A 56,718-nucleotide genomic window follows, 5' to 3' on the forward strand; every position below is an offset into this window, starting at 1 on the left:
CGGCGCTGGAGCGGCTGGGGATCGGCGGCCCGGCCGACGTACTCCTGGGCTACCTGCCGGACCTGGAGGCCGACATCCGCCGCCCGCTGCTGGCCGCGGGGCGCGGCCCGGTAGCCGTGGCGGCGCTCGGCGAAGGGCTCGACGGGTCCTGACCCTGGCGTTACTAGGCTGCGTGGGGAGTGGTTGGGGCGCCCCGGCGCTGCCGATACTCGATGTGTCAGGCAGGACCGCGACACCTCCCACCGGAAGGCCGAGAGCCGTCATGGACATCTCCCGTACCCGCGCACCCGGGGACTCCGGCGCCCGGGTGCGCGACCGCGGAGCGCCCCGCGGTCGCACACCGCCGGGGGACGCCGTACCGTTCCGGCGGTCACCCGGCCGGGGCGGCGGCCTCCAGGTGTTCCAGCGCGGCGCCGAGCAGCCGGGTCAGCTCACCGGCGGTGCGCGGGGGCAGCCGGGCGAGCAGCCGGTCGCGCTCGGCGGCGGCGGAACGGGCGGCGGCCTTCGCCAACCGGGCGCCCTCGGCGGTCAGTTGGCACCAGGTGCTGCGTCCGTCGTGCTCGTCGGCCTCCCGGGTGAGGTATCCGACGGTGGCCAGTCTGCGGATGATGTTGCTGGTGCCGCCGGACGACAGGCCGCAGGAGGCGGCGAGCGCCGAGGGCTTGAGGCGGTGTCCGGGCCCGGGCGCCCGGTGCAGGGTCAGCAGGACGTCCATGTCGGCACGGGTGAGACCGGTCCGGGTGACGGCGGCGTCGGCGGCGGTGCCGAAGATCGTGGCGAGCCGGATGGCGCGGTCCACCAGTTCCACCGGCGGGCCGGACCGGGCCGGTGTGCCGCCGCCGTCGTCGTCCGCGGCGCCGTCGTCGCGTTCCGGTGAGGCGCCGGCCTCGTGTGGGTGATGTGTACCGGCCATGCCTCTCCTCTCGTGTGACGGAACGGCCTGCCGTGGACCCGGCCTTGGGGGCCGGCGCGGGGGTGGTGCCGTGGGTGAGGCGTGGCTGCTGGGCGTCCGCCACTGTCGGCTGGGGGACCCGGATGCGGCTGCCCGGGCCCCGATCGCTTGAGTCTATTCCTTGATTCCTTCTTGAAAAGCTTTCCTAACGGCTGCTTTCGGACAATTGCCGCCTGTTGTCGGCCGGTTGGGCGCCGTGTGCGGTGGTCCGGGTGGTTGCTCCCGTTGTTGTGCGGAGCTATCTTCCTTTTGGGAAAGCTTTCTAGAAAAGCAGATCCGTGGAGAAGGGCGGTCCCATGTCCTCATTGGAAGACCTGCGTGAGCTGGACGGCCACGCCCAAGCCGCGCTGGTGGCCGGAGGGGAGCTGACCGAGCGTGAGCTGGTCGAGGCCGCCATCACGCGGATCGAGACGTACGACGGGCTGGTCGGCGCGGTCGCCGTCCGCGCCTTCGACCAGGCGCTGGCCGCGCTGGACAAGCCGCGTACCGGGACCGGGCCGCACGGGCCGCTGCACGGCGTCCCGTTCCTGCTGAAGGACCTCGGCCCCACCGCCTCCGGCCTGGAGGCCACCATGGGGTCGGCGTTCCTGGCCGGCTACGTGCCCGCGCAGGGCAGCGAACTCGTCAACCGGTTCCGCGCCGCGGGCCTGCGCATCCTGGGCAAGACCAAGACCGCCGAGTTCGGCGCGTTGCCCACCACCGAGCCCCGCCACCAGGGGCCGACCCGCAACCCGTGGGACATCACCCGCAGCGCGGGCGGCTCCAGCGGCGGCGCCGCCGCGGCGGTGGCCGCCGGGATGGTGCCCGTCGCCCACGCCAACGACGCCGGCGGATCCATCCGCATCCCCGCCTCCGCCTGCGGGGTCTTCGGCCTCAAGCCCACCCGGGCCCGCACCCCGCTCGGCCCCGCGGTGGGCGACCTGATGAACGGCCTCGCCAGCGAACACGTCATCACCCGCACCGTGCGCGACAGCGCCGCCGCGCTCGACGCCATCGCCGGTCCCGCCCCCGGCGACCCCTACTGGGCGCCCCCCGGCCCCGGTTCGTACCTGGAGACCGTCGAACGCGGCCTGGTCCGCCCGCTGCGGATCGCCTTCACCACCCGGGCCGGCACCGGTCCGGTGGACCCGGTCGCGGTGGAGGCCGTCCACCGCGCGGCCCGGCTGTGCGAGGACCTCGGCCACGAAGTCACCGAAGCGGCACCGGAGATCGGCTTCGCCGACCTGGTCGACCCGTTCCTGGTGCTGTGGGCGGCCGGGGTCTCCTCCGCCATCAGCACCTACGCCGCGCTCAGCGGCCGTCCCCCGGTGCCCGACCTGTTCGAGGAGCTGACCTGGACGCTGTACGAGCGCGGCGGCACGCTGAGCGCCGCCCGCTACCTGATGGCCGTCGGCCATCTCCAGCGCGCCGCCCGCGGGCTGGCCCGCTTCCACCTCAAGTACGACGTCCTGCTCTCCCCGGTCACCGCCTGGCCCGCCCCGGAACTCGGGACCTTCGCGCACGGCACGCCGGACCAACAGCTCATGCGCGCCGTGGAGTTCGTGTACGACACCCCGCTGGCCAACCTCAGCGGACAGCCCGCCATGTCACTGCCGCTGCACTGGACCGAGGCGGGGCTGCCCATCGGTGTGCAGGCGGCCGGCCGTTTCGGGGACGAGGCCACCCTGCTCGCCCTCGCCGCCCAACTGGAGGACGCCCAGCCGTGGGCCCACCGACTGCCGGCCCTCACCGGCACCGGGCGTCCGAGATCGGAGAGCTAGCCCATGCTGAAGATCCACGTCGTTCCCCGGTCGAGCCCCACCTGGCTCGACGCGGCGGAACTGGTGCGCGTCACCTACCGGGACACCTACCGGGCGACGATCGCACCCGACCCCGACGCCTTCCTCATCGCCGCGGACGCCGCCGGGACCAGGCCCGACATCGTCAGCTGCGCCGGCATCACCTACGCCTCGGCCGGCCCGGTCTTCTCCGAGCGGTACCTGGGGAGCCGGTGCGAGACGGCGATCGGTGAGCGGTTCGGCCACCCCGTGGACCGCTCCCGGGTCATCGAGGTCGGCGCGCTGGCCAGCCGGGGCAGCGGAGCCGGCCAGGAGATCATCCGGCTCACCCCCATCATCGCCTGGTGCCTGGGGATGGAGTACATCCTGTGCACCGTCACCCGCGGGCTGCGCGCGGCGCTGGACCGGGCCTCCATCCCGTTCACCGTGCTCGCCCCCGCCGACCCCGGCGTCCTCGCCCCCGCCGAGCGGACCTCCTGGGGCAGCTACTACGACCAGGAACCGCAGGTCGGCGCCATCGACCTGCGGGTGCTCGCCGCGCTCTTCGCCGCCGCCACCGGCCGGTACTCCTTCGTCCGGCCCGAGGTGGCCCTGATCGGCGGGGCGCCGGCCGCCCCCGGACCCCGGGAGGTGCTCACCCGTGCGGGCCGTTGAACAGGCGCTGTCGCGGTACGCCGAGAGCGACCGGCCACTGGTCGAAGTGCTCGACGCGGACGGTGCCGTCGCCGCGAGCCACAGCTACCGTGCCGTCACCCGGGCCGCCCGCGCACTCGCCGACCGGATCGCCGGGCAGTTGCCGGCCGGCCGCGCGCCGCGGATCGGGGTGATCTGCGGCAACACCCCCGAGTTCGTCGTCACCGACCTGGCGCTGCTGGCGCTGCGGGCCACCGGGATCCCGGTGCCGCTGGCGTTCACCCGCGAGCAGGCGGCCAGCCTCCTCGACGGCGCCGACCTGTGCCTGACCGACGCCCAGGGCGCCGCCCGGCTGGCCGAGTGGGGCGCCGACGCGGTGCTCCCAGCCGGCTGCCCGGTGGTCGCCGCCGACCTGACCGCGCCGGCCACCGTCCCGTACCGCCTCACCGGTGCCGACGGCGACTGGATCAGCAAGGTCATCCACACCTCGGGCACCACCTCCCGGCCCAAGGGGGTGCGCATCCGGGCGCACGGCGTGGACGCGCTGCTGGGTTCCTTGCGTGAGGTCATGCCGGCCGGGGCCTTCACCCGCTACCTGTCCTTCGTCCCGTTCAGCCTCCTGATCGAGCAGGTCACCGGGTTGTACATGGTGCTGCTGGACGGCGGCTGCCTGACCCTGCTGCCGTCCTCGGCGGCGCTGGTCGGCACCGACGCCGGGGCGGGCGAGGCCGCGCTGCCCTACCTGGCCGCCGCCCGCCCGACCGCCGTGGTCGCCACCCCGGCCCTGGTCGCGGTGGTGGCGGACGCGGCCCGCCGGGCGCGCGCGGCCGGCGCCGACATCCCGCGCACCCTGTTCGGCACCGCCACCGCACCCCTGATCTGCTGCGGCGGCGCCCCCGTCCACCCCGGGACGCTGCGCGAACTGGACGCCCTCGGGCTGCCGGTGCACGAGGGGTACGGCCTGTCCGAGAACTCCTCGGTGGTCAGCTGGAACACCCCGGACGCCCGCCGGATCGGCACCGTCGGACGGCCGCTGCCGCACGTACGGGTCAAGGTCGCCGACGACGGTGAACTCCTGGTCTCCAGCACCTCGTTGTTCGCCGGCTACACCCGCGACGACCCCTCCAGCTGCCTGCTGCGCGACGGCTGGCTGCACACCGGCGACCTCGCCGCCATCGACGCGGACGGCTTCATCACCGTCACCGGCCGCAAGAAGAACATCATCATCACCGCGGCGGGCCGCAACGTCGCCCCCGAATGGGTCGAGGCACAGTACGCCCGGCTCCCCTTCGTCCAGGCCGTCGCGGTGGTCGGCAACGGACTGCCCGCGCTCCACGGGCTCTTCGTGCTGCGCCCCGGCACCGACCCGGACCAGGCCCGCGCCGCCATCGAGGCGTTCGGCGCGGAACACCTCTCCGAGGTCGAACGCGTCGCCCGCGTCCACCTGGTGGACGCCGGACAACAGCGGTACCGCCGCTACTTCACCGTCACCGGCCGTCCGATGCGCGCCGCCATCGAAGCCGATCTGACACAACATCAGTCAACGGAACCGACACAACATCAGCACGACGGCCCGGCCACCCGTCACCGGGCCGCCACCACCACACCCCACCCGCCCACCACCAGCAAGGGGAGATCCATGCCCACCACCCGCCCCGAGGTCCGCCCCTACGGCGCCGGAACGGGAAAGCTCGTGCTCGCCGGCCCCGGCCACCGCACCCTCGGCGACCTCGACCCGGCCGACACCATCGCCCTGCTCGCCGAGGCCGGCTTCCTCGTCCTGCGCGGCTTCGCCCCCTCGCTCGAAGACTTCTCGCTCTTCGTCAAGGCCCACTCCGCACGGGTCACCCTCGACCCGGCCCGCTCCTTCCACGGCGGCGACGTGGCGCAGAAGGTGGACGCCGGCACCGCCGCCGTCGGCCTCCACCTGGAGAACGGCAACAGCCCCTTCGTCCCCGACCTCACCTGGTTCCTGTGCGAACGCGCCGCCGCCACCGGCTCGCAGACCACCGTCTGCGACGGCTACCGGGTGTGGGACGCCGCCACCGACGCCGACCGGGCCGCCTTCGCCCAGGACATCGTGTACGGCCGCGGCGTCGAGGAGGACAAGTGGAAGCGGTTCGTCTTCCACCAACTCGGCGGCGAGAAGCCCCTCGACGCCATCACCCTGGACGACTTCCGGGCGCTGGCCGGCGACGACCCCGGCACCACCATCACCCCGCGCCCCGACGGCTCGGTGCACTACGCCCACCGCACCCCGGCGGCCCGCACCACGCTCTTCGGCGACCGGCTCTCCTGGGCCAACAGCGTCTTCGGGCCCTCCTACAACTACGAGCAGCCGGTCATCACCTTCGCCGACGGCACCCCGCTGCCCGAACCGCTCCTCGCCCGGATGAAGCGCCTCACCGACGACCTCACCGAGGACATCGACTGGCACGACGGCGACGTCGCCCTCATCGACAACACCCGCGTCATGCACGGCCGCCGGGCCATCGAGGACCCCGCCCGCACCGTCTACAACGCCCAGAGCTACCTCGACCGCGACCTGCTCCCGGGCACCGCGGCCTGACCGCGCCGGCAGGCACCAGACCACGGGAGACCCCATGACCACCACCACGCCCCCGCGAGGGCTCGACCACCCCGCCGTCGGCGCGGTCCTGGCCCGGCTCTACGCGGCGGCCGACCGCGACGACCAGGCCGTGATGGCCCGCGCCCACGCCCGCGCCGCCGAACTGCCCGGCCCGCCCACCGTCGCCCAGACCACCGAACTGTGCGCCGACGCCTCACTGCCGGTGCACCCGAACATCGGCCGCCTGCTGTACCTGCTGGTCCGCGCCATACGCCCGGCCCGCGTCGTCGAGTTCGGCACCTCGTTCGCGACCTCCACCATCCAACTCGCCGCCGCGTTACGCGACAACGGCACCGGAACCGTCACCGGCACCGAACTCGACCCCGGCAAGGCGGAGTGGGCCCGCGCCAACCTCGCCGAGGCGGGACTGGCCGAGTACGCCACCGTCCTGACCGGCGACGCCCGGGAAACCCTGGCCGGCCTGCCCGGCCCGGTCGACCTCGTCCTGCTCGACGGCTGGAAGGAGCTGTACCTGCCCGTATTCGAACTGCTCCAGCCCAAGCTGCGGCCCGGCGCGGTCGTCGTCGCCGACAACCTGCCGCTGCTGCCGCCCGAGTTCCTGGCCCGGGTCCGCGACCGGGCAGGCGGATACCTCTCCGTCACCCTCCCGCTGGGCGACGGCATCGAGATCAGCACCTGGGCAGGGGGCCAGTCATGACCGGCGCACCACGTCAGATCGCCATCGTCGGCGCCGGACCGCGCGGGCTGTCGGTGCTGGAACGGCTCTGCGCCAACGCCGGCCACCTCGGCGCCGGCCCGGTCACCGTCCACGTGGTCGACCCGCACGCCCCCGGCGCCGGCGCGGTGTGGCGCACCGACCAGTCCGGCCACCTGCTGATGAACACCGTCGCCTCGCAGGTGACCGTCTTCAGCGACGACTCGGTGGAGATGGCCGGGCCGGTGCGCCCCGGGCCCAGCCTCTACGAGTGGGCGCGCTTCCTGACCCTGATGGGCCCCTTCGACGACCACGAGCCACGGGTGCTCGCCGAGGCCCGCGACCTCGGCCCGGACGACTACCCCACCCGCGCCTTCTACGGCCGCTATCTGACCTGGGCCTTCCAGCGGGTGGTGAGCACCGCCCCGGCCGGGGTCACCGTCGAGGTGCACCGCTCGGCCGCGGTCGCCCTCGACGACACCGCCCCGAACGGCCCCGACGCACCGCAGACCCTGCGGCTCGCCGACGGCACCGAACTCACCGTGGACGCCGTCGTCCTCGCCCAGGGCCACACCGCCGCCCGGCGCACCCCGCGGGCCGCCCGGCTCGCCGCCTTCGCCGAGGAACACGGCCTGGCCTACCTGCCGCCGGCCAACCCCGCCGACCTCGACCTGTCCTTCGTCGCCCCCGGCGAGAAGGTGCTGCTGCGCGGCCTCGGGCTCAACTTCTTCGACCACATGGCGCTGTTCACCCAAGGCCGCGGCGGCGTCTTCGAACGCGTCGGCACCACCACCGTCTACCACCCCTCCGGCCGCGAACCACGGCTGTACGCCGGATCCCGGCGCGGCATCCCGTACCACTCGCGCGGCGAGAACGAGAAGGGGCCGCACGGCCGCCACCTGCCCCGGCTGCTCACCACCGACCACGTCGCCACCTTGCGCAAGCGCGCCGAGGCCGGCGACCCGGTGGACTTCCGCGCCGAGTTGTGGCCGCTGGTCGCCGCCGAGGTGGAGGCGGTCTACTACGCGGCGCTGCTGCGGGCGCACGGCCGCGTCTCCGACGCCGAGGTGCTCACCGAACGCTATCTCGCCGCCCCGGACGACGCCGGACGCCGCCACCTGCTCGACGCCTACCGCGTCCCCGCCGCCGACCGCTGGGACTGGGACCGGGTGGCCCGCCCGCACCACGGCCGGACCTTCACCGACCAGGCCGACTTCGACCGCTGGCTGCTGGCCTACCTGCGCCGCGACGTGGCCCGGGCCCGGCAGGGCAACGTCAGCGGACCGGTGAAGGCCGCCCTGGACGTCCTGCGCGACCTGCGCAACGAGATCCGCCTCGCGGTCGACCACGCCGGACTCACCGGCGACTCGCACCGCGACCACCTCGACGGCTGGTACACCCCGCTCAACGCCTTCTTGTCGATCGGCCCGCCGGCCTCCCGGATCGAGGAGATGATCGCGCTGATCGAGGCGGGCGTGCTCACCGTGCTCGCCCCGGGCCTGGAGGTCACCGCCGACCCGGCGGCCGGTGCCTTCACCGCCCGCTCCGCCGCGCTCCCCGGCCACCGGGTGTCCGCCTCGGTGCTCGTCGAGGCCCGGCTGCCCGAACCGGACCTGCGCACCACCGCCGACCCGCTGCTGCGCCACCTGCTCGCCACCGGCCAGTGCCGCACCCACCGCGTCCCCACCCCCGGCGCGGCCCCCTACGAGACCGGCGGACTCGCCGTCACCGACCGCCCCTACCACCTGATCGGCGCCGACGGGACGAGCCATCCACGGCGCTTCGCCTACGGGGTGCCCACCGAATCGGTCCACTGGGTGACCGCCGCCGGCATCCGCCCCGGCGTCAACTCCGTGACCCTCGGCGACTCCGACGCCATCGCCCGCGCCGTCCTCGCCCTCACCCCGGCCGGCGCCCCGCTCGCCGACCCGCGTCTGACGGAGGTGACGGCATGACCGCGCCGCAGCCCCCCGAGGCCGACACCGGACTGCTCTCCCCGGTCCGGGCCGGCACCCCGGTGGAACGGGCCGTCGGCGACCGGGCCTGGATCCAGGCGATGCTGGACGCGGAGGCCGCCCTGGCCCGCGCCCAGGCCCGGCTGGGCACCGTCCCCGCCGAGGCCGCCGCCGCCGTCACCGAGGCCGCCCGCGTCGAGCACATCGACGTCACCGCGGTCGCCCGGGGCAGCCGCGAGACCGCCAACCCGGTGGTCGGCCTGGTCCGCGAACTGACCGCCGTGGTGGCCGCCACCGACCCGGCCGCCGCCGAGTACGTCCACCGCGGCTCCACCAGCCAGGACGTCTTCGACACCGGCGCGATGCTGGTGGCCGCCCGGGCGCTGCGGCTGATCCTGGCCGACCTCGGCCGGGTCGCCGACGCCCTCGGCCGGCTCGCCGAGGACCACCGGGACACCCCGATGGCCGGCCGCACCCTCGCCCTGCACGCGGTGCCCACCACCTTCGGGCTCAAGGCGGCCGGCTGGCGCCAACTGGTGCTGGAGGCCGCCGAACGCCTCGGCCGGCTGCTGTACGGCGGGCTGCCGGTCTCCCTCGGCGGCGCCGCCGGCACCCTGGCCGGCTACCTGGAGTACGCCCCGGGGGCCGGCGAGGACTACCCGGCGCGGCTGACCGAGGCGTTCGCCGCCGAGACCGGGCTCGCGGTGCCGGTGCTGCCCTGGCACGCGCTGCGCACCCCCGTCGCGGACCTCGCCTCGGCGCTCGCCATCACCACCGGCGCCCTCGGCAAGATCGCGGTGGACGTCCAGTCGCTGGTCCGCACCGAGGTCGGCGAGGTGGTCGAGCCCACCGTGGAGGGCCGCGGCGCCTCCTCCGCCATGCCGCACAAACGCAATCCCGTGCTGGCCACCATGATGCGCGCCGCCGCGCTTCAAGTCCCGGTGCTGGCGGCCGGGTTGACCGGCGCCATGCTCGCGGAGGACGAACGGTCGGCGGGCGCCTGGCACGCCGAGTGGCAACTGCTGCGCGAGGCCCTGCGACTGGCCGGCGGCGCCGCCCACACCGCGGTCGAACTCGCCGAGGGGCTCGGGGTGCGCCCCGCCCGGATGCGGGAGAACCTGGCGCTCACCGGCAGCCAGGTGGTCTCCGAGCGGATCGCCGCCGCCCTCGCCCCGTACCTCGGGCGCGGCCCGGCCAAGGCGCTGCTGACCCGGGCCTCGGCCCAGGCACAGCGCGCCGGCCGGCCGCTCGGCGAGGTGCTGGCCCGCCACCCGGAGGTCACCAGCCACCTCGACCACGACCGGCTCGCCGGACTCCTCGACCCGGCCCGCTACACCGGCGCCGCCGCCCACCTGGTCGACCGGGCGCTGCGCCACCCGGCCTCCGGACCCGAGGCCACCGCCGCCGAGCCGGACCCCGACACCCCCGACCCGGGCCAACTCGTCCCGGACCACGTGCTGATCTACCCGCACCTGTACACCACCGCCCGCTGACCCCACCCCCTCTCCGTACCGCCACGTGCCCCGCCCCGGACCGGCGGCGAACCGCCCCGGGGCCGGGGCCGGAAAGGAAACACCCGCCATGGCAACGCTCTTCGACCCGCACCGGGCCGGCGCCATCCCGCTGCCCAACCGGGTCGTGATGGCCCCGATGACCCGCAACCGCGCCGACCGCGACGGGGTGCCCACCGACCTGATGGCCCGTTACTACGCGCAGCGGGCCGGCGCCGGACTGATCGTCACCGAATCCGTGTGGATCAGCCCGGACGGCCACGGCGAGGCCGGGGCGCCGGGGCTGCACACCGCCGCCCAGGCCGCCGGGTGGCGTACCGTCACCGACGCCGTGCACCGGGCCGGCGGCCGGATCGTGGCCCAACTGGTCCACACCGGACGCCTGGCCCACCCCGCGCTGCTGCCGCCCGGCGCCGTACCGCTCGCCCCCTCCGCCGTACGGGCCCGGACCGAGACCCGCACCTTCGACGGGCTCGTGCCGTGCGTGACGCCACGGGAGATGACCGAGGAGGAGATCACCGGCGCGGTCGACGCCTTCGCCGCGGCGGCCCGCCGCGCCCTGGACGCCGGCTTCGACGGGGTCGAACTCCAGGGCGCCAACGGCAACTTGATCCACCAGTTCCTCTCCGGCAACGCCAACCTGCGCACCGACGGCTACGGCGGCACCCCGGCGGGACGCATCCGCTTCGCGCTGGAGACGGTGCGGGCGGTGGTGGCGCAGACGGGGCCGGGACGGGTGGGGCTGCGGCTGTCGCCCGGCAGCGACTACGGCGACCTGGCCGAACCCGACCTGCCGGCCGTCCACGGCGCCCTCCTCGACGCCCTGGCCGCCGAGCCGTTGGCCTACCTCCACCTGATCGAGGGCCCCGACCCGGCGGTGGCGGCGCTGGTGCGCGAACGGTGGCCGGCCACCCTGATCGTCAACCCCTGGACCGGCGACGCCCCCACCGACCCGCTCACCGCGACCCGGCGGGTGGCCACCGGCGCCGCCGACGCGGTCAGCTTCGCCCGGATGTTCGCCGCCAACCCCGACCTGCCGGAGCGGCTGCGGCTCGGCGTGCCGCTCAACGACCCCGACCCCGACACCTTCCACGGCGGCGACGCCGCCGGTTACACCGACTACCCCCGCCACCGGGCCGCCGTCGTCGGCGTGTGAGGAGAGACGCGATGAGCCAGCAGACTTCGCCCGCCGCCGACCAGTACGCCGTGATCGGCGACCACTACTCGGACTTCAAGCAGACCGCGCCGCTGGCCCTCCCCGAGCAGCACACCGTGCTGACCAGCCTCGGGGACCTGCGCGGCCTGCGGGTGCTCGACCTCGCCTGCGGACACGGCCACTACACCCGGCTGATCAAACGGGCCGGCGCCGCCGAGGTGGTCGGCGTGGACCTCTCCCCGGTCATGGTGGACCTCGCCCGCGGCGCCGAGGCCGCCGACCCGCTGGGCATCTCCTACCTGGTCGCCGACGCGGTGGACCTGCCGCGGCTGGGCGGCTTCGACGTGGTCAGCGCGGTGTGGCTGCTCAACTACGCCACCACCAAGGACGAGTTGACCGCGATGTTCCGCGGCATCCACCGTAACCTGGTGCCCGGCGGCCGGTTCGCCGCCCTCACCGTGTGGCCCGGCTTCGACGCCAACGGCCCGGCCTGGGACGCCTACGGGCTGCGGGTGGTCTCCGAGACCCCCGACGGCGACCGCGGCGTGCTCGTCACCGACCTGCTCGCCGGTGACCACACCTCCACCATCACCACCTCGCGGTGGAGCGCCGAGGCGGTCGCCGAGTGCCTGCGCGCCGCCGGCTTCGAGTCGTCCGCCTGGCACGGCCCGCGGGTCCCCCAGGAGGCCGTCGACCGCTTCGGCGACGCCTTCTGGGACGACTACCGGGCCAACCCGATGCCCGCCGTGCTCACCGCCACCCGGCCCGCCGAACCGGTGGGCGCCGCCGAGCGCGGCGCCGACGTACGCGACCGGGCGCACCAGCTCAGCGGGCGGCTCGCGGCGGGGGACTGGCACCCCTCCGCACTCGCCCGGCGGGTCGCCGCCCTGCTGCTGACCGCCACCGCCGGCCACGGCGCGCTCACCGCCGCCGCCATCCGCGGCGCGCTGTGGGAGGGCGGCGAGCCGCTGGCGGCCGGCGCCGACGGGGCCCTCGCCCGGCTGCTCGCCGACTCCCTGCCGCTGGTGGAGTCCGGCGACCCCGCCGGGCTGCCGGCCGCCGGCGCCGTCCACGACCTGCTGCGCCAACTCGGCTGAACCGCGCGGGCGGTGGGCGACCGCGGAATTCCGCGCACGCCCACCGCCCGCCCGGCCCGCCATCGCCCCGCCCGGCCCCGGCCCCCGCCGGTGCCGGGCGCAGCCACGAGGCCCCCTCGCCCCCGCCCCGCGAGCCCCGACCGGAAAGGCCCACCGCCATGACCGTCACCGCGCTGGAAACCCCGTCCCTGCACGCCGTACCCGAGGCCGACACCGCCGAACAGGCCGTCGCGCGGCGGCAGTTGTCCGCCGTCCACCGGGTGCCGCTGGCCGCGCTGCGCCCCGCCGACTCGCCCCGCACCGGCCGCCAGGACAGCGCCCACCTGCGGCTGCTCGCCGTCTCCGACGCGACCTTCCCGCCGATCCTGGTGCACCGCCCCACCATGCGCGTCATCGACGGCACCTACCGGCTGAAGGTGGCCGAACTGCGCGGCCAGAGCGAGATCGAGGCCCAGTTCTTCGACGGCACCGCCGAGGAGGCGTTCGTCCTCGCCGTGGAGGCCAACACCGGGCACGGTCTGCCGCTCACCCTCGCCGAACGCACCGCCGCCGCGCTGCGCATCCTGCGCTCGCACCCGCAGTGGTCGGACCGCGCGGTCGCCCGGGTCGCCGGGCTCTCCGACAAGACGGTGGGCTCGCTGCGCCGCCGAGCCCCCGAAGGCATCGGCCCGGCCCCGGCCCGGGTGGGGCTCGACGGCCGGGTGCGCCCGCTGAGCACCGCCGAGGGGCGCCGGGAGGCCGGCCGGCTGCTCACCGAGTCCCCGGGCACCTCACTGCGCCGCATCGCCCAGCAGGCCGGCATCTCCCCGGCCACGGTACGGGACGTACGGGACCGGTTACGGCGCGGCGAGGACCCGGTGCCGGGACGGGAGAGCGCCACGGCGCCGGTACGCCGGGCGGGGCGGACGCCGGGGGAGGGGGCGCCGGTGCGGGAGGTACGGCCGCGCGAGCCGGGGCGGGAGACGGCGGTACGGGAGGCCGCGGCGCGGGAGAGGGCGGCGCGGGAGACGGCGGCGCTCTTCCACAACCTCACCCGCGACCCGGCGCTGCGCCACACCGAGACCGGGCGGCAGATCCTGCGGCTGCTCGGCCCCGGTTCGCTCACCGACGCCCAGTGGCGCACCCTCACCGACGCGGTCCCGGCGCACCGCACCCGGGACGTCGCCGCGCTCGCCGAGGAATGCGCCGATGCGTGGCTGGAGTTCGCCCGAACGCTGCGCGGCCGTTCCGCCGTCGCGCGCTGAGCCCCCGCCCCCGTCCGGCCCGGTGTCAGTACCGGACCTGGCGCAGGCGGGGGCCGTACGGAGCCGAGTCCAGCCAGCGGGCCGCGCGGGGCCAGAGGGGGGCGGCGGTGGCGGCGGCGCGCTGGGTCCAGCGCTGGCGCAGCCGGGGCGCCGCGAGGTGGTCGAGGGCGGCGCCGGCCGCGCGGACGTTGCGTTCGGCGGCGGCCCGCCGGGCGACGGCGTAGCCGGCCACCGGGTCACCGGGGGCGGCCGGGGAGGCTCCCCGGGCCCGGACCGCCCGCGCGGCCTCGACGGCGTCGGCGATGCCGGAGTTCATCCCCCGGGCGCCGAACGGGGGCAGCAGGTGGGCCGCCTCGCCGGCCAGCAGGACGCGGTGGAACGGGTCGGTGAAGCGTTCCGCCACCCGCTGCTGGAACCGGTAGACCGAGGACCACACCGGCCGCGGGCGCCGTATGCCGGGGAGCACGTCGGGGAGCCAGTCGGCGGCGGAGGCGGCGAACCCCTGGGCGTCGTCACCGGGGCGGCACTGCACGTCCACCCGCCAGCCCCCGCGGAACGGCACCAGGAGGACGTTGCGGCCCCCCACGGCGGGGTGCCGGTAGTGGAAGACCCGTTCGGCGGGGAGCGGCGACGGCCCGTCGGCGACGTCCACCACGACGAACTCGGTGGCCGACGCGGTACCCGCCAGCGCGATGCCGAGGCGTTCCCGGACCACCGAGCGGGCGCCGTCCGCCGCGATGACGTGGCGGGCCTCGTGGGCGGCGCCGGAAGCGGTCACCAGACGCACCCCGTCCTCGGCCACCGCCACCTCGCGCACCGGGTCCGCCCACCCGAACTCCACCCCGGCCGCCTCGCAGGCCCGGCGCAGCAGGTCCTCCACCACGGTCTGCGGCAGGCTGGTGAACGGGGCCCCGGCGGCCGGGGCGCGGTAGGCGCGGGCGTACACCTCCCGGCCGGCCCACAGCGTGCGCCGGGTGTCCCACACCAGCCCGCGGGAGGCGACCTCGCCGCCGAGTCCGGGGCTGATCCGGTCCAGCAGTTCCAAGGTGGCGCGGTGCACGAAGATGGCGCGGCTGCCTGGGCGCCGCGCCCGGTGGTCCCGGGCCTCCAGCACCAGCGCCGGCAGGCCCTGGCTCCGGGCGGCGAGCGCCGCGCTCAGCCCCACCGGTCCGGCGCCGGCCACGATCAGCTCCCTCATGCCGCCCACGTCCCGGTGGCGGTGAGGCGGGCCGGCACGACCGCCGGGTCGAACTCCTCGGTGACCAGGAGCGGCGCCTCCTCGTCGAGCCGGAGCAGATAGCCGCGGCGCACCGCGCGGTACGGGCCGTGGGCCCCGGGCCACCAGGCCAGCTCGACCAGGAGCGGCACCCGGCGCTGGCCGGCGGCGCGTACCGCCGCCGCGGCCCCCATCGGCACCGTGCGCCCGGTGACCGCGGCGGCCAGCGCGGGACGGCCGGGCAGCCGGCCGACGACCAGGTTGCGGGAGACCAACCTGCCCCGCCCGGTGCGCAGTTCGCTGCGGCGCACCAGGCACGCCTCGCCCGGCGGCAGCCGCAGCTGCGTCCGCAGCCGCGCGTCGAGCGGCCCGGGGTCGGTCACCTCCTGGGCGGTGACCCGGACCCGCAGCGGGACGCCGAGCCGGGCCTGGAGGGCGTCGGTGGTGGAGCCCGCGCGGCCCAGCAGCCGCCGGGTGAACGGGTCGGCGAAGCCGTCCGGCGGCAGCCCGCGGGCCGCGGTCGCGGCCGGTACGGCGTGGTCGACGGCCATCGGTGGCCCTCCTTCACAGGCGGTCGCGGTACCCAGTGCCGCGTCAGCCAGGGTTTGCCCCGTCGCGACGCCCGGCACGGCGCCTCGCGGCGTTGCCGGACCAGCCGAGTAGGCCCCGGGGGTACCCCGCGGGGCAGGGGGAGAGGCTGGTCCGGCGCCTTGCGATGCACCGCACCGGACGCCGCTCCTCACCGGGCGAACCCTGGCTGACGCGGCACTGGACATGGAGCACGGGCCGCGCTGGGACCGCGGCCCGTGCGTCGGTGGGGCGGGCCGCCACGGGAGGCGGCGGCCCGGCCGGATCAGGCGGACGGGGTGTAGTTCCCCGGGGTCAGCCGGGCGGTGATGGCCACTCGGTTGTAGGCGTTGATCACCGTGATCGCCCAGACCAGCTGGGCCAGTTGGGCCTCGCCGAAGACGTTGACCGCGTGCTCGTACACCTCGTCGGGCACATGGCCGTCGTGCACCAGGGTGATGGCCTCGGTCAGGGCCAGGGCGGCGCGCTCCCGGTCGTCGAAGAACGGGGTCTCCTCCCAGGCGTTGAGCGCGTAGATGCGCTGCTCGGTCTCGCCCGCCGCCCGGGCGTCGAGGGCGTGCATGTCGAGGCAGAACGCGCAGCCGTTGATCTGCGAGGCGCGGATGCGCACCAGCTCCAGCAGGCTCTTCTCCAGCCCGGCCTCCTCGGCGGCCTTGGCCGCGGTGCCGGCCAGCCGGTTCATCACGGCGTAGGTGGGGGCGGAGAGGTCCTTGAGGTTCAGGCGCTTGGAATTCTTCGAAGTCATGCCCTGAACGCTAGGAGCCCGGGCGCGGTGAGCACCAGCGTTCAACCGGGTGGTGGTTGAACGCCGGCCACCGGAGCGGGCGTTGGACGGCCGCGAGAGGGCGGTGACCCTTGGCGCGCACGGGTTGACACCGAGATAGCTCACGGAAAAGATAAATATCGGCAGGCAGGAGAGGGTGCCCCGGCGGAGTGATCCGCCGGGGCATGCCCTTCCCCTCCGCCGCGTCACCGGCGGCGCCCCGAAGGCCCCGTGCGCCACGCACCGCCCGTCTCCACCAGTGCCCCGCGCCGCCGCACCTCCGCTCCCTCGCACTGCCCTTCTCCATGCCCCCGTGGCCGCGCCCCGCCCACCGGCGGACGCCCGGCCCGTGCCAGGCACCGACTGACGAAACGGTTGGAAGCAGATGACAGAGTTGATGACCGGCGGCCCGCTGACCGCGGGCACGCCCGAGGCGTCGGAACACCTGCGCGAGATCCTGCGCTGGCACTTCGACCCGCGCACCGGCTCGCCGTTCTGGCTGCGCAAGGCCCGCGACCTGGACTTCGACCCGCTCAACGACATCCACCACATCGCCGATCTGCGCCGCTTCCCCGACGTCAGCGGCGAACTGCGCACCGTCCCGGTGGAGGACCTGGTCCCCGAGGGCCACGTCGACCGCTTCTTCGAGGTGTTCGAGTCCGGCGGCACCGTCGGCGCCCCCAAGCGCGTGGTCGACAGCGTCTCGCGCACCCTCAACGTCGACTGGGTCAGCACCGTCCTCGCCGACCACGGCTTCCCCGCCCACGGCCACTGGCTGCACGTCGGACCCACCGGCCCGCACGTCGTCGGACGCACCGTCAAACGCCTGGCGGAGCTGCGCGGCGCGATGTGCTTCACCCTCGACTTCGACCCGCGCTGGGTGAAGCGGCTGATCGGCTCCGGCCGCACCGCGCTCGCCGACGAGTACCGCGACTACCTGCTCGACCAGGTCGAACTCGTGGCCCGCTCGCAGGACGTCAAGGTCCTCTTCATCACCCCGCCGGTGCTGGAGGCGCTGTGCGCCCGGCCCGCCCTGTACGAACGGCTCGCCTCGACCGTCGAGGGCATCCTGTGGGCCGGCACCAGCATCAGCCCCGAGACGCTGCGCCAGATCGAGGAGACCTTCTTCCCGCGCGCCAAGGTGGCCGCCATCTACGGCAACACCATCATGGGCATCGCCCCGCAGCGCCCCCGCGCCGAGGGCGACGAGTTCCCCTGCGTCTTCCGCCCGTTCTTCCCGCAGTCCGTGGTGGAACTGGTCGACCCGGGGACCGGCGAACCGGTCGGCTACGGCGAACGCGGCCAGGTCCGCATCCACCTGCTCAGCCGCGACATGTTCCTGCCCAACGTGCTGGAGCGGGACACCGCGGTACGGGTCCGCCCGGCGCCCGGCGACACCGTCGACGGCCTCGCCGACGTCGGACCGCTGCGCGACGCCGACGCCCCCGCGGTCATCGAAGGGGTCTACTGATGACCGGCGCCCCACCGCTCGCCGTGGTCGAGCCGGTGATCGGCGGCGCGGACGCCCCCAGCCGCGACCGCGCGCGACTCACCGCGGTCGACGGCACCCCGCTGGCCGAGATCGGCCTCGCCCCCCGGCTCCTCGCCCTCGCCGCGGTGGGCCGGGTACGGGCCGCGGCCGGCGGGCCGCCACCGGCCGCCGAGGTCTTCGCCCGGGCCGGAGAACTCTTCGCCACCGCCGAACTCGCCGGCGAGAGCGTCGAGGAGTACCGGCGCCGGGTCACCATGGCCACCGGCACCCCCGGCCCCGCCATCACCCGGGCCGTCGCCGGCATCCGCGCCGCCCTCGGCATGACCGACCGCCTCAACCGGGCCGAACTCCCCGCCGAGTTCGCCGTCCCCGGCTACGCCACCCGCTGGGTGCCGCGCGGCACCGTGCTCGCCGCCATCGTCCCCAACAACCACCCCGAACCCAACGTCACCTGGGTCCGCGCGCTCTCCCTGGGCGCCAGCGTGCTGGTCCGCCCGGGCAGCAAGGACCCGTTCACCCCGCGCCGGCTGCTGGCCGCGCTGCTGGCCGCCGGGCTCGACCCGGACCGGGCCGCGTTCCTGCCCGGCGGCCACGAGGTCGGCGAACACCTGCTGCAACAGGCCGATTTGGGGCTGGTCTACGGCGGCCCGGACGCGGTGGCCCGCTGGACCACCCGCGCCGACGTCCTGGTCCGCGGCCCCGGCCGCAGCAAGGCCCTGGTCGGCCCCGACCCCGACGACGACCTCCTGGACCACCTGACCGAGTGGATCGCCGACGACGGCGGGGTGCGCTGCAACAACATCTCGGTGGTGCTCACCTCCGGCCCGGTCCGGCCGCTCGCCGACCGCCTCGCCGCCCGGCTCGCCGCGCTCCCCGTGCTGCCGCTGCTGGACGAGAAGGCCACCTTGCCCGCCACCGGACGCCAGGCCGCCACCGCCCTGCGCGACCACCTCACCCGGATCACCGCCGGCACCACCGACCACAGCACCCCGCGCTACGACGAGGGACCGCTGGCCGACCCCGGCGACGGCACCACGGTGCTACGGCCGATGGTGCTCTCCACCGAGGACCCGGCACACCCGCTGATCGGCACCGAACTGCCGTTCCCCTTCGTGGTCGTCGCCCCCTGGCGCCCGCAGGACGGCACCCGGCCGCTGCGCGACTCGCTGGTGGTCAGCATCCCCGACGACCACGCCGAACTGGCCGAGGCCGCGCTGCGCGAACCCACCGTGCGCAAGGTGGTCACCGGCCGCGTCCGCCCCTGGTCCTCGGTACCGGAACTGCCGCACGACGGCAGCCTCGCCACCTTCCTGCTCGAACCCAAGGGCCTGGTCACCGACGCGGCGGACCGTTGACCCCGCATCCCACGGTGCCACCCGCGCAACGCCCCCGCGGGGCCGCCCCACCCGCCCCGCGCCGGGCCCGCGGTGACCGTGCCGCCCGCCGCGCCGACACAAAGAGACGAGCCATGATCCTCACCGAGACCCCGCCCGGGACACCACCCACCACCCCGGGCGCCCCCTCCGCCACCATCCCACCGGCCGCCAACTGGCGCACCCTGCCCGCCGTCCAGCAACCCACCTGGTCCGACCCGGCGCTCGCCGCCCGGGTCATGGACCACCTGGCCCTCCAGCCCTCGCTCACCGCACCCGCCGACGTCCGCCGGCTGGGCGCCGCGCTCGCCCACGTCAGCGCCGGCCGCGCCTTCCTGGTCCAGGCCGGCGACTGCGCCGAGCCGGTGGGCGCCGCCGGACTCGCCGCGGTACGCGGCAAACACCGCGTCATCGGCGAGATGGCCGAGATCATCAGCAGCGCCTGGAACGCCCCCACGGTCACCGTCGGCCGGATCGCCGGACAGTACGCCAAACCCCGCTCCCAGCCCCAGGAGACCGTCGACGGCCGCACCCTGCCGGTCTTCCGCGGCTCCATGGTCAACGCCCCCGAGCCCGACCCCGCCGCCCGCCGGCACGACCCGCGCCGGATGCTCACCGCCTACCACACCGCCCGCGGCGTCCTCGGCGAACTCCACCTGATCGCCCACGAGACCGCCTCCGGCCAGCTGTCCGAGCTGTGGGCGCCGGACGCCGAACCGTGGACCGGCCAACTGCCCACCCGCCCCTGGGACGGCACGCTGCGCTCCATCGTCCGCGACTACGGCCAGACCCGCCGCACCGACGGCACCTGGCGGCGCACCGGGATGTGGACCAGCCACGAGGCGCTCGTCCTCGACTACGAGCAGGCGTTCGTCCGGCTCGACCCGTTCACCGGAGAGCACTACCTGCTCTCCACCCACCAGCCGTGGATCGGCGAACGCACCCGGCAGACCGACGGCGCCCACGTCGCCTTCGCCGCCCGGATCGCCAACCCGGTCGGCCTGAAGGTCGGACCCGACGCCGACCCGGCCACCGTGGTCGAGCTGTGCCGCAGGCTCGACCCGCACCGCCGCCCCGGCCGGCTCACCCTCATCACCAGGATGGGCGCCGCCCGGGTCCGCGACCGGCTGCCGCGCATCGTCCGCGCGGTCGAGGAGGCCGGCCACGAAGTGGTCTGGGCCTGCGACCCGATGCACGGCAACACGGTCACCGAGGGCGGTCGCAAGACCCGCCACCTGTCCGCCGTCCACGACGAGATCCGGGGCTTCTTCGAGGTCCTGCGCCGGGCCGGCCAGTGGCCCGGCGGCGTCCACCTGGAGGTGGCCGGCGACCACGTCACCGAGTGCCTGGGCGACCACGGCCCCAAGGACGCCGCCGGCCTCGCCCGCGCCTACCGCACCCTGTGCGACCCGCGCCTCAACGACGACCAGGCCCGCGCCACCGCCGGCCTCATCGCCGACCTGATCGCCCGGGGCTGACCGCCCGCCGCCGCCCGCCGATCCGCGCCGCGACCCGGCGCCGGACGACCCCAGGGAAGCCGTGTGATGAGAACCCTGCTGATCGACAACTACGACTCCTACACCTACAACCTCTTCCAGCTCATCGCCGAGGTCAACGGCGAGGAACCGGTGGTCGTCACCAACGACGCCCCCGGCGCCGCCGACCTCGACCTGTCCGCCTTCGACAACATCGTCATCTCACCGGGCCCCGGCCACCCCGCCCGCCCACGGGACTTCGGGGTCTCCGCCCGCATCCTGGCCCGCGCCGACATCCCGGTGCTCGGCGTCTGCCTGGGCCACCAGGGCATCGCGGCCGGCGAGGGCGCCGAGGTCGGACCGGCCCCCGCCGCCCGCCACGGCTACCTCAGCCAGGTCACCCACGACGGCAAGGACATCTTCGCCGGACTGCCGCAGGGGTTCACCGCGGTGCGCTACCACTCGCTGCGCGTGGACGAACCGCTGCCCGCCGTGCTGGAGGCCACCGCCTGGTCCGAGGACGGCGTGGTGATGGGGCTGCGCCACCGCGAACGACCCGTGTGGGGCGTGCAGTTCCACCCCGAGTCGGTCTCCACCGAGTACGGCCGCGAGATGCTCGCCAACTTCCGCGACCTGACCGCCGCCCACCACGCCGCCCACCCGCGCCCGGCCACCGCCGACCGCCCCGCGCCGCCGACCGCCCCGCAACCCGCCCCCGTACCCGCCCTGCTGCCCGAGGACACCGGGCCCGCCACCCCGTACCGGGTCCACCTGCGCAGCATCGAGACCGCCATCGACACCGAGGCCGCCTTCACCCACCTGTACGCCGGATCGGCCACCCCCGCCTTCTGGCTGGACAGCGCCCACGTCGAACCCGGCCGCTCCCGCTTCTCCTTCCTCGGCGACGCCGCCGGACCGCTGGCCGAGACCGTCCGCTACCGCACCGAGGACAAGGAGGTCGAGGTGGTCCGCCCGGGCCGGCTGCCGCAGCGCGTGCCCGGCACCGTCTTCGACTACCTCCAGGCCCAACTGCGCCGCCGCCGCACCGACGTTCCCGACCTGCCCTTCGGCTTCACCGGCGGCTACGTCGGCTACTTCGGCTACGAACTCAAGGCCGACCTCGGCTCCGCCAACAAACACACCTCGCCCACCCCCGACGCCACCTGGATCTTCGCCGACCGGGTCATCGCCGTCGACCACCAGGACGACACCACCTACCTGCTGGCGCTCAGCGACGGCACCCCGCAGACCGAGGCCGCCGCCGTCGCCTGGCTGGAGTCCACCGCCGCCGCGGTGCTCTCGCTGCCGCCCGCGCTGCGCACCGCCGACCAGCCCGCGGCCCCCGACGACTCCGCCGAACCCTTCCTCACCCACGACCGCGAGCACTACCGCGCCCGCATCGCCGACATCCACCAGCAGCTCAACGCCGGCGAGAGCTACGAGGTCTGCCTGACCACCTCGGCGTGGCTCCCCGTCGAGGAGGACGGCTACCAGTTCTACCGCGGGCTGCGGCACGCCAACCCGGCACCGTACGCCGCCTACCTGCGCCTGGGCGAGGTGGAGATCGCCAGCTCCTCGCCCGAGCGGTTCTTGACGATCGACCGCTCCGGCACCGTGGAGACCAAACCCATCAAGGGCACCGTGCCGCGCGACGCCGACCCGGCCGAGGACGAGCGGCTGCGCGCCTCGCTCGCCGCCAGCCCCAAGACCCGGGCCGAGAACCTGATGATCGTCGACCTGCTCCGCAACGACCTGGGACGGGTCTGCGAGGTCGGCAGCGTGCACGTGCCGCGGCTGATGGCCACCGAAACCTACGCCTCCGTCCACCAGTTGGTCTCCACCATCCAGGGCCGGCTGCGCCCCGGCACCGACGCGGTGGACGCGGTGCGCGCCTGCTTCCCCGGCGGCTCCATGACCGGCGCCCCCAAGCTGCGCACCATGGAGATCATCGACGAGCTGGAGACCGAGGCCCGCGGCGTCTACTCCGGATCCATCGGCTTCCTGTCCGTCAACGGCACCGCCGACCTCAACATCGTCATCCGCACCGCCGTCCGCGTCGGCGACCGGTGGCGGGTCGGCGCAGGCGGCGCCATCGTCCTCGACTCCGACGCCGACGAGGAGTACGAGGAGATGCTCCTCAAGGCCAGCGCGCCGCTGCGCGCCTACCGGCCCGCCGGCGAACTCGCGGCCTGACCCCCGCCGCCGGCCCGGCCCACGGCCGGGGCACCGCCACCCCGGCCGCCCGGCCCGGCGGCCCGGCCCCCGCACCCCGACAGGAGCCCACCCGATGAACATGGCCGAAGACCTCGCGGCCCTGGCCCTGGGCCGCGGCTGGACGGACCGGCCCGCCTACTACGAAGCAGACCGCGTCATCACCCACGGGCAGCTGCACGACCTGGCCGCCCGCGCCGCCACCGTACTCGCCGACGCCGGGGTCACCCCCGCCCGGCGGGTGCTGATCGCCCTGCCGGACGGCATCGCCTGGGTCACCGCGTTCCTGGCCACCGCCCGCCTCGGCGCCACCGCCGTCCTGGTCAACCCCGCGCTCACCGCCGCCGACCACGCCTTCCTCGCCGCCGACAGCGAAACGTACCTCGCCGTCACCGAGGCCCCGCTCGCCGACCGGTTCACCGGCATCCGCCACCTCGACGGCGCCGCGCTGCCGCGGCTGGCCGCGGCCCGACCGCCCGCCCCCGCCGCCGAGGTCGCCCCCGACCACCCGCTCTACATCCAGTACACCTCCGGCACCACCTCCCGCGCCAAGGGCGTCGTCCACCGGCACGCCGACCCCGCCGCCTACCACGCCGGCGCCGGAGCCCAGGTGCTGCGGATCGGCCCGGACGACGTGACGCTCTCGGTCTCCAAGCTCTTCTACGCCTACGGCTTCGGCAACGCCCTGGCCTTCCCGCTGCACTCCGGCGGCTCCGCCGTCCTGGTGCCCGGGCCGCCCCGCCCGCCGGTCGTCGCCGCGCTCGTCGCCCGGCACCGGGTCAGCCACCTGTACGCGGTGCCCTCCGCGCTGGCCAACCTCCTGGCCGAGACCGACCCGGCAGACTTCCGCAGCGTCCGCGCCGTGATCACGGCCGGCGAACCGCTCGGCGCCCAACTGGCCGACCGTGTCGGCGAGTTCCTCGGCGCCCCGCTCTACGACCAGCTCGGCTCCACCGAAGCCGGCCACGCCATCTGCACCAACGGCCCGGCCTGCCACGTACCCGGCACCGTCGGCCGCCCGGCACCCGGCTTCCGGATCGAACTGCGCGACCGCGCCGGCCGCCCGGTCCCGGACGGCACCGAGGGCGAGATGTGGGTCCACGGCCCCACCGTCACCCCCGGCTACCTCGGCCGCCCCGCCGAGACCGCCCGGCTGATCGTCGACGGCTGGCTCAACACCCGCGACCGCGCCGTCCGCAACCCCGACGGCACCTACCGCCACCTCGGCCGCACCGACGACCTGGAGATGGTCGGCGGCATCACCGTCTCCCCGCTGGAGATCGAGCAGGTGCTGGCCGGCCACCCCGGGGTCCGCGACGTGGCCGTGGCCAGCATCGGCAACGAACGCGGCGCCACCAAACTGCGTGCCTTCGTCGTCCCGCGCCGCCCGGTCAGCGACCCGGAGGCGTTCGCCACCGAACTCACCGGGCTCGCCCGCCGCCGCCTGGCCCCCTACAAGGTGCCGCGCGGCGTCGAGCTGGTCCCGTCTCTACCCCGCACCGCCACCGGCAAGCTCCAGCGCTTCCTCGTCCGCCAAGGCAGCTGGTGATCCGGCGGCCACCGGAAAAGACCTTCCTCTCCTTCCACAGAAAGCAGCCGACCATGTTCTCCACCACCCTCCCGGAAAAGGCCTTCTACCTCGGACACCTGTGGGAGAAGGCGGCCGAACGGCACGGCGGCGTCCCGGTCGTCCTCGACCAGCCGCTGGCCACCTTCCCCGACCGCGGCACCGACCTCACCTACGCCACGCTCGCCGACATCGTCGACGACCTCGCCGCCCGGCTGTGGCACCTGGGGGTCCGCCCCACCGAGCGGGTCGCGGTGCACAAGACCGACAACTTCGACATCGCGCTGCTGGCCAGCGCCGTCGCCCGGATCGGCGGGGTCCCGGTGATGCTCTCCTCCGCGCTCCCCGGCGAGATCGTCGGCACCCTGCTGCGCCGCCTCGACCAGCCCTGGCTCATCAGCGACGCCGCCAAACTCGCCGGCCCGCTGGACGGCGTACCGGTCGGCGACCTCTCCCGCCAGGTGCTGCTGGCCGGCACCGAGGGCTACGGCGACCTGAGCCTCCTGGCCGAACTGACCGGCCTGCCGCGCCGCCCCGCGGTCAAGCTGCACCGCACCCAGCCCGCGCTGATCACCCACAGCTCCGGCACCACCGGCGTCAACAAGCTGATGGTGCACACCGCCCGCGCCCTCTTCCACCGGCTGCTGCCGCAGCAGATGATCGCCTGGCCGATCCGGCGCAAGGAGACCGCCGCCTTGTGCATGTCCTTCGTGCACTCGCGGTTCTACCACTCGCTCGGTGTCTTCCTGAACTACGGCAACCCGCTGGTCGTCCTCGTCGACCCGGACCCGGACGTGATCGCCCCGATCTTCAACCGCACCCGCCCCGGGCTGGTGGAGACCCACCCCAACAACTTCATCCAGTGGGAGGACCTCGCCGACGCCCCCGGCGCCCCGCTGTCCAGCGTCCGCTACTACAGCAGCACCTTCGACGCCATCCACCCGCGCACCATCCAGCGCCTGCTCGCCGCCTCGCGCCGCCGCCGCCCGCTGCTCGTCCAGCTCTACGGGCAGAGCGAGACCGGCCCCATCTCCGGCGCCTGGTACACCGAGAAGAGCGCCGCGAAGAACGACGGCCGGGACGTCGGCTACGTCCTGCCCGGCTTCATCAAGCTGCGGGTGGTCGACGAGAACGGCAAGCCGGTGCGGCGCGGCGAGCCCGGCCAGCTCGAACTGCGCGGACGCGGCCGGATCCTGACCTACCTCGGCGAGGACGAGCGCTACCGCAAGCAGCTCGACGGCGACTGGTGGCGCCTGGGCGACATGGGCCGCCTCGGCCGGTTCGGCAAACTCCACCTGATCGACCGGGAGATCGACCAGATCGACTCCATCGACAGCAACCTGGAGGTCGAGGACGTCCTGATGTCCCGGCTGGACGAGCTGCTGGAGGTCGTCGTCGTCCCCGGCGCCGGCGACGAGCCGGTGCCGGTGGTCTGCACCCGCCGCGACGCCCCGCTGGACCCGGAGCGCTGGGCGCGGGCCACCGCCGACCTGCCGGCCATGGCCGCGCCGCTGCACTGGCCGTTCCACCAGGTGCCGCGCACCTCCACCTGGAAGGTGCAGCGGGTGGCGATCTCCCGGATGCTGCGGGACGGGACGGCGCCCCGGCCGGTCACCGCCGAACCGGCCCGGTCGGCCGCCTGACCCGGACCTCCCGCACCCACCGGCCGGCCCGCCTGGGGGAGCGCGGCGCCCCGCCCGCCGCGCCCCCCGCGCCGGCCGCCCCTCCCGCCACCCACCGCCGTACCCACGAGGAAGGCAGCTCACCATGCCTGGCAACCACCCCGCCACGGGGCAGCACCCGGTCCTGGTCGTCGGCGCCGGCCCGGTCGGCCTCACCGCCGCGCTCGCGCTGCGCAGCCACGGACTGCCCGTCACCGTGCTGGAGGCCGAGCCCGCCGACCGGCAACGCCCCGGCAGCCGCGCCCTGTTCGTGCACCGCGAATCGCTCGCGCTGCTCGGCCGCATCCACCCCGGCCTGGACGCCACGCTCATCCGCAACGGCGTCGTCTGGCCCACCCGGCGCACCGTCTACCGCACCAAGGACGTGTTCGTCCGCACCTACCCGCCGCAGTCGTTCGGCCCCCGGCCGCCCTTCACCAGCCTGCGCCAGGTGGAGACCGAACGCCATCTGCTCACCGCGTGCCACCAGGCCGGTGTCGACTTCCGCTGGGGCGCCGCCGTCACCGGCGTGGACACCGGCACCGACCGGGTACGGGTGTACACCGAGGACGGCACCACCTGGGACGCCGACTACGTCATAGCCGCCGACGGCGCCCGCTCCCAGGTGCGCCGCTCGCTCGGCATCACCATGCAGGGCGAACGCTCGCAGGCGTTCCACGTCGTCGTCGACATCGAGGAGGACCCGCACGACCCGCTGCCGCTGGAACGCGTCTTCACCTACGAGCACCCCGCGCTCGGCGGACGCAGCGTGATGCGGGTGCCGTTCGCCGGCGGCTTCCAGCTCGACCTGCAGTGCAAGGACGGCGACGACCCCGAGGAATGGGCCACCGACGACGCCGCCCGCCGCTGGGTCGCCAAGGTGGTGGGGGACAAGTACGCCGACCGCCTGCTGTGGGTCTCCCGCTACCACTTCCTGCACGTGGTCGCCGACTCCTTCGCCGACGCCGGGCGGCGGGTGCTGCTGGTCGGCGAGGCGTCGCACCTCTTCCCGCCGTTCGGCGCCCGCGGCATGAACAGCGGCATCGCCGACTCGGTGGCGGCGGCCGGGGCGGTGGCCCGGGCGCTGGCGGTGCCGGACGAGCGCGACCGCAGCATCGACGCGTTCGCCCTCGCCCGCCGCGAGGCGGCCCGCTTCAACAGCGACGCGGCCTCCACCGCCCTGGCCCACCTGCGTCCGCGCACCCGCGCCGCCCGGCTGCGGCAGGCCGTCGGCGCCGCGCTTTCCCCCGTCGTGCCGGCCTGCGGAGAATGGCTGGAGCGGGCCCCCTACGGGCCGCGCACCGCTCCGCCCACCAACACCGAGGGACGGTACTGAGACCGTGACCGCGTCCGACCCCGCCACCTGGCTGACCTGGCGCCCCGGCACCGGGCTCGTCCCCGGCCCGGCCACCACGGGCGCACCGGCGCTCGCCGTCGCCGACTCCTGGCTGGTCGACTCCGGCCGGGTGCGGGGGCTGGACCGGCACCGGGCCCGGTTCACCGCCGCCTGCGCCGCCGAGGGGCGGGACACCGGGGCGTTCTGGGCCGCCGCCGTCGCCGCCCTGCCGCGTACCGGCGCCTGGTTCCCCCGCGCCGAACTCCACCGGGACGGCACCCTGGGCCTGCGGCTGCGGCCCGCCCCGCCGCGCGGCACCACCATCCGGGTGCTGCCCTGGGCCGGCCCCGACCCGCGCCGGGCCCCCCGGGTCAAGGGCCCCGACCTCGACCGGCTGGGCGAGGTGCGGTCCCGGGCGCTGGCGGCCGGCGCCGACGACGCGCTGCTCACCACGGACGGCGGCGTGCTGCTGGAATCGGCCACCGCCACCCTGCTGTGGTGGCAGGACGAGGGGTTGTGCACCCCCGACCCCGCGCTGCGGCTGCTGCCCGGGGTCACCCTCGCCCTCGTCCGCGACCTGGCCGACGCCGCCGGGGTCCCGGTACGCCACCGCCGGGCCCGCTTGGCCGACCTGGCCGGACGGGAGGCGTGGCTGGTCAACGCGCTGCACGGGATCCGTCCGGTGACCGAGTGGACCGGCACCGGTCTCCCGCCGGGGCCGGCCCGGCACGCCGCCGAGTGGCGCCGCCGCCTGGACGCCCTCGCCCGCCCCCTCGACGACCGCTGACCCGAGGCGCCAAATGCGCACCGTTCGGGAGCAGTTGGCCACCCCCGTCCCAGGCTAGGGTCGTCTGCCGACCACGCAGCACGGGTGCCCGGGGGACGACGGGCGAGGCGAAAAGGGGACGCTATGAGCCGTCGCGGGCCACGGGAGCGCACCACCCACCGGTTCACCGGCCGCGCCCGGCGCCGTACGGAGCCCGCCTGACCGCCGGTGCCCACCGCCGGGCCGGCGCCGGACGCCGCCCTCCGCCCGGTGGCCGACGCCGCCGGGCACCCACCGGCACCACCGACACCCTAAGGAAGCCAACGCATGATCAACCGTAGGGCATTCATCGGGGCCGGCGCGGCCCTGACCACCGGGCTGCTCGCCACCGGGGCCGCGGGGGCGGGCGCCGCGCCGCGCCGCTCCGCGGCCAAGTGGGACCAGCTGCGCGCCGCGCTCGGCGGCGACCTGGTGCTGCCCGGCGACGCCGGCTACGACACGGCCCGCCAGCTGGCCAACGCCCAGTTCGACACCATCCACCCGCAGGCCGTGGCCTACTGCGACTCCGCGCGGGACGTCAGCACCTGTATCCGGTTCGCCCAGGACCACGGCATCCACACCGCGGTGCGCAGCGGCGGCCACAGCTACGCCGGCTGGTCCACCACCGAGGGCCTGGTGATCAACCTGACCCGGCTCGACCACGTCCGGGCCGCCGAACGCACCGTCCACCTCGGCCCCGGGGTGCAGGCGGTGGACGTGATACCGCAGCTTGCCCCGCTCGGGCTCTCCGCGCCGGCCGGCTTCTGCGCCACGGTCTCCCCGGGCGGCTTCGTCACCGGCGGCGGCACCGGCTGGCAGTACCGCAAGTACGGGCCCGCCTCCGACCGGCTGGTCGCCGCCCAGGTGGTCCTCGCCGACGGCCGGATCGTCACCGCCTCCGAGCGGTGCCACCCCGACCTGCTGTGGGCGCTGCGCGGTGGCGGTGGCGGCAACTTCGGCGTGGTCACCGACTTCGAGCTGGCCCCCACCCACCTGACCCACCTGGCCCACTACACCCTCACCTGGAGCTGGGACGTGGCCGACCGGGCGGTCGCCGGCTACCTGGACTGGCTGATCCAGGCGTCGGCCGACATCGCCTGCGACGGCGTCGTGCTGCTCGCCGACGCCGCCCCCGGCGCCGCCCCGGTCTTCCTGGTCACCGGCGTCCACCTCAGCTCCATGGAGGCGCTGGAGGACGAACTGCGCACCCTCACCGACCTGGTGGGCACCCCGCCCGCGAGCCGGGTGGTGCAGGAGATGACGTACCAGCAGGCCATGATGACCGTCTTCGGCTGCGAGGGCGACACCGTCGACCAGTGCCACATCACCGGCAGCAACCCCCACGCCCAACTGCCGCGCCGCTCCTACGTCAAGAACCGCGGCCGGATGTTCGACCGGCGGATGCCGCAGGAAGGCATCGACCGCATGCTCGCCGCCTTCGACGCCGACCGCAAGGCCGGCCAGAACCGCATCATCAGCCTGCTCGGCCTGGGCAAGAACGCCAACGAGCCGGCCGTCGACGCCACCGCCTGGCAGCACCGCGACGCCCTCTACAGCGCCACCATGACCGTCAGCACCCCCACCGCCACCCCGGAGCCGGCCGAACAGGCCGCCGCCGACCAGTGGCTGGACGGGGTCTTCGACGCCGTCGACCCGTTCTCCAACGGCCACTCCTACGTCAACTTCCCCGACACCGGGCTGCGTGACTGGGCCGACGCCTACTACGGGCCCAACCTGCCGCGGCTGAGCCGGATCAAGCGCCACTACGACCCGCACGGCTTCTTCCGCTTCCCGCAGTCCGTGCCCAGGTAGCGGCGGACGGTCAGTGCCGGTGCACCGCGTCCGGCAGGCTGGGGTCCCCGGGGTGCTCGTACCCCGGGGCGAGCCGCACCACCTCGGCCCGGCGCGCCGCCAGCCAGTCGTCGAACACGCTGCCCCGGGCCGCGGCGAGCAGATCGGCGTGGACGGCGTCGCGCACCGCCTCGTACGGTTCGGTACGGGCCGGCTCCACCGCGCGCACCACGGCGGCGTGCCAGCCGAACGGGGTGCGCGCCGGGGCGATCCACTCGCCCGGCGCGGCGGCGAAGACGGCGTTCTCGAAGGCACCGCTCAGCTGGCCGCGCAGGAGCCGTTCCGGCGGCCCGAGTTCGTCGGTGCGCACCGCGAGGGCGGCGGCCCGGTCCGGGCGCACCGCCTGGCACACGGTGCGCACCTCGGGGCGGGCCCACAGGTCGGGGTTGGCCCGGTAGTAGCGGCGCACCTCCTCCTCCGGCACCGTGACGCCCGCGGTGACGTGGGCGAAGAGCGCCGCCGCCGCGTCGGCGGGGGTACGCCCGCGGGCGTACTGGGCCGGCACCGCGCGCCGGGTCTCGTGCACCACCAGCGCCTCGGCGGCCAGCAGTTGGGCCACCCAGCGGCGCAGCCGCACCCCGGCCGGGGTGTCCTCGCCGGGTAGCCGGTCCCCGAGCGGGCCGCGGCGGATCGCCGCCAGCCGCTCGGCCAGCGCCGCCTCGGTGACCACCTCGTCGCCCACCTCGGCGACGACCCCGTGCCGGTGGCTCACGACGTCCTCCCGGCCGCCGGGGCCTGCGCCCGGTCCGCGTCCCGCCGCTGCCCGGGCGGCACCTGCCGGGGGCCCACCACGACGGCGGCGGCCGGCGTGTACAGCAGGCGGCCGAAGTACATCACCTTCACCAGCGCCCACCACTCGCCCGGCCGCAGGGTCGGCGGCGCGGCGATCCGGTAGACCAGCTCGGTGCCGCCGCCGGGGGCGACGGTGAAGCCTTGCGTCCACGGCGAGGTCAACGGCCAGACGGCGTACGGGGCGATCAGCTGGGCCTCGCCGCGGATCTCGCTCGCCGCGGTGTTGGCCAGCCGCACCGTCAGCCGCGCGGTGTGCCCGGCGGCCAGCTCCACCCGCGCGGTGGCCAGCGTCGCGGTCAGCCCCGGTCCCTGCGGCCGGGGACCGCGTACCCCGGGCGCCGGGGCCACCAGCCGTGCCTTGCGGGTGATGCGGTCCACCGAGAGCGCCAGCGCCCGGTCGGCCGCGCTCTCCGGCACCGGAACGCTCGGCGTCGACCCCGGCAGCGCGGGCGGCACCGGTGCCGAGGAGGCGCGGGCGGCCGGGGTGTGGTCGACGGTCACCACGTCCTCGGCGACGTGCCCGCCCGGCTCGGTGATCCGCACCGCCACGTAGTAACGGCCGCCGGGTCCCGCCGGGTCGATCCGCACCCCGTACCGCAGGTGGGCGCCGGGGGCCAGCGCGTACATCCGGCGCGGCGGGTCGGCGGTCCACCCCTCGGGGAGCACCACCTCCACCGTGCCGGCCAGCCGTTCCCGGGTGTGCCCGGAGGAGACGGTGACCTCGATGTCGTACGGCCCGTGGCCGCTGACGCCGTCCGGGGACGCCTGGACGCAGGTGGCCTGGCAGCCCATGGGGGCCGCGCCCTTGTTGTGGCGCCAGTAGCGGGTGAAGACCGGGTGGGCCGGCTCGGCGCGGGGGGCGAGTTCGCGCCGGGGTCCGCGTACCGCGTCACCGGGGGCGCGGCGCGGTACGGCGGTCAGCGTGCGGATCTCGAAGGCGCCCAGTTCGGTGGTGAGCCGGCCGCCGTCCACCGTCACCGGGCGCGGCCCCTCCTCCAGCAGGTTGACGGTGGCGGCGCGCTCCAGCGGCCGGAAGAAGCGGAACGTGGCGGTGGCCGGCCTGCCGCTGGACTCGTAGGCGCGCACCGTGATCCCGCGTGCCGGGTCCGCGCTGGTGCCGGCCATGGCCGCCATCGGGTTGCCGGCCGGCTTGAGCGCGGTCACCACCACGCTGTCGCCCTCCGCGGTGAGCAGATCGGCGGCGGCCGGCAGCGTACCGGGATGCGCGGTTTCCTGACGAGTAGTCAGCGGATTGTTGTAGGCGTGGCCGCGGCGCGCCAGCCCGGCCGCACGCCAGTCGGCGCGGTGGCCGACGAGGGCGTACTGGAAGGTGTGACTCCAGTGGTTGGTCTGGAAGTTGGCGCCGTCCGGCAGGGTGCGCCGCGGCGGGTCGATCCAGGTGCCCGAGGGCCACCCGGTGGACGACCGCAGCAGGCCCAGGTAGAGGTCGCCGGCCGGATCGGCGTTGAACCCCGGCAGCCCCCGGTTGAGCAGCGCGAATCCGTACGGTTCGACCCGTCCGGTGGTGCCGTCCAGCGCCGCGGGCTGGACCACCTCGACGCGTGGCGCGCGCCGCAGCTCGGCGGCGAGCGCGGTGAGCGCCTCACGGGTGTCGGCCCGGGTGCGTCCGGCGACGACGAGCACCGGCAGCGCCCGCGGGCCGCGCAGGTCGGCGTCGGGCACCCAGGTCTCGGCCAGCGGCCGGGCGGCCGGCACCCACACCCGGGCGGTCGCGCCCGAGGCCAACTGCCGCTCCAGCCGCGCCCGGTAGCCCGGCGGGGCGGCGGCCAGCACCGCGTCGGTGAAGCGGTTCTCGGCCGGCCCGCCCACGCTGATGCGTACGTCCGGCAGGTTGGAGTCGACGTCCAGGCTGCCGTAGCGGGCGCCGTCGTGGGTGGAGGTGGTCGCGGTGACCCCGGTGGCCACCAGCGCGGTCACCGCGTCCCGGGCGCAGCCGGCGTACCCGGTGATCTCCGGTACCACCACCTCGGCGACGCTCACCGCCCGGGAGGCGCGGGCGGCGCCGCCACGCCGGTCGGTCAGCGCCACGGTGAGCGTGGACCCCAGCTCCACCCAGTTGTAGGCCGGGTAGTCCAGCGTCCACTTGGTGTCCTTGTAGTCGACGTTGGGGAAGCCGAACCCGCGGCCCACCACCGCGTCGCCCACCTCGCACACCGGCATGGCGCCCTCGACGTCCGGCTGGAAGCGCACCCGCACCATCCGGTCGTGCCCGGTGAAGCCGTCGATCCGGGTGGCCAGGTCGACCCGGTCGATTCCGTCCCACAGCGTGATCTCCTGGGTGTGCCGGCACCCGGCGAAGGCACCGGTGACCGTGATGCGCCGGCCCACCGGGCAGCGCTCCACGGTGACCGTGGCCGGCTGCCGCGAACTGCGCGCCACCGGGCCGCCCTTGGGCACGTTGACCCACGGCCCGCCGGCCGGGGCGTCCGGGCCGTCCGGGTACTCGTCGTAGGCGAGCAGCTCGTTGGCGCAGCCGCCGGGCCGCAGCATCTGCTTGCCCGCCTTCTTGTCGTACAGCGAGGTGATGACGCCGCCGCGCGCCGGGTCGACGGTGACCCGGTAGTGCTCGTTCTCGATCCGCGTGCCGCCCACCGCGGTCCAGGTGGTGGCCGGCAGCGCGGCGGCCGAGGGCACCACGCGGTAGGTGGCGTACCCGGTGGCGGGCACCTGGCGGGCGAGGAAGGCCAGCGCGACGGTGGCCACCCCGCCGCCCGGGTGCCGGGTGACGTGGTCGACGTGGTACGCCACCGGCTCCCCGGCCGGGTCCCGCACCTCGACGCCGGCCGGACCGGGGGCGGGGAAGGCGACCTCGGCCCGGGCGACGTCGGTGCGCCGCCAGGACATCGCGTTGAACACCAGCAGCGGCACCCCCGGCCCGCGGGTGTCGGCCCTGGACCCCAGATGGGCCTGGGCGCCCTCCAGCGCGGTGCGCCCCAGCTCCAGCGCCTCCCGCCAGCCGCCCAGCAGGTCGATGTACGACTGGTCGGACTCCGACCCGGTGATGGCGTCGTGGTGCGCCCCGAAACACAACTGCCGCCACGCCTTGTCCAGCGCCTCGGTGGGGTAGCGGGCGCCCAGCAGCGCGGCGACGGTGGCGAACCGCTCGGCCGCCAGCAGGGTGTTCTCCGCCTCCCGCTGGGCCTGCTTGGTGTCGATGAACGAGATGTCCTTGCCGGTGAAGATGGGGTTCATGTCGCGGGTCTGCGGGGAGAACGCCACCTTGTCGCGGGCCGCGTCCCGGCGCACCGCGGCGAAGAAGTCACGCGGCAGCGCGGTGACGAACCTCGGCCACACGTAACGCTCGCGCCAGGAGCGGTGGATGCGGGTCACCCACCGGTTGGGCGGCGAGTAGTCGGTGCCCACCGGAAGCAGGCAGTTCTTGGTGGCCGCCACCGTCTTCAGGTCGCGGAAGAGCTGGTAGGCGGCGGCCTCCGCGGACGGCAGGTCCTTGGCGCTGTCGATCTGCCAGCCGGCCGAGTAGTGGTTGGGCATGTAACTGGTCAGCAGCGAGGCGCCGCTGGGCGCGATCCAGTCGAACTCGCTGCGGAACTGCATCCGCCGGTTGTCGCCGACCGTCTGCTTGGGCCCCCACTCGTGGTGCGGCCCGCGCGCCCAGGAGCTGGAGGTGTGGCCGGCGTCCGCCATCAGCCCCGGGAACTGCGGGTCGTGGCCGAAGACATCGAGCTGCCAGGCGCTCGCCGGCGCCCCGCCGAGCACGTCGCGCTGGTACCCCATGCCGTACACCGCGCTGCGGATGGTCAGCTCCACGCTGGTGAGGTTGGTGTTGGGCTCGTTGTACAGCCCGCCGACGAACTCCAGCCGGCCCTCACGCAGCAACTGCCGTACGTACGCCCGGTCTTCGGGGTGGCTGTCCCAGTACGGCTTGAGGTAGTCCAGCTCGGCGAGGACGAACCTGAAGTCGGGGTCCCGGCGGGCCATGTCCAGGTGCCCCTTGACCAGGCGCAGCCCCGGCTGCTGGAAGCCGGTGTTCTCCCACGACTCGGTGTAGGCCCCCTGGGTGTTCCACCACACCGGGTCGTAGTGGAAGTGGGAGACCATGTACATCGTCCACCCCGGCTCGGCCGCGGTGAGCCGGGCCGACTGGGTGTCGCGGACGTCCCGGGTGGCCGCGGTGACGTGCGCGGGGACGGTCTCGCCCTCGCGCCGCGGCCGGTCGTACACCACGCCGACCTCGACGGTCTCCTGGTGGCCCGGGGCCAGCGAGGTGAGGGTGACCGGTTGCGGGGTGGTGACGCCCTCGCCGGTCACGGTGACGGTGACCGGGGCGGCGGCGGTGGCCGGCCGGGTGCCGATGTTGGCCACCGTCACCTGGATCACCTGGCGCGGTTCGCGTTCGGTGCCGGTGAACAGGTCGGTCGGGGCGAGCGCGGTGACCTTGGCGGCGGTGCCGGCGACGGCGGGCTGCGCGGTGAGCGCGATGAGCTTCAGCCGTGGTTCGGCGGGGAGTTCGAGGGCGACCGCGCGGCGTTCCGGGTCGCACGGGATCACCTGGAGGTAGAGGCGCACCCGGGGCCCGGAGTCGCCGGCCGCGCGGTGCCGGTGGGTGGTCTCGGCCACCACGGCCTCGCCGAAGCGTGGCGTCTGCGCCCAGTCGGCGAACCGCACCGGGACGGTGCCGGCCGGGCCGGTCTCGTAGTGCACCCGCCCCTTGGTGTCGGCGGCGCCGCCGGAGGCCGCGCCGATCAGGTAGAGCACCGCGTAGCGGCCCGGCGGCAGGTCGAGGGTCTGGCCGCGCGCGGTCAGGAAGTTCTTGGCGCCGGCCCGGTAGGCGGGGAAGGCGAACGGCAGCCCGCACACCGTGCTCCGGCCGCTGGGCAGCTCCTCGGCCGGGTACGACCAGCCGTGGCCGTCGAAGTCGGCCGAGCCCCGGCGGCCGTTGCCGGAGACCCCGTCGAGGTCGTAGGCGAGCGGCACCGGGACCGCCCGGGGCACCACGACACCGGCGCGGGCCGGGGTGGTGGCGCCGCCTTCCAGGCCCACCACGGCCGCCGAGGCGACCGCGAGGCGGGACAGGAAGTCACGTCTGCTCAGCCCGGCCGGTGTGGTCCCGGTGTGGTCTTCCGATTCCGGACGGCGATTCCCGCAACTGTCTGGCACGGCACTCCCGCTACGTGGCGTGAACGCGCGCGGAAACCGCCTCGGGCGGCGCGCGCTGGGTCTCGCCTCACAACATGCCAGGGCCCGGCCGTCCGTTTTGTGATCAACGTGGCGTCCAACGGTAACTGTGACGATACGACCGGATGCGGTACCCGGGAGCGGAACCGGGGGCGCCCCTCGAAATCATGGGATGTTTCATTGGTAGGATGATTCCATGTCTCAGCGTTCACAGCTCCAGGCCGCGGGCGATCGCGCGATCACCGTCCCGGACCGGCCGACCCCGCCGCACGGCGTCACCGGCGCCCGGGCGGCGTGGCTGGTGGCGGGCGTCCTGCTGGTCGCGCTCAACCTGCGGCCGGCGATCGTCGCCGTCTCCCCGCTGCTCGACACCATCCGCGCCACCACCGGGCTCTCCGGCACCGCCGCCGGGCTGCTCACCACGCTGCCCGTGGCCTGCTTCGGGCTCTTCGCCCCCTTCGCCCCCAAGCTGGCGCGCAAGGTGGGCATGGAGGCCGGGCTCGCCGGCGTGCTGGTGCTGTTGCTCGCCGGGGTGCTGGTGCGGCTGGCCGACTCCGCCGTCGCGCTCTTCGCCGGCACCTTCCTGATCGGCGTCGCCATCGCGGTCGGCAACGTGCTCCTGCCCGGCCTGATCAAACGCGACTTCCCGCACCGCGGCGGCCCGATGACCGGGCTGTACTCGATGGCCCTGTTCGCCGGTGCCGCCCTCGCCGCGGGCGGCACCGTCCCGCTGGGCCACGCCACCGGCCTGGGCTGGCGGGCCACCCTCGCGCTGTGGGCGGTGCTGGTGGGCGTCGGCGTCCTCGCCTGGCTGCCGCAGCTCGCCGGCGGCCGGGCCACCCGTCCCTCCGCGGCGAGCGCCGCCGCCGCGGCCCATCCGGTACGCGGCCTGTGGCGCGAGGCGCTCGCCTGGCAGGTGGCGCTGTTCATGGGGTTGCAGTCGCTCAACTACTACACCGCCACCGCCTGGCTGCCCGCGGTCTTCGGCGCCCACGGCATGTCCGACGGGCAGGCCGGGTGGATGCTCTCCTTCAGCAGCCTGCTCGGCATCGCCGGCGCGCTCTTCGGCCCGGTGCTGGCCGGCCGGATCCGGCGGCAGGGAATGGTCGCGGTCTGCGCCGGGGTGCTGTGCGCCGCCGGGATCGGCGGGATGGCCGTCGCGCCGGTGGGCGGCGCCTACCTGTGGATGGTGCTGCTCGGCCTCGGCCAGGGGCTGGCGATCAGCCTCTCCCTCGCCTACCTGGTGCTGCGCGCCCCCGACGCCCGGCACGCCGCCCAGCTGTCCAGCATGGCGCAGTGCGTCGGCTACCTGCTGGCCGCCGTCGGCCCGCTGGTGCTCGGCGCCCTGCACGACGCCACCCACGACTGGACCGTGGCGCTGGTCGTCCTCGGCGCGCTGCTGGTGCCGCAGACCGTCGTCGGCGTGCTGGCCGGACGGCGCCGGCACGTCGGACGCCACGACCCCGGCGCCGGGTGACCCGACGTCCGCCCGGGGCGGGGCCGCGTCAGCGCCAGGTGTCCGGCGCGAACGCGGTCGCCGCCGCGCGGTCGTGGGCGGGGACCACCTCGACGTCGTCCGGGAGCGCGTGCAGCCGGTGCAAGGTGGCGAAGGCGGCGTCCCGGTCGGCGTCGACCAGGTCACCGGGGAACGGTGCCTTCTCCCGCAGCCGGGAGACCTGCAACCCGTGCCAGGCGGCGTCACCGGCGAGCAGCACCCGCCGGCCGCCGTCCAGGGCCAGCAGGACGCCGACGCTGCCGGGGGTGTGGCCGGGCAACGGCACCACGAGCACCGAGCCGTCACCGAAGACGTCATGGCTGCCGGTGAACGTCAGCACCGGCGGCCCGTCGCACGCGAACTCGGCGAACCGCACGTCCCGCAACGGCCCCCGGGCCACCCCGAACGGCGGCCGGTCCGGACCGAGGGCGAACCGGCGCTCCCCGGCCAGGACGCGTACCTCCACCCCGGTGGGGAGTTCGGTGAGCCCCGAGACGTGGTCCCAGTGCAGATGGGTGGGGAGAGTGAAGGCGATCTCCTCGGGGGCCACCCCGGCCTCGGTGAGGGCGGCGCCGAGGCCGGCGACCGGACGCTCGGGGGCCACCACCGTCCGCAGGCCGCGCGGGAGTTCGGGCAGCACCCGGTCGTGGACGTCGGCGCAGAGCGCGGGGTCGACCAGGAAACGCGCCCGTGGATGCTCCACCAGCCAGCTCGTCATGGCCAGCGTCACCACCGGGGGCCGCAGCACCCCCTCGGCCACCGCCATCGTCGGCGCGCTCTGCAGGCCTTGCGGGAACGCGGTGAGCGCGACGGTGGCACGGGCCGGCGGCAGCGGGCGCGGGGATCCGGTGAGCGAGGCCAGCAGCCGGCGGTCCGGACGGCGCGGGCGGGCCAGCCGGTACGGCATGGTGGCGAACGCCCGGCAGCAGGCGCCCCACATGGCGAGGTCCGCGTTCACTGGTGTGCCCCTTTCGTCGGCGACCCGCGCCACCTCAGCGTAGGTGCCCCGGTCCGCGCAAGAGGGCACCGGCTCCGCTCAGCCGTCCCGGCGCGTCCGGCGCGCGGGCAGCAGCAGGGCGGGCAGCACGGCGAGCGCCATCAGGGCCACCGCCCATCCGTAGGTGTGCTGGAAGGCGTCGGCGAGACGCGGCGCGTCGGCGGCGGTGTGGTCATCCGTGGTCACCCCGCGGGCCGTCATGGCGCCGGTGAGCAGCACCGACATCACCACACCGCCGACCGAGGCGGCGATCTGGCCGGTGATACCGATGGTGGCCATGGCCTGCGGCACCTGGGCGTGGGACAGCTCCCGGGTGGCGGCGGTCTGGGCCGGCATCATCGTCATCCCCACCCCGACGCCCATCACCGCCAGCGCGGCGACCAGCCGAGGGAACGGGGTGCCGGCGCCCACCTGGAGGGTGAAGGCGAGGAAGCCGGCCGAGGCGGTCAGCACACCGGTGACCACCACCCGGCCCGGGGCGGCGCGGTCCACCAGCCCCCCGGCCACCTGCATCATCAGCCCGGTGGCGAGCACCTGCGGGATGCCCAGCAGCCCGGCCGTGGTGGCGCTCACCCCCCGCACCACCTGGTAGTACATCGGCGTCAGCAGCATCGAGCCGAAGTACGCGCACGGGAACAACGCCATCACCCCGGCCCCGGCGGCGAACGTCCGGCGGCCGAACAGCCGCAGATCCACCAGTGGTTGGCGTACCGTCAGCGCCCGGACGGTGAAGACGGCGATCAGCGCGGCCCCGAGCGCCATCGGCACCAGCGCCCCCGGCGCGGCCGGCGAGCGTTCCCGGCCGGCCACGGTGAGCCCGTACAACAGCGCCACCAGGCCGGGGGAGAGCGTCAGCAGCCCGGGGACGTCCAATCGTGGCGCGGTGGCGGTTCCGGCCGGATCGCGCGGGAGGACGCGCACCGCGAGGAAGGCGGCGACCACGCCGAGCGGCACGTTGACGAAGAACATCCAGCGCCAGTCGGCGTGGTCGAGCAGCCAGCCGCCCAGCACCGGTCCGGCCATCGGGCCGATCAGCACCGGGATGCCCAGCAGCGCCATCGTCCGGCCCATGCTCGCCTTGTCGGCCGCGCGCACCACCATGGTCATCCCCACCGGCATGATCAGCCCGCCGCCGAGCCCCTGCACCACCCGGAAGGCGATCAGCGCCCGCACGTCCCACGCCAGCCCGGCCAGCACCGAACCCGCGGTGAACAGGCAGATCGCCAGCGTGTACAGGCGCTTGGTGCCGAACCGGGCGACGCTCCAGCCGGTGGCCGGGACCACCGTGGCCAGCGCCAGGGTGTAGGCGGTGGCCACCCACTGGATGACGGTGAGCGGTGCCGCGAAGTCCCGGGCGAGCGGGGCGAGGGCGACGTTGACGATGGTGGTGTCGAGCACCGACATCAGCGAGCCGACGACCACCACCAGGGCGATCGCGGTGGCGCCGGGGCTGCCCCGGACGGGGGTGGCGGGCGGCGCCGCGGGGTGGGAGGGGGTGGTCTTCACGGGGTGCCTGCCTTCCCGGTCCCCGACGGGCCGTCAGATGCCGTACGGGCGGGTGGCCTTGGCGTCCCGCAGCGTGGTGCCCCACCACACGAGCTGGTCGAGCATGCCCTTGGCGGCGCCCTCGGGGACGGTGGGGTCCAGCGGCGAGCCGTCGTCGCCGAAGCACTGCCCGGCGCTGTGGAAGCTCACCGAGTCGCGCATGGTGACCGCGTGCAACTCGGCGAAGACCAGCCGCAGTTGCTCCACCGCGCGCAGTCCGCCGCCGAGTCCGCCGTAGGAGACGAAGCCCACCGGCTTGGCCCGCCACTGCGCGTAGTGCGCGTCGATGAGGTTCTTCAGGGAGGCCGGGAAGCTGTGGTTGTACTCGGGGGTGATCACCACGAAGGCGTCGGCCTCGGTCAGCCGCGCGGTCAGCCGCTCGGCCCGCGGCCCGAGGTCCTCGGGGACGCCGCCGAGGGTCTGCCCCAGCGGCTCGTCGGCCAGGTCGACGACGTCCAGCACGAGGTCGTCGCGGTGCCCGGCGAAGCCGGCGAACCAGTTGGCGACGGTCGGGGCGAAGCGGCCCTGGCGGACGCTGCCGACGATGACGGCGACCTTGAGGGGTGCGGTGCGGGCGGTCGGTGCGGACATGGCTGTTCTCGCTTTCGGCGGGCGGGGAGAAGGTGGGTGCGGCCGGCCCGGTCGTCCGGTCGGCCGCCGCACCGGTAAAGTACAACGTGCATGGCAAACGCTGCAACGGTCGTTGTACCTAGGTCTCCGGGACCAGAGCGCCGTTGCACCGAGCGAGGAGGGAACGGGCGCATGACCCCCGACGAAGCGGACGCACCGGCCCGCGCGGACCAGGACCCGAGGCCGGCCGGCCGGCCCAGGCGCGGCCTGGCCGAGAAACGCGCCGCGATCCTGCGCGCCGCGCTCACCGTCTTCGGCCGCGACGGCTACACCCGGGCGGGCATCGACACGATCGCCAAGGAGGCCGGGGTCTCCACCCGCACCATCTACAACCACTTCTCCGGCAAGGAGGAGCTGTTCCGGGTGGTCGTCGAGGAGAGTTCGGTACGCGTCCGCGAGGCCCAGCTCGACGTGCTGCGCCGCCACCGGGAACGGCCGGGCGGCGAGCCGGCCGCCGAGCTGACGGCGCTCGCCCGGGCCTGGCTGGAGCCGATGACGACCTTCCCCGACCACTTCGCCCTGGTCCGGCAGATCGGCGCGGAGGCCGCCCACATCCCCCGCGAGGTGCTCGAAGCCTGGCAGGAGGCCGGTCCGCACGCCACCCACCGGGCGCTCGCCGGGCACCTGGCCGAACTGGCCGGGCGGACCGCCCTGGAGCTGCCCGATCCCGCCCGGGCCGCCACCCACTTCACGCTGCTGACCGCCACCGAGGTGGTCAACCGCACCTACTACGGCGCCTTCCCGCTCCCCGCCGCCGAGGTCGACGCCATCATCGCCGCCGGGGTGCGCACCTTCCTCCACGGCCATCTGCCCCGCGAGGCCGGCCCGCCGCGCTGACCGGCGGATCCAGGTCGCCCTTCCCGTACCCCGGGGGCACAATCACAGCGGTCGCCGACGACGCCGGCGACGAGACCGCATCAACAGCGAGGAGCCGGTATGAAGAGCGCGGAACTGCTGGTCGACGCCTACAACCGCATCCAGGAATCCGTGCACGAGACGGTGGACGGCCTGACCGGGGACCAGCTGACCGCCCGCCTGGACGACGAGGCCAACACCATCGCCTGGCTCGTCTGGCACCTGACCCGCGTCCAGGACGACCACATCGCCGACGTCGCCGGCACCGAGCAGATCTGGACCGCCAACGGCTGGGCCGACCGCTTCGCCCTGCCGCTGCCCGCCGAGGCCACCGGCTACGGCCACTCCGGCGACGACGTGGCCGCGGTACGGGTCACCGACGCCGCGCTGCTCACCGGCTACTACGACGACGTGCACGAGCACACCGTCCGCTACCTGCGCGGCCTGGCCGACGACGACCTCGACCGCGTGGTCGACAAGCGCTGGACCCCCCATGTGACGCTCGGCGTGCGGCTGGTGAGCGTCATCGGCGACGACCTCCAGCACATCGGGCAGGCCGCGTTCATCCGCGGGGTGCTGGAGCGGGGCTGAACGCGACGGCCGGTGCCCTCCCGCGCGGCGACGCGGGAGGGCACCGGCCGGCCGCCGTTCGCGGCTCAGTAGTCCTTGAGCTTGAGGGCCTCCACCACCTCGGCGACGTCCGGGACGGCGCCCTCGGTCTCCATCCGCTCCCGGTTGGTCAGCGCCAGCTCCTGGTTGGCCGCCACGTAGTCGCGCAGCTCGGCCTCGTACGCCGCGAACGCCCGGTGGTGGTCGCCGCCGGCCGCCTTCAGCTCGCCGGCGAGCACGTAGGCGCCGACCATGGCCATGCTGGTGCCCTGGCCGGACAGCGGTGACCCGCAGTAGCCGGCGTCTCCCAGCAGGGTGACCCGGCCGTCGGACCAGCGGTCCATCCGGATCTGGGCCATGGCGTCGAAGTGGAAGTCCTCGGCGCCCGCCATGTACTCCAGCGCCCGGGGGAACTCCCAGCCGGTGCCGGCCAGGCGCTCGGTGATCAGCCGCTTGTGGGCGGCGGTGTCGCGGTGGTCGTAGGCGACCGGCTCCGCGCTCTCGAAACCGGCGTACACCCGCAGTTCGGTGTTGTCCCGCGCGGTCATCACGCACCCGCCGCCGGTCTCCCCGCGGTGCCACACCTGCCAGCGGTCCAGGCCGAGGAAGTTGGGGGTGGTGAAGACACCCAGGTAGGTGCCGAGGTGGTGGATGAAGTCCGCCTCGGGGCCGAAGGCGAGCCGGCGCACCGTGGAGTGCAGCCCGTCGGCGCCGACCACCAGGTCGAAGGTGCGCGGCGCGGACCGCTCGAAGGTGACCCGCACCCCCGCCCCGTCCTGCGTCATACCGGCGATGGAGTCGTCGTAGAGGTACTCGGTGCCCTCGGTGACCGAGGCGATCACCGCGCACAGGTCGTCGCGGAGGATCTCCACGTCCGGGCTGTCCAGGTCACCGCCGCTGATGGTGTGCTCGGTGGAGCGGTACAGCTCGGTACCGTCCGCGTCGACCACGGACATCCCGCGCATGTCGGTGCGGCGCCGGCGCAGCTCGTCGAGGATGCCCATCCGCCCGGCCACCTCCAGCGCCGGTCCGCGGACGTCCACCGGGTGGCCGCCGGGACGCGGCCCCGGCGCGCGCTCCACCACGGTGGCCTCGAAGCCGTGCCGGGTGAGCCAGTGGGCCAGGGCCGGGCCCGCGACGCCGGCGCCCGAGATGAGGATGCGGCGGTTGTCCATGGCGAGTCTCCTTGTGCGTTGCTGCGGTGTCCGGCACGGGTTCCGCTCCGTGCGCCGCACACAAGGTGCCGCCGGCCGCGCACCACGGCCTGACCGGCGGCTGACCGCCCGCTGACCGCCGGTGCGGCGGCCCGGTCAGGCCACGGTTCAGGCCGCGGTGACCACCGGCTTGCCCACCGCCTCGGTCGGGTGCACCGCCACCTCGGTCACCCGGGCGGTACGGCGGCCGTGGGCGAGGGCGCCTGCGCCGATCACCCCGACGATGACCAGGCCGCCGGCGACCAGCGCGCCCCGGGCGCCCGCCGCCTGCACCAGCAGACCCAGCAGCGGCGGGCCGACCAGACCCCACCCGGTGCTCAGGCTCCGCCACACACCCAGCACCCGCCCCCGGGCCCGCGCCGGCGGATCGGTCTGGAGCACGGTGGTCGCCGCGGTGTCCGACACCGACTCCACCACGGCCATCGGCACCACCAGCACCAGCAGGAAGAGCAGCACCGGGCTGAAGCCCGCCACCACCTGGAGCGCCGCGCCGGCCACGGCCAGCGCGCCGACCAGCCGCACCGACGGCCGCCGCAGCCGCCCGGCGAGCACCGCCCCGGCCGTGCCGCCGACCGCCAGCACGGTGGAGACCACCCCGTACGCGCCCGCCCCGCCGTGCAGCGGACCGGTGACCAAGGTCGCCAGCGTCAGCCCGTAGTTGCGGCCCAGCACCGAGCTGACCGCGCAGATCACGGCGAGCGCCACCAGCCGCGGCCGGCCGAGGAAGTACCCCAGGCCGTCGCGGAGCGCGGCGACGGTGCCGGCGCGCCGCGCGGCGGGCGCCGGGGCGGCCGGGCGCACCACGGGCTCCGGCGGCTGTTCCACCAGCTTCAGGAACGGCACCACGGCGGTGACGAACAGGAACGACAGGCCGTTGACGGCGTACGCCCCGGCCGGGCCCACGGTGGCCAGCCCCACCCCGGCGAGCGCGGTGCCCGCCAGCCGGCCGACGCTGTGCACCACCGAGCCGAGCGCGATCGCCGAGGGCACGTCCTCGCGGCGCACCAGGTCGTTGCCGAGCAGCGAGGTGGCCGGGCCGTCCACGGTGGCGATGGTGCCGGTGACGGCGGAGAGCACCAGCAGCAGCGGCACGGTGAGCAGGTGGAAGGTGACCAGCCCGGCGGTGGTGAAGGCCACCGCGGCCAGGACCGCCTGGCTGACCGCGGCGGTCAGCTTGCGCGGCCAGGCGTCCACCGCCGCGCCGCCGACCAGGCCCAGCAGCAGGCCCGGCGCCGCCTGCACCGCCAGCGAGACCCCGGTGGCCGCCGCGGACCCGGTCAGCTGGAGCACCAGCAGGTTCTGGACCGTGAGCTGCATCCAGGTGCCGAGGTTGGAGAAGAGGTTCGCCGCCGACCACCACCGCATGCTCGGGGTGCGCAGGCAGCGCCACGGGGAACGGTCGGCGGAGCGCTCGGTACGGGAGGCGGCGGGGCGCAGGCGGGCCCGGAGCCGGGCGGCGGCGGGGGAAGGCATCAGGAGTGGGTGTCCCAGGTGACGACGGGGCGGGGGCGGCACCGCGTCGGAAACGCGGCGGCGCTGCGGTGCCCGGTGACGGCGTGGACCCCGGCGACCGGCCGGACCGGTCAGGGGCCGGCCCCCGCGGGAGCGATCCCGGACGGGGGCCATGGATCCACGCCGTACGCGCGCTCGTCGGTGAGTCACGGCTACGCGGACAGCGGCCCGGCCATTCTGGCCCAGCGCTTTCCGGCGGGGGAAGTGGCCGGGATGTCCGATTGGCCGGTAGTCACGGTAAACGCCCTGCTGGCGGCGGCTTTTCGTGCCGGGAGTGCGGTTGCTCACGTGACCTCGGCCACGTGACGGGCACCACGTTCCGGCGGTCCGCCGCGTGGCCCGGCTCACACCGCCCGGAACGGGCAACGCGCCGCACGGCGGCCGGTGTTGTCGGCGTACCGTGATCCGGTGGCAGGCGACTACTGGAACCACAACACCCACTACCACCGGCTGGTGCTGGACGCGGTGCCCGCCGGCTGCCGCGCCGCGCTCGACGTGGGCTGCGGCGACGGACTGCTGGTGAGCAGGCTCGCCGCCCGCGCCCGCGAGGTCACCGGCGTCGAGCGCTCACCCGGGATGCTCCGGCTCGCCGCCGAACGCACCCGGCACCTGGACAACGTACGCCTGGTGCGCGCCGACTTCCCGGCCCCCGCCGGCCTCCTCCCGGCCGGCGGCTACGACCTGGTCACCGCGGTCGCCGTGGTGCACCACATGGACTTCGCCGAGGCGGTCACCGCGATGCGCGCGCTGCTCGCCCCGGGCGGACGGCTGGTGCTCGTCGGGCTCGCCCGCAACGCGACCTGGTGGGACTGGACGGTCTCCGCCGCCGGGGTGCCCGCGGCGTGGCTGGCGGCGCGGCGGCACGGCGGGAAGAGCGACCCGCCGGGGATGCCGGTGACCGACCCGGCCCTCAGCTGGGGCCAAGTCCGCGCCGCCGCACGGCGGTTGCTGCCGGGCTGCCGGATCAGGCGCCATCTGCTGTGGCGTTGGTCGCTGGTGTGGACCAGGCCCTGAGCGATCCGGTACGCCGACCGCGGACCACGCGGCCCGGCGCCCCGGCGGCGGGGGAGCCGCCGACCGGAACCGCGCCGTCCGCCGCCCCCGCCGGTGCCGCCACCCGGGGGTGCGGACGCCCGGCGCACACATGGCGGGCCGCCCGGCGGGTACGGAAGGGGCATGGGACAGCGATTCACCGTCGAACCCCTCGGCCAGCAGGAGTACCTCGTCAGGGCGGAGTCCAGCACCCAGATCGTCGAGTCGCGGCTGCAACTCACCAAGAGCGATCTCGACATGCTGGACGTCCCCGCCGCCGACGAGCGCCGCGTCGCTGAGGCCGCCATGGAGTTCCTCGCCGAGCGCCAGCCGACGCTCAACCTCCCGGACTTCATCGACCTCCGCGACATCGCCGCCAACTACGACGACTTCGCCGACGAACTCCGGCGACGGCTGACCGCCGCCTGACGCGGCGCCGCGCGCCGGGCACAGCGGACCGTCCCCGGCGCCGCGGTGCCATGCTGGAGCACGTGCGCGGGAACGACGACGACGGCACGGGGCGGCTGCGGCTGCGCTTCGACCCCGCGCTGCGTCTCTTCCTGGCCGCCCGCGACCGGGGCGGCCAGTGCGTGGTGGCCCACGACGGAACGTCCTCGCTGGGCCACGTGGTGCAGTCGCTCGGGGTGCCGCTGACGGAGGTGGGCGCCCTGACGGCGGACGGCCGCGAGGTGGGCGCGGGCCACCGGCCACGGGACGGCGAGACGATCCGGGTCACCGCCGTGCCCCGCCCGCAGCCGCTGCCGGGACCGCCGCGTTTCCTGCTCGACGTCCACCTCGGCGCGCTCGCCCGGCGACTGCGCCTGGTCGGGGTCGACACCGCGTACCACAACGACCGCGCCGACGACGCGCTGGTCGCCCAGGCCAACGCCGAACGCCGGGTGCTGCTCACCCAGGACCGCGGTCTGCTGCGCCGCCGTGCCCTGTGGTGCGGCGCCTACGTACGGGGCGCCCGCGCCGACGAGCAGCTCACCGACGTCCTGACCCGGTTCGCCCCGCCGCTGGCCCCGTGGACCCGGTGCACCGCCTGCAACGGCGAGCTGGCACCGGTGGCCAAGGCCGAGGTGGACCACCTGCTGCGCCCCGGCACCCGGCGTACCTACCAGGCGTTCACCCGCTGCCGCCGCTGCGGCCGGGTCTACTGGCCCGGCGCCCACCACGACCGGCTGGAGGCGGTGGTGGCGGCGGCCCGCCGCGCGGCCACCCCGCGCCGACCGCCGCCCGCCCAGCGGATCAGCGCAGCCGCAGACACACCTCCACTTCCTGGTCACCGGCGACCCGGCCGGCGTCCTCCACGGTGAACGCCTCCTTCAGGACCTGGGTGAGCAGCCGCACCGAATGCGGGCACCCGGACACCTCCGCGGTGACCGGTCCGTTCAGCGACTCGCCGACGGCGGAGCCGTGCGCCTCCTCGGCGTCGTAGGTGGCCGACCACACGGTGGGGTGGTCCGGCGGGCCGCCACGGATCTCACCGGTCTCCTGGTCGGCGGGGAACCGGGCGTCGAGGGTGTGGAAGACGGCCCGCGCGTCGTCCGGCGCGCAGTCGGTCAGCAGGACGGTGACGTCGGATTTCGGATGGCCGTTGGACATGGTGCACCTTCCCTCGGAGCGGGGTTCCCGTCAGCGTGTACCCGCCGGGCACCGGGACGCACCCGCCGGGCGGGGTGGCCGACGACCGCGTTAGCCACCCCGTCCCACGGGTACCCGCAGCCGTCCAGACCATGGGAGGTGGACGACGTTGAGTACCTCTGTGGAACACCGTCCCGACCGGACCGCGGCCCGCCCCGACGGACAGCGGCCACTGGCCGACCGTTCGGTGGGCGAACTCGTCCGGCTCGCCTCGGAACAACTCTCCGACCTGGTCCGCCAGGAGATGCGGCTGGCCCAGGTGGAGATGGCCGCCAAGGGCAAGCGGTTCGGCCTCGGCGGCGGCCTGCTCGGCGGGGCCGGGGTCTTCGGGCTGGTCGCGCTGATGGCCGCGGCGGCCACCGCCATCGCCGCGATCTCCCTGGCGCTGCCGGTGTGGGCCTCCGCCCTGATCGTCACCGGCGCCCTCGGCCTGATCGCCGGCGTCCTCGCCCTGGCCGGCCGCGCCCAGTTGCGCCGGGCCGCCCCGCCCAAGCCGGAACGGGCGATCGCCGGGGTCAAGGCCGATGTCGCCCAGCTCAAGGAGAGTGCACACCGATGAGCAGCACAGCACCCGGTGACCGCCACCCCGCCGACCCGGCGGAGCTGCGGGCCGGCATCGAACGCACCCGTGCCGAGCTCGGCCACACCGTGCAGGAACTGGTGGCCAAGGCCGACGTGCCGGCCCGTGTCCGCCACAAGGCGGACAGCCTGCGCCACCGGGCCGCACGGCGGCGCGACGAGGCCGGCGGCGCGCTCCACGACCACACCCCGCCCCCGCTGCGCGGCGCCGTGACGCACGCCGCCGAGTTCGGCCGCCGTCACCCCAAGGGCGTGGCCGCCGCGGGCGCCGCCGTGGGCATCGCGGTGGTCGCCGCCACCCGCGCCGGACACCATTCACATAACTGACACAACGTCAGATCGCGTCGGCGGCCCGGGGCGGCAGCACGTCCGCCAGCTCGTAGCGCACCGGCTCCGCCAACTGCGCGTAGGTGCAGTCACCGGGGTCGCGGTCGGGGCGCCAACGGCGGAACTGCGCGGTGTGCCGGAACCGGTCGCCCTGCATGTGGTCGTAGGCCACCTCGCAGACCCGCTCCGGACGCAACGGGATCCACGACAGGTCCTTCTTGCCGCTCCACCGGCTCGGCGCCCCCGGCATCCGATCGGTGGTGTGCGCCTCGGGGTCGGCCCAGTGCGCCCACGGATGGCCCTCGAAGGACGCCATGCGCAACGGCTCCAGCTCGGTCAGCAGCGCCTTGCGGCGGGCCATCGGGAACGCCGAGGTGACGCCCACGTGGCGCAGCCCGCCCGCCGCGTCGTGGAGCCCGAGCAGCAGCGAGCCGACCACCGGGCCGCTCTTGTGGTACCGGAAGCCGGCCACCACGCAGTCGGCGGTCCGCTCGTGCTTGACCTTGACCATCACCCGCTCGTCCGGCCGGTACGGCAGATCCAGCGGCTTGGCGACCACCCCGTCCAGCCCGGCCCCCTCGTAACGGCTGAACCACTCCTCGGCCAGCGCCAGGTCCGTGGTGGCCGGGGCGATGTGCACCGGGTGGACGGCACCGGCCAGCGCCTCGGCCAGCAGCGCGCGGCGGTCGCGCTGCGCGGCGGCCATCAGCGACCGGTCCCCGAGCGCCAGGATGTCGAAGGCCACGAAGGAGGCCGGGGTCCGGCGGGACAGCAGCTCCACCCGGGACTTCGCCGGATGGATGCGTTCCAGCAGCGCGTCGAAGTCCAGCCGCCCGCCGCGCGCGATCACGATCTCACCGTCCAGCACGCACCGCCCGGGGACGTTGGCCCGCACCGCCTCCACCACCTCGGGGAAGTAGCGGGTGAGCGGCTTGGCGGTACGGCTGCCGAGTTCCACCTCGTCGCCGTCGCGGAAGACGATCGCCCGGAACCCGTCCCACTTGGCCTCGTAGCTCATCCCGGGCGGAATCGTCGCCGCGAGCCTGGCCAGCATCGGCTTGACCGGCGGCATCACCGGAAGGTCCATGCCCCGATTGTGCGGCCCGCCCCGCCGGGGCGCTCGCCGACGGGCGCCCGGCCCGCGGCCGTCCTACCGTGGCGGCATGGCAGAGGCGGTGGAGTTGCGAGCGGGGGAGCGCACGGTACGTGTCTCCCACCCCGACAAGGTGTACTTCCCGGAACGCGGGCTGACCAAGCTCGACGTGGTGCGCTACTACCTCGCGGTCGGCGACGGCGTGCTGCGCGCCCTGCGCGACCGCCCCACCATGCTGGAGCGTTACCCCGACGGGGTGGGCGGCGAGTCGTTCTTCCAGAAGCGCGCCCCCAAGAACCTGCCGGAGTGGATCCCCACCGGCCGGATCGCCTTCCCCAGCGGCCGGTACGCCGACGAGATCTGCCCCACCGAGACCGCCGCCGTGCTGTGGGCCGCCAACCTCGGCTGCCTGACCTTCCACCCCTGGCCGGTACGGCGGGCGGACGTCGACCACCCGGACGAACTGCGCATCGACCTCGACCCGCAGCCCGGCACCGGCTTCCCCGAGGCCCGGCGGGCCGCCCGGGAACTGCGCCCGCTCCTGACCGAACTGGGGCTCACCGGCTGGCCCAAGACCTCGGGCGGCCGTGGCCTGCACGTCTTCGTCCCCATCGAACCGCGCTGGACCTTCACGCAGGTGCGCCGGGCCGCCATCGCCGTCGCCCGCGAACTCGAACGCCGCATGCCCGAGCAGGTGACCACCGCCTGGTGGAAGGAGGAACGCGGCGCCAAGATCTTCGTCGACTACAACCAGACCGCCCGGGACCGCACCATCGCCTCCGCCTACTCGGTGCGCCCCCGGCCGCACGCCCCGGTCTCCGCGCCGCTGCGCTGGGAGGAAGTGGACGACGCCGACCCGCGCGACTTCGACGTGGTCACCATGGCCGCCCGCTTCGCCGAACTCGGCGACGTGCACGCGCCGATGGCCGACCGGCCGTGCTCGCTGCTGAGCGCGCTGGAACTCGCCGACCGCGACGAACGCGACCACGGCCTCGGCGACCTGCCCTACCCGCCCGAGCACCCCAAGATGCCGGGGGAGCCGGCCCGGGTGCAGCCCAGCCGGGCCAAGCGCCGCTGAGCCGCCGGGCCCGGACGCCCGTGGTCCCCGCGGCCAGCGCGGGCCGCGGGGACCACATCGGGCGCGGACCCGCGGGTCACCGGCCGCCGAGGTCCTTGTTGACCTCGTTGGGGCCGTCGAACCGTTCGTGCGGCAGGTGGCGCAGCGCGTCCACGAGGTGGTCGTCGGCGCCGTTCTTCTTGGCGAGTTTCGCCAGGTCCTCCCGGCTCTCCGGGTAGGACGCGCCCTTGAGCGCCTTCTGCACGTCGATCGGGTTGAACTTCTCGGACTTCTCGGCCATGACCAGCTCCTAGGGAAATGTCTGGTTCGTCCTGCGGGTGGCGTAGGGGTACCCCCGGCCCGGGGCGTTATGCACCCGTATGTTCCATGGGGGAGGTCAGTCGAAGGCGCGGACCGGGCGGACCTCGACGCCGCCGAAGGGCGCCGGGACCTCCTGGGCCAGGGCGACCGCCTCGTCCAGCCCGGCCGCCTCGACCGCGTAGAAGCCGCTGAGCGCCGTCCGCCCGCCGGTGAACGGCCCCTCGGTCACGGTGACCCGGCCGGGCGCCTCGTGGCGCACGCTGACCGCGGTACGGGTCGGGTGGAGCGCGTGTCCGCCGCGCAGCAGCGTGGCGTTGCGCCGGCCGAACGCCCGGTGTTCCTCCAGCGTGCGGGCGTGCGTCCGCGGGCCCGCCTCCTCCGCGGCCTCCTCGTCGGCGTAGACCAGCAGCAGGTACAGCGGCATGGCGCGTCCTTTCCGGCCGGCCGGGCACCGCGCGGGACACCGGCGGCCCGCCGGCCCGGCCGATAGTGGGGGGATCGGCCGGACCCGGGTCGCCGCGGCGGCGGAGGGGTTGCCGCCCACGTGCGCGAGTGCCTGCCCGCCTCGCGCCACGCTAAACCGGAACCGGCGAAACCGCCCGGCGGGAACGGTCGTCTCCCGGCCAACCGCGCCGCCGACGCGCCCTTGTGCGCCGCCCCCGCCGGGGCGACCATAGTTGTGTCACATCAGCTAACTATCGGGTCCGACTCTTCGATGTCACGGGGGACGTCATGGTGGCCGATGGAGCGTCACTGGGCACGACCGGCCGCAGGCCGGAAGGGGGAGCGCGGGGCGGCGGCGCGCTGCCCGGCGGACCGCGCTACAAGTGGGTGGCGCTCTCCAACACCACGCTGGGCACCCTCATCGCGCTGATCAACAGCTCCATCGTGCTGATCTCGCTGCCCGCCATCTTCAACGGGGTGCGCCTCGACCCGCTGCGGCCGGGCAACATCGGCTACCTGCTGTGGATGCTCATGGGCTACATGCTGGTGACCGCGGTGCTCGTGGTCACCCTCGGCCGCCTCGGCGACATCTTCGGCCGGGTCCGCATCTACAACGCCGGCTTCCTGATCTTCACGGTCACCTCGGTGATCCTCTCGCTGGACCCGTTCTCCGGCGGCGCCGGGGCGCTGTGGCTGATCGGCTGGCGGGTGGTGCAGGCGGTCGGCGGCTCGATGCTGATGGCCAACTCGGCCGCGATCATCACCGACGCCTTCCCCGCCACCCAGCGCGGCATGGCGCTCGGGGTCAACGTGGTGGCGGGGATCTCCGGCTCGTTCATCGGCCTGATCCTCGGCGGGCTGCTCGCCGAGTGGAACTGGCGCTCGGTCTTCTGGGTCAACGTCCCCATCGGGGTGCTGGGCACCGTGTGGGCCTACCGTTCGCTGCGCGAGACCGGGACCCGGCGCCCCGCCCGGATCGACTGGTGGGGCAACGTCACCTTCGCCGTCGGGCTCACCGCGCTGCTGGCCGGGATCACCTACGGCATCCAGCCCTACGGCGGCCACGCCATGGGCTGGACCAACCCGTGGGTGCTCGCCGGGCTGATCGGCGGCGCCGCCGTGCTCGGGGTCTTCTGCCTGGTGGAGGCGAAGGCGGCGGAACCGATGTTCCCGCTGCGGCTGTTCCGGGACGCCTCGTTCACCGGGGCGAGCGCGGCCACCCTGCTCGGCTCGGTGGCCCGCGGCGGCCTGCAGTTCATGCTCATCATCTGGCTCCAGGGCATCTGGCTGCCGCTGCACGGCTACGACTACGCCGACACCCCGCTGTGGGCCGGGATCTACCTGGTGCCGCTCACCGTGGGCTTCCTCGGGGCGGGGCCGGTGGCCGGCCATCTGTCGGACCGCTTCGGTCCGCGTCCGTTCGCCTCCGCCGGACTGCTGGTCATCGCGGTCTCCTTCGGCGGGCTGCTGCTGTTGCCGACCGACTTCGGCTACCCCGGCTTCGCCGCGCTGGTCTTCCTCAACGGCCTGGGCAGCGGGCTCTTCTCCGCCCCCAACACCTCGATGATCATGTCCAGCGCGCCCGCCGAGGCACGCGGCGCCGCCTCCGGGATGCGGGCCACCTTCCAGAACGCCGGCATGGTGCTCTCCATCGGGGTCTTCTTCTCGCTGATGGTCGCCGGACTCGCCGGCTCGCTCCCCGCCGCCCTGGCCGGCGGCCTCACCGCGCAGGGCGTCCCCGCGCCCGCCGCCCACCAGGTGGCCGCGCTCCCCCCGGTGGGCACCCTGTTCGCCGCCTTCCTCGGCTACAACCCGGTACAGCAACTGCTCGGCCCCCACGTCCTCGCCGCCCTCCCGCCCGGCCACGCCCACATTCTGACGGGGCGTCAGTTCTTCCCCAGGCTGATCTCCGCCCCCTTCCACGACGGCCTCGTCGTCGTCTTCTGGCTGGCCATCGCCATGTCCCTGGTGGCCGCCGCCACCTCCGCCGTCCGATCCCGCACCGCGGCCACCCCGGAAGGGCCGCGGCCATGAGAGCCCCCGAGGGGAGGGGTGGAGACGTGGGTGTGGGCGCCGCGGGCGGTCCGGGTGCCCCCGGTTCCGGCGCCGCCGGCGGTTCGGCCGGTCCCGACGGGCCGGGGGCCTCTGCCGGTCGGGGCGCCGGCGTCGGCGCTTCCGGCGCGGCCGGGCACGGTGCGGCTGTCGGGCGCTCGGCTCCCGGCGACCCCGCCGCCCCGTCCGGCCCCGTCGGTGACGCGGCCACCGCGGACCCCGCGGTGGTCGCCCGGCTGCGGCTGGCCGTGGCGCGGCTGCATCGGCGGCTGGTGCAGGCGTCGAGCGGGCAGGGGCTGACGTACGGGCAGTTGTCGGCGCTGGCGCGGATCGAGCAGCACGGGCCGGTGCGGCTCGGGGAGTTGGCGGGGCTGGAGCGGGTTTCGGCGCCGTCGATGACGCGTACGCTGGCGCCGCTCGGCGCGGCCGGGCTGATCCGGCGTACGCCCGACCCGGTGGACCGCCGGTCCGCCCTGATCGAGCTGACCGGGGAGGGCGCCCACGTCCTGGACGAGGTGCGCCGGGAACGTTCGGAGCTGCTCGCCGCCCGGATCGAGGCGCTCACCCCGGCGCAGCGCGCGGCGCTGGAGGCCGCCGTCCCGGTGCTGGAGACCCTCGCCGAGGAGCCCGGCCCCGGCCGGTGACCCGAAGGCGCCGGGTTCACCCGGATGGCGCAACCCCCGCGACGGCCGCGCCGCACCGTCCGCCACCCCGACGTACCGGGGCGTACGCCACCACCGGGCGGCGCTGCCGGGCGCACCGCACCGGTCGCGCCACGCCGGAGCCGTCCTTACGTTTGCCGGTACTGGGCGTTTCTGGTGAGTGGAGGGGTAGTCGTGCGTGTGAATCGACTGCGCGTCGTCATGCTGAGCGGGGCGGTGCTCACCGCGGCCGGGTTCGCGGCGCTCGCCGGTGCCATGGCCGCCCCCGACGGCCCCGCCGCGGACGGCGGCCGGGCCACCGCGTCCCGCCCGCCGTCCGCAGCGGGTGACCCGCGCGCCACGCTCTCCCTGCCGTTGCCACCGGACCGGGCGGCGGCCGGCGGACGTTACCTCGGCGGAGCGGCCGGACCGGTCCACGCCGGCGGCCTCGACCGGCTGATATCCCCCGACCGGCCACGCGACCCGGCGGCCGGCGAACTGTACGGCGGCACCCGGGCCGGCATGTTCAGCCCCGCCGTGGCCGGCGACCGGGAACTCGTCTACGTACCCAACAGCGGCGAGACCGGCATGGGTGGCACCAACCCGTCGGCCAGCAAGGACCGCGACACGGTGACCGTGATCGACCCGCACACCTTCAAGGCCGTCGGTCACTTCCCGGTCGGACGGCTGCCGCAGCACGTCACACCCTCGTGGGACCTCAAGACGCTGTGGGCCGACGCCAGCGGCAGCAACCAGCTCGTGCCCATCGACCCGCGCACCGCCAAGCCCGGCCGGCCGGTGCCCGTCGACGCCCCCTACAACCTGTACTTCACCCCCGACGGACGCTCCGCCATCGTCATGGCCGAACGCCGCAACCGCCTCGACATCCGCGACCCGCACACCATGCGGCTGCGCCGCTCGGTGGACGTGCCCTGCGACGGCATCAACCACGCCGACTTCTCCGCCGACGGCCGCTACTTCATCGCCACCTGCGAATTCTCCGGCCAACTGCTCAAGTACGACACCGACTCGCTCAAACTGCTGGGCACCCTGCCGCTGGGCACCCGTTCCATGCCGCAGGACATCCGGCTCGGACCCGACGGCCGCACCTTCTTCGTGGCCGGCTTCCACGACGGCGGCCTGATCCCGGTGGACGGCACCACACTGCGCAAGGGCGCCCTGATCCGCACCGGCGCCGGCGCCCACGGCATCTACCCCAGCCGGGACGGCAAGGTGCTCTACGTCTCCAACCGCCAGGCCGGATCGGTCACCGTGGTCGACCCCGGCCACGGCAAGGCGGTGGCCCAGTGGCGCATCCCCGGCGGCGGCTCGCCCGACATGGGCGGGGTCACCGCGGACGGCCGCCAACTGTGGCTCTCCGGACGGGACAACGACGAGGTCTACGTCTTCGCCACCGACTCCGGCCGCATGGTGCGCCGCATCCACGTCGGCGCCAACCCGCACGGCCTCGCCGTCTTCCCGCAGCCGGGCCGCTACAGCCTCGGCCACACCGGCAACTACCGCTGACGCGGCGGGCGTTGATACCGCCGCGTCAGCGTGCCGGGTCGGTCAGGTGCCGGGCTTGCGGCCGTAGACGAACACGTTGCTGCCGGTGCGCAGCAGGTTCCAGTACGCCTTCGCGTCGGACGGCCGCATGTTGACGCAGCCGTGCGAACCGGGCGGCGAGTAGACGTTGCCCGCGATCGAGTGGAACGCCTCACCGCCGTCGAAGAACTGGCTGTAGGGCATGGCCACGTGGTAGATCGTCGACCAGTGATGCAGATCCCGCCAGTAGATCTTCTTCGGGCCGGTGCGGGTGACGAACCCGGCCCGTCCGGTACGCACCGGCACCGGGCCGTACACCAGCTTGCGGCCGTCCTGGACCCAGCTCAGCTGACGGGTCAGGTCCACGCAGGCGATCCGGCCCCGGTTGACCGGGCAGCGTCCCGGCACCGTGGCCCGCCAGCGGGTGATCCGCTGCATCTCCGCCCAGGTGACCGGGCCCGCGTACCCGATGGCGGGCGAGATCTCATGGTTGACCTGGAACGACCGGATGGCCCGGCAGTCGGCCGCCGACTGCCGCCCGTCCACCGGGCGCCCCAGGAAACGCTCCACCTGCTTCTGGTACGGGCCGGTCTTCGTGGTGCAGCCGGGCGTGGCCGCCTGCGCCGCCGGGGCGGCCAGCACCGCCGCCGGCACCGCCAGCACCGCCGCCCCCAGCCCCACCGAGATCCGCCGTACCATGTCCGCCGGTCTGCTCATCGGCGACTCCTCCCCTTCACCCCAACGCCTTCCACCCGCCGGGCCCGGGCAATCCGCGCCGGGGCCGGCGATTCGTCGGGTAGGACACTCCACGGGCGCGCGTGGTTGCCCGTGCGCCCGGCGCTCGCTACCGTCACCGGCGTGCGGCTGCTGCTGACCTCCGACACCCACGTGCCCAAACGCGCCAGGCGCCTGCCGGACCAGCTGCTGACCGCCCTGGCCGAGGCGGACGTGGTGATCCACGCCGGCGACTGGGTGGACACCGACACCCTCGACCTGTTCCAGGCCACCGCGAAACGGCTGATCGGGGTCTACGGCAACAACGACGGACCGCCGCTGCGCGCCCGGCTGCCCGAGGTGGCCCGCGCCGAACTCGGCGGCCTGCGCTTCGGCGTCGTCCACGAGACCGGCCCGGCGGCCGGCCGGGAACGCCGCTGCGCCGAACGCTTCCCCGACCTCGACGTCCTGGTCTTCGGCCACAGCCACATCCCCTGGGACACCACCACCGG

The 56,718-nt window shown here is 75.1% G+C and carries 48 protein-coding genes (2 of these 48 cut by a window edge); 32 read left to right on the top strand and 16 right to left on the bottom strand.

The annotated features are described in order from the left end of the window. Window positions 1-152: the 3' end of a hypothetical protein gene (locus SCATT_RS25925; protein ID WP_014146175.1), read on the top strand. 205 nt of this gene lie to the left of the window's left edge; 152 of the gene's 357 nt are visible here — the last part of the coding sequence; its start codon lies beyond the left edge, outside the window; it ends in the stop codon at window positions 150-152. 218 nt (window positions 153-370) lie between these two features. Here the strand turns inward: SCATT_RS25925 and SCATT_RS25930 are convergent, their stop codons facing one another. Further along, window positions 371-913: a MarR family winged helix-turn-helix transcriptional regulator gene (locus SCATT_RS25930; RefSeq protein ID WP_014146176.1), complete on the bottom strand. Its 543-nt coding sequence runs from the start codon at window positions 911-913 to the stop codon at window positions 371-373. Window positions 914-1,248: 335 nt separating this feature from the next. Here SCATT_RS25930 and SCATT_RS25935 point away from each other — a divergent pair, with 335 nt between their 5' ends. From SCATT_RS25935 to SCATT_RS25975, 9 genes are all read left to right on the top strand, one after another. Then, window positions 1,249-2,712 carry an amidase gene (locus tag SCATT_RS25935; protein WP_014146177.1) on the top strand — a complete coding sequence of 488 codons (1,464 nt, stop codon included), beginning with the start codon at window positions 1,249-1,251 and terminating at the stop codon, window positions 2,710-2,712. Between the two features lie 3 nt (window positions 2,713-2,715). Next, entirely contained in the window at window positions 2,716-3,384 is a 669-nt protein-coding gene (locus SCATT_RS25940) for a thermostable hemolysin (protein WP_014146178.1), read from the top strand. After that, window positions 3,371-5,932, top strand: a complete 2,562-nt coding sequence (locus tag SCATT_RS25945) for an AMP-binding protein (protein ID WP_014146179.1) — start codon at window positions 3,371-3,373, stop codon at window positions 5,930-5,932. The genes SCATT_RS25940 and SCATT_RS25945 overlap by 14 nt, the downstream gene beginning before the upstream one ends. Before the next feature lie 34 nt (window positions 5,933-5,966). Further along, on the top strand, window positions 5,967-6,650 hold the full coding sequence (locus SCATT_RS25950) for an O-methyltransferase (protein ID WP_014146180.1): 684 nt from the start codon (window positions 5,967-5,969) through the stop codon (window positions 6,648-6,650). Beyond that, window positions 6,647-8,602, top strand: a complete 1,956-nt coding sequence (locus SCATT_RS25955) for an FAD/NAD(P)-binding protein (RefSeq protein WP_014146181.1) — start codon at window positions 6,647-6,649, stop codon at window positions 8,600-8,602. The genes SCATT_RS25950 and SCATT_RS25955 overlap by 4 nt, the downstream gene beginning before the upstream one ends. Next, window positions 8,599-10,095 carry a nitrosuccinate lyase gene (gene pcaB / locus SCATT_RS25960; RefSeq protein ID WP_014146182.1) on the top strand — a complete coding sequence of 499 codons (1,497 nt, stop codon included), beginning with the start codon at window positions 8,599-8,601 and terminating at the stop codon, window positions 10,093-10,095. The genes SCATT_RS25955 and pcaB overlap by 4 nt, the downstream gene beginning before the upstream one ends. A gap of 88 nt (window positions 10,096-10,183) precedes the next feature. Next, window positions 10,184-11,269: an alkene reductase gene (locus tag SCATT_RS25965; RefSeq protein WP_014146183.1), complete on the top strand. Its 1,086-nt coding sequence runs from the start codon at window positions 10,184-10,186 to the stop codon at window positions 11,267-11,269. 11 nt (window positions 11,270-11,280) lie between these two features. Then, window positions 11,281-12,366: a class I SAM-dependent methyltransferase gene (locus tag SCATT_RS25970; RefSeq protein WP_014146184.1), complete on the top strand. Its 1,086-nt coding sequence runs from the start codon at window positions 11,281-11,283 to the stop codon at window positions 12,364-12,366. Window positions 12,367-12,524: 158 nt separating this feature from the next. Beyond that, on the top strand, window positions 12,525-13,610 hold the full coding sequence (locus SCATT_RS25975; protein ID WP_014146185.1) for a ParB/RepB/Spo0J family partition protein: 1,086 nt from the start codon (window positions 12,525-12,527) through the stop codon (window positions 13,608-13,610). A gap of 25 nt (window positions 13,611-13,635) precedes the next feature. On the opposite strand, the gene SCATT_RS25980 is transcribed toward SCATT_RS25975, so the two are convergent. The 3 genes from SCATT_RS25980 to SCATT_RS25990 form a co-directional block, all read right to left on the bottom strand. Then, the gene (locus SCATT_RS25980) at window positions 13,636-14,808 is read right to left on the bottom strand and encodes an FAD-dependent monooxygenase (RefSeq protein ID WP_014146186.1); all 1,173 of its coding nucleotides are present in this window, start codon (window positions 14,806-14,808) and stop codon (window positions 13,636-13,638) included. After that, on the bottom strand, window positions 14,805-15,377 hold the full coding sequence (locus tag SCATT_RS25985) for a hypothetical protein (protein WP_014146187.1): 573 nt from the start codon (window positions 15,375-15,377) through the stop codon (window positions 14,805-14,807). Before SCATT_RS25985 ends, SCATT_RS25980 begins: the two co-directional genes overlap by 4 nt. A 302-nt stretch (window positions 15,378-15,679) precedes the next feature. Then, window positions 15,680-16,159, bottom strand: a complete 480-nt coding sequence (locus SCATT_RS25990) for a carboxymuconolactone decarboxylase family protein (RefSeq protein ID WP_014146188.1) — start codon at window positions 16,157-16,159, stop codon at window positions 15,680-15,682. Between the two features lie 415 nt (window positions 16,160-16,574). On the opposite strand from SCATT_RS25990, the gene SCATT_RS25995 reads away from it, so the two are divergent. The 9 genes from SCATT_RS25995 to SCATT_RS26035 all read left to right on the top strand — a co-directional run bounded on the left by SCATT_RS25995 (window position 16,575) and on the right by SCATT_RS26035 (window position 29,909). Next, window positions 16,575-17,648, top strand: coding sequence for an AMP-binding protein (locus tag SCATT_RS25995; protein WP_014146189.1), 1,074 nt, complete (start codon window positions 16,575-16,577; stop codon window positions 17,646-17,648). Continuing rightward, the gene (locus SCATT_RS26000) at window positions 17,648-19,024 is read left to right on the top strand and encodes an aldehyde dehydrogenase family protein (protein ID WP_014146190.1); all 1,377 of its coding nucleotides are present in this window, start codon (window positions 17,648-17,650) and stop codon (window positions 19,022-19,024) included. The genes SCATT_RS25995 and SCATT_RS26000 overlap by 1 nt, the downstream gene beginning before the upstream one ends. Window positions 19,025-19,137: 113 nt before the next feature. Next, window positions 19,138-20,520: a 3-deoxy-7-phosphoheptulonate synthase class II gene (locus SCATT_RS26005; protein WP_014146191.1), complete on the top strand. Its 1,383-nt coding sequence runs from the start codon at window positions 19,138-19,140 to the stop codon at window positions 20,518-20,520. Between the two features lie 66 nt (window positions 20,521-20,586). Further along, window positions 20,587-22,710 (top strand): aminodeoxychorismate synthase component I, encoded by a 2,124-nt coding sequence (gene pabB, locus SCATT_RS26010; RefSeq protein WP_041824979.1) that lies wholly within the window; start codon window positions 20,587-20,589, stop codon window positions 22,708-22,710. Window positions 22,711-22,804: 94 nt separating this feature from the next. Next, window positions 22,805-24,277, top strand: coding sequence for an AMP-binding protein (locus tag SCATT_RS26015; protein WP_014146193.1), 1,473 nt, complete (start codon window positions 22,805-22,807; stop codon window positions 24,275-24,277). A 53-nt stretch (window positions 24,278-24,330) separates the two neighbouring features. Then, window positions 24,331-25,938 (top strand): class I adenylate-forming enzyme family protein, encoded by a 1,608-nt coding sequence (locus SCATT_RS26020; RefSeq protein WP_014146194.1) that lies wholly within the window; start codon window positions 24,331-24,333, stop codon window positions 25,936-25,938. A 124-nt stretch (window positions 25,939-26,062) separates the two neighbouring features. Further along, window positions 26,063-27,292, top strand: coding sequence for an FAD-dependent oxidoreductase (locus SCATT_RS26025; protein WP_014146195.1), 1,230 nt, complete (start codon window positions 26,063-26,065; stop codon window positions 27,290-27,292). Between the two features lie 4 nt (window positions 27,293-27,296). Beyond that, window positions 27,297-28,079, top strand: a complete 783-nt coding sequence (locus SCATT_RS26030) for an aminotransferase class IV (protein WP_014146196.1) — start codon at window positions 27,297-27,299, stop codon at window positions 28,077-28,079. A gap of 306 nt (window positions 28,080-28,385) precedes the next feature. Continuing rightward, a complete protein-coding gene (locus SCATT_RS26035; protein ID WP_014146197.1) occupies window positions 28,386-29,909 on the top strand; it encodes an FAD-binding oxidoreductase in 1,524 nt (507 codons plus the stop codon). Between the two features lie 10 nt (window positions 29,910-29,919). Here SCATT_RS26035 and SCATT_RS26040 read toward each other — a convergent pair whose 3' ends face one another. Together SCATT_RS26040 and SCATT_RS26045 are read right to left on the bottom strand one after the other, a co-directional pair. After that, window positions 29,920-30,660, bottom strand: coding sequence for a peptidyl-prolyl cis-trans isomerase (locus SCATT_RS26040; RefSeq protein WP_014146198.1), 741 nt, complete (start codon window positions 30,658-30,660; stop codon window positions 29,920-29,922). Then, complete coding sequence (locus SCATT_RS26045) at window positions 30,657-35,879, bottom strand: glycoside hydrolase family 38 N-terminal domain-containing protein (RefSeq protein ID WP_014628705.1); 5,223 nt, start codon at window positions 35,877-35,879, stop codon at window positions 30,657-30,659. The genes SCATT_RS26040 and SCATT_RS26045 overlap by 4 nt, the downstream gene beginning before the upstream one ends. A 214-nt stretch (window positions 35,880-36,093) precedes the next feature. Between SCATT_RS26045 and SCATT_RS26050 the strand changes: the two genes are divergently transcribed. Then, window positions 36,094-37,374, top strand: coding sequence for a CynX/NimT family MFS transporter (locus tag SCATT_RS26050; protein ID WP_014146200.1), 1,281 nt, complete (start codon window positions 36,094-36,096; stop codon window positions 37,372-37,374). 28 nt (window positions 37,375-37,402) lie between these two features. Here SCATT_RS26050 and SCATT_RS26055 read toward each other — a convergent pair whose 3' ends face one another. The 3 genes from SCATT_RS26055 to SCATT_RS26065 form a co-directional block, all read right to left on the bottom strand. Next, the gene (locus tag SCATT_RS26055) at window positions 37,403-38,350 is read right to left on the bottom strand and encodes an MBL fold metallo-hydrolase (RefSeq protein WP_014146201.1); all 948 of its coding nucleotides are present in this window, start codon (window positions 38,348-38,350) and stop codon (window positions 37,403-37,405) included. Between the two features lie 78 nt (window positions 38,351-38,428). Then, window positions 38,429-39,895 carry a DHA2 family efflux MFS transporter permease subunit gene (locus SCATT_RS26060; protein WP_014146202.1) on the bottom strand — a complete coding sequence of 489 codons (1,467 nt, stop codon included), beginning with the start codon at window positions 39,893-39,895 and terminating at the stop codon, window positions 38,429-38,431. Window positions 39,896-39,928: 33 nt separating this feature from the next. Then, complete coding sequence (locus SCATT_RS26065) at window positions 39,929-40,525, bottom strand: NADPH-dependent FMN reductase (protein WP_014146203.1); 597 nt, start codon at window positions 40,523-40,525, stop codon at window positions 39,929-39,931. A gap of 171 nt (window positions 40,526-40,696) precedes the next feature. Between SCATT_RS26065 and SCATT_RS26070 the strand changes: the two genes are divergently transcribed. Then, window positions 40,697-41,401 carry a TetR/AcrR family transcriptional regulator gene (locus SCATT_RS26070; RefSeq protein ID WP_014146204.1) on the top strand — a complete coding sequence of 235 codons (705 nt, stop codon included), beginning with the start codon at window positions 40,697-40,699 and terminating at the stop codon, window positions 41,399-41,401. Between the two features lie 99 nt (window positions 41,402-41,500). Further along, window positions 41,501-42,010: a mycothiol transferase gene (locus SCATT_RS26075; RefSeq protein WP_014146205.1), complete on the top strand. Its 510-nt coding sequence runs from the start codon at window positions 41,501-41,503 to the stop codon at window positions 42,008-42,010. A 65-nt stretch (window positions 42,011-42,075) separates the two neighbouring features. On the opposite strand, the gene SCATT_RS26080 is transcribed toward SCATT_RS26075, so the two are convergent. Both SCATT_RS26080 and SCATT_RS26085 read right to left on the bottom strand, forming a co-directional pair. Beyond that, window positions 42,076-43,203, bottom strand: a complete 1,128-nt coding sequence (locus SCATT_RS26080) for an FAD-dependent monooxygenase (RefSeq protein WP_014146206.1) — start codon at window positions 43,201-43,203, stop codon at window positions 42,076-42,078. Window positions 43,204-43,350: 147 nt separating this feature from the next. Then, window positions 43,351-44,715: an MFS transporter gene (locus SCATT_RS26085; protein WP_014146207.1), complete on the bottom strand. Its 1,365-nt coding sequence runs from the start codon at window positions 44,713-44,715 to the stop codon at window positions 43,351-43,353. Window positions 44,716-45,162: 447 nt separating this feature from the next. Here SCATT_RS26085 and SCATT_RS26090 point away from each other — a divergent pair, with 447 nt between their 5' ends. The 3 genes from SCATT_RS26090 to SCATT_RS26100 all read left to right on the top strand — a co-directional run bounded on the left by SCATT_RS26090 (window position 45,163) and on the right by SCATT_RS26100 (window position 47,105). Next, on the top strand, window positions 45,163-45,768 hold the full coding sequence (locus SCATT_RS26090) for a class I SAM-dependent methyltransferase (protein ID WP_231905166.1): 606 nt from the start codon (window positions 45,163-45,165) through the stop codon (window positions 45,766-45,768). 162 nt (window positions 45,769-45,930) lie between these two features. Further along, on the top strand, window positions 45,931-46,215 hold the full coding sequence (locus SCATT_RS26095; RefSeq protein ID WP_014146210.1) for a hypothetical protein: 285 nt from the start codon (window positions 45,931-45,933) through the stop codon (window positions 46,213-46,215). Window positions 46,216-46,265: 50 nt separating this feature from the next. Further along, window positions 46,266-47,105 (top strand): Mut7-C RNAse domain-containing protein, encoded by an 840-nt coding sequence (locus tag SCATT_RS26100; RefSeq protein WP_014146211.1) that lies wholly within the window; start codon window positions 46,266-46,268, stop codon window positions 47,103-47,105. On the opposite strand, the gene SCATT_RS26105 is transcribed toward SCATT_RS26100, so the two are convergent. Continuing rightward, window positions 47,038-47,394: a hypothetical protein gene (locus tag SCATT_RS26105; protein WP_014146212.1), complete on the bottom strand. Its 357-nt coding sequence runs from the start codon at window positions 47,392-47,394 to the stop codon at window positions 47,038-47,040. The two genes, SCATT_RS26100 and SCATT_RS26105, sit on opposite strands and share 68 nt — an antisense overlap. 148 nt (window positions 47,395-47,542) lie before the next feature. Here SCATT_RS26105 and SCATT_RS26110 point away from each other — a divergent pair, with 148 nt between their 5' ends. Together SCATT_RS26110 and SCATT_RS26115 are read left to right on the top strand one after the other, a co-directional pair. Continuing rightward, complete coding sequence (locus SCATT_RS26110; RefSeq protein WP_014146213.1) at window positions 47,543-47,992, top strand: phage holin family protein; 450 nt, start codon at window positions 47,543-47,545, stop codon at window positions 47,990-47,992. Further along, window positions 47,989-48,339, top strand: a complete 351-nt coding sequence (locus tag SCATT_RS26115) for a DUF3618 domain-containing protein (protein ID WP_014146214.1) — start codon at window positions 47,989-47,991, stop codon at window positions 48,337-48,339. Before SCATT_RS26110 ends, SCATT_RS26115 begins: the two co-directional genes overlap by 4 nt. A gap of 7 nt (window positions 48,340-48,346) precedes the next feature. Here the strand turns inward: SCATT_RS26115 and SCATT_RS26120 are convergent, their stop codons facing one another. Beyond that, window positions 48,347-49,426 carry an ATP-dependent DNA ligase gene (locus SCATT_RS26120; RefSeq protein ID WP_014146215.1) on the bottom strand — a complete coding sequence of 360 codons (1,080 nt, stop codon included), beginning with the start codon at window positions 49,424-49,426 and terminating at the stop codon, window positions 48,347-48,349. A 76-nt stretch (window positions 49,427-49,502) separates the two neighbouring features. Here SCATT_RS26120 and ligD point away from each other — a divergent pair, with 76 nt between their 5' ends. Next, window positions 49,503-50,510 carry a non-homologous end-joining DNA ligase gene (gene ligD, locus SCATT_RS26125; RefSeq protein WP_014146216.1) on the top strand — a complete coding sequence of 336 codons (1,008 nt, stop codon included), beginning with the start codon at window positions 49,503-49,505 and terminating at the stop codon, window positions 50,508-50,510. 76 nt (window positions 50,511-50,586) lie between these two features. On the opposite strand, the gene SCATT_RS26130 is transcribed toward ligD, so the two are convergent. Further along, on the bottom strand, window positions 50,587-50,790 hold the full coding sequence (locus tag SCATT_RS26130) for a DUF2795 domain-containing protein (RefSeq protein WP_014146217.1): 204 nt from the start codon (window positions 50,788-50,790) through the stop codon (window positions 50,587-50,589). A gap of 96 nt (window positions 50,791-50,886) precedes the next feature. Next, on the bottom strand, window positions 50,887-51,234 hold the full coding sequence (locus tag SCATT_RS26135) for a YciI family protein (RefSeq protein ID WP_014146218.1): 348 nt from the start codon (window positions 51,232-51,234) through the stop codon (window positions 50,887-50,889). 308 nt (window positions 51,235-51,542) lie between these two features. On the opposite strand from SCATT_RS26135, the gene SCATT_RS26140 reads away from it, so the two are divergent. From SCATT_RS26140 to SCATT_RS26150, 3 genes are all read left to right on the top strand, one after another. Then, window positions 51,543-53,288: an MFS transporter gene (locus SCATT_RS26140; protein ID WP_014146219.1), complete on the top strand. Its 1,746-nt coding sequence runs from the start codon at window positions 51,543-51,545 to the stop codon at window positions 53,286-53,288. A 242-nt stretch (window positions 53,289-53,530) separates the two neighbouring features. Then, on the top strand, window positions 53,531-53,950 hold the full coding sequence (locus SCATT_RS39070; RefSeq protein WP_042507692.1) for a MarR family winged helix-turn-helix transcriptional regulator: 420 nt from the start codon (window positions 53,531-53,533) through the stop codon (window positions 53,948-53,950). Window positions 53,951-54,142: 192 nt separating this feature from the next. After that, the gene (locus tag SCATT_RS26150; protein WP_014146221.1) at window positions 54,143-55,474 is read left to right on the top strand and encodes a YncE family protein; all 1,332 of its coding nucleotides are present in this window, start codon (window positions 54,143-54,145) and stop codon (window positions 55,472-55,474) included. A gap of 42 nt (window positions 55,475-55,516) precedes the next feature. On the opposite strand, the gene SCATT_RS26155 is transcribed toward SCATT_RS26150, so the two are convergent. Beyond that, on the bottom strand, window positions 55,517-56,209 hold the full coding sequence (locus SCATT_RS26155; RefSeq protein ID WP_014146222.1) for a L,D-transpeptidase family protein: 693 nt from the start codon (window positions 56,207-56,209) through the stop codon (window positions 55,517-55,519). A 141-nt stretch (window positions 56,210-56,350) separates the two neighbouring features. Here SCATT_RS26155 and SCATT_RS26160 point away from each other — a divergent pair, with 141 nt between their 5' ends. Further along, window positions 56,351-56,718 carry the 5' portion of a metallophosphoesterase family protein gene (locus SCATT_RS26160; protein ID WP_041825224.1) on the top strand. Its footprint extends 139 nt past the window's final position, so only the first 368 of its 507 coding nucleotides appear in the window; it begins with the start codon at window positions 56,351-56,353; its stop codon lies beyond the right edge, outside the window.

The organism is Streptantibioticus cattleyicolor NRRL 8057 = DSM 46488 (genome assembly GCF_000240165.1).
Classification (GTDB): Bacteria; Actinomycetota; Actinomycetes; order Streptomycetales; family Streptomycetaceae; genus Streptantibioticus; species Streptantibioticus cattleyicolor.

Excerpts from the sequence above, each read along its gene's own strand:
- SCATT_RS26080 (WP_014146206.1), bottom strand. The coding sequence starts at position 43,203 with ATGGACAACCGCCGCATCCTCATCTCGGGCGCCGGCGTCGCGGGCCCG.
- SCATT_RS26050 (WP_014146200.1), top strand. The coding sequence starts at position 36,094 with ATGTCTCAGCGTTCACAGCTCCAGGCCGCGGGCGATCGCGCGATCACC.
- SCATT_RS26025 (WP_014146195.1), top strand. The coding sequence starts at position 26,063 with ATGCCTGGCAACCACCCCGCCACGGGGCAGCACCCGGTCCTGGTCGTC.
- SCATT_RS26095 (WP_014146210.1), top strand. The coding sequence starts at position 45,931 with ATGGGACAGCGATTCACCGTCGAACCCCTCGGCCAGCAGGAGTACCTC.
- SCATT_RS26140 (WP_014146219.1), top strand. The coding sequence starts at position 51,543 with ATGGTGGCCGATGGAGCGTCACTGGGCACGACCGGCCGCAGGCCGGAA.
- SCATT_RS26105 (WP_014146212.1), bottom strand. The coding sequence starts at position 47,394 with ATGTCCAACGGCCATCCGAAATCCGACGTCACCGTCCTGCTGACCGAC.
- SCATT_RS26155 (WP_014146222.1), bottom strand. The coding sequence starts at position 56,209 with ATGAGCAGACCGGCGGACATGGTACGGCGGATCTCGGTGGGGCTGGGG.
- SCATT_RS26100 (WP_014146211.1), top strand. The coding sequence starts at position 46,266 with ATGCTGGAGCACGTGCGCGGGAACGACGACGACGGCACGGGGCGGCTG.
- SCATT_RS26020 (WP_014146194.1), top strand. The coding sequence starts at position 24,331 with ATGTTCTCCACCACCCTCCCGGAAAAGGCCTTCTACCTCGGACACCTG.
- SCATT_RS25985 (WP_014146187.1), bottom strand. The coding sequence starts at position 15,377 with ATGGCCGTCGACCACGCCGTACCGGCCGCGACCGCGGCCCGCGGGCTG.
- SCATT_RS26005 (WP_014146191.1), top strand. The coding sequence starts at position 19,138 with ATGATCCTCACCGAGACCCCGCCCGGGACACCACCCACCACCCCGGGC.
- SCATT_RS26065 (WP_014146203.1), bottom strand. The coding sequence starts at position 40,525 with ATGTCCGCACCGACCGCCCGCACCGCACCCCTCAAGGTCGCCGTCATC.
- SCATT_RS26070 (WP_014146204.1), top strand. The coding sequence starts at position 40,697 with ATGACCCCCGACGAAGCGGACGCACCGGCCCGCGCGGACCAGGACCCG.
- SCATT_RS25980 (WP_014146186.1), bottom strand. The coding sequence starts at position 14,808 with ATGAGGGAGCTGATCGTGGCCGGCGCCGGACCGGTGGGGCTGAGCGCG.
- SCATT_RS25940 (WP_014146178.1), top strand. The coding sequence starts at position 2,716 with ATGCTGAAGATCCACGTCGTTCCCCGGTCGAGCCCCACCTGGCTCGAC.
- SCATT_RS26085 (WP_014146207.1), bottom strand. The coding sequence starts at position 44,715 with ATGCCTTCCCCCGCCGCCGCCCGGCTCCGGGCCCGCCTGCGCCCCGCC.
- SCATT_RS25950 (WP_014146180.1), top strand. The coding sequence starts at position 5,967 with ATGACCACCACCACGCCCCCGCGAGGGCTCGACCACCCCGCCGTCGGC.
- SCATT_RS25935 (WP_014146177.1), top strand. The coding sequence starts at position 1,249 with ATGTCCTCATTGGAAGACCTGCGTGAGCTGGACGGCCACGCCCAAGCC.
- ligD (WP_014146216.1), top strand. The coding sequence starts at position 49,503 with ATGGCAGAGGCGGTGGAGTTGCGAGCGGGGGAGCGCACGGTACGTGTC.
- SCATT_RS26075 (WP_014146205.1), top strand. The coding sequence starts at position 41,501 with ATGAAGAGCGCGGAACTGCTGGTCGACGCCTACAACCGCATCCAGGAA.
- SCATT_RS26035 (WP_014146197.1), top strand. The coding sequence starts at position 28,386 with ATGATCAACCGTAGGGCATTCATCGGGGCCGGCGCGGCCCTGACCACC.
- SCATT_RS26120 (WP_014146215.1), bottom strand. The coding sequence starts at position 49,426 with ATGGACCTTCCGGTGATGCCGCCGGTCAAGCCGATGCTGGCCAGGCTC.
- SCATT_RS25995 (WP_014146189.1), top strand. The coding sequence starts at position 16,575 with ATGACCGGCGGCCCGCTGACCGCGGGCACGCCCGAGGCGTCGGAACAC.
- pcaB (WP_014146182.1), top strand. The coding sequence starts at position 8,599 with ATGACCGCGCCGCAGCCCCCCGAGGCCGACACCGGACTGCTCTCCCCG.
- SCATT_RS25990 (WP_014146188.1), bottom strand. The coding sequence starts at position 16,159 with ATGACTTCGAAGAATTCCAAGCGCCTGAACCTCAAGGACCTCTCCGCC.
- SCATT_RS26135 (WP_014146218.1), bottom strand. The coding sequence starts at position 51,234 with ATGCCGCTGTACCTGCTGCTGGTCTACGCCGACGAGGAGGCCGCGGAG.
- SCATT_RS26015 (WP_014146193.1), top strand. The coding sequence starts at position 22,805 with ATGAACATGGCCGAAGACCTCGCGGCCCTGGCCCTGGGCCGCGGCTGG.
- pabB (WP_041824979.1), top strand. The coding sequence starts at position 20,587 with ATGAGAACCCTGCTGATCGACAACTACGACTCCTACACCTACAACCTC.
- SCATT_RS26000 (WP_014146190.1), top strand. The coding sequence starts at position 17,648 with ATGACCGGCGCCCCACCGCTCGCCGTGGTCGAGCCGGTGATCGGCGGC.
- SCATT_RS25955 (WP_014146181.1), top strand. The coding sequence starts at position 6,647 with ATGACCGGCGCACCACGTCAGATCGCCATCGTCGGCGCCGGACCGCGC.
- SCATT_RS26130 (WP_014146217.1), bottom strand. The coding sequence starts at position 50,790 with ATGGCCGAGAAGTCCGAGAAGTTCAACCCGATCGACGTGCAGAAGGCG.
- SCATT_RS25975 (WP_014146185.1), top strand. The coding sequence starts at position 12,525 with ATGACCGTCACCGCGCTGGAAACCCCGTCCCTGCACGCCGTACCCGAG.
- SCATT_RS25970 (WP_014146184.1), top strand. The coding sequence starts at position 11,281 with ATGAGCCAGCAGACTTCGCCCGCCGCCGACCAGTACGCCGTGATCGGC.
- SCATT_RS25965 (WP_014146183.1), top strand. The coding sequence starts at position 10,184 with ATGGCAACGCTCTTCGACCCGCACCGGGCCGGCGCCATCCCGCTGCCC.
- SCATT_RS25930 (WP_014146176.1), bottom strand. The coding sequence starts at position 913 with ATGGCCGGTACACATCACCCACACGAGGCCGGCGCCTCACCGGAACGC.
- SCATT_RS26115 (WP_014146214.1), top strand. The coding sequence starts at position 47,989 with ATGAGCAGCACAGCACCCGGTGACCGCCACCCCGCCGACCCGGCGGAG.